Here is a 57,671-nt window from a genome sequence, read left to right on the forward strand (position 1 = left end):
GGCTTGTTTTAAGATGTTAACGATTTGGTTGTCGCTAAAACGTGTCTTTTTCATAGGATTCTCCTGCTGGTGTATTTTAGCAGTTAATCTCTATTCAGGAGTGTTCTTATTTTTCGGGGGGATTACCAAGTCTATTCACCATAAATTTTAACGCCATTGGCAAAGCTACAGCGCTGAATACGGGCAGATTGGATAATCGCATCACGCTCACCATATAGACGCGAGAGTTTTGCATCGCGTGCTTTGGTGCTGTTGCTTTTGCCAACGCCAAAGCTGATATTAGGAGAGATACCCCAACGTCCTGCAGAAATGCCCACCCCCACGCCTGAGGTTGACAAGGTGGATTGCTCACTGCGAGCGGCTTCAACATAGCGGTTGACGCGCGCGTACTCTTGACTGAGTGCTTGGCAATTGTAATTTTGATAAGTGCTTGGCGGGACATATTGCGGTGTGACATTACCAGTAGAAGCACAGCCTGAGAGCGCAAAGATGCCAGCTGTTACCAGTAGGGTCGCTGTCGTAAACGTTTTCATGAAGGCTCCGTTAGGCTAAGTAATTGTATTTATGTCTATTTAAGATAACAAATACTGCATCATTAAGATATTAAAAAATATTGAATACTCACTAAAAAGGTAATGACAATTAGAATAAATTTGCTGGTTTGGCAAAGGCAAGTATGACGATACCGAGATAGGCAACTGTCGCAATAAGAATCCCTGTCTTTCTCTGAGCTGGTGTTGCATGAGCGTTAAAGGCTTTGATGCTAGAGCTAATAGCAGCCACAAGCAAAATAATCTTAGCAAATACCCATTGTAAAGGGGCATTAGCACTCATTAGCTGCATTAGCATTACGGCACCTGACAAGATGAGCACAGCATAGATGATATGAGTGGCTATTTTGACCACACGCGGTGCACGTCTGTCAGCGCTTAGTACCAGATAACTTTGGTATAGGAATAGTACAATGGTCAGCGCTGCCATTAACATGTGTAGATGTTTCATCGAATCTTGCTCCCTTCAGCATTATGATATGCGAGCATACTTAAACTGTTTGATTTTTATGAACGTGCATCGTGCTATTTGTTTTGACCCGCACATAATGGACTGTTTGGGCTTTGACCTTGCCACTCTGTTGGCGTATAGGCGTGAATGGCTAGCGCATGTACCTGACCACCTTGTGAGGTTAATAGGGAATTGACTAACCCATATATCAGTTGGTGACGCCCGACCAGTCGCTTGCCTTCAAAAGCATCACTGACGATAGTTAGTTTGAAGTGGCTCTCTTTGCCTTCGAAGTAGCCAGCATGGGACATCGACTCATTGATTAGCTCGATATGCTGCGGCTCTAGCGCTTGTAGTTCAGTGTGAAGTGCATCGGCGGTAGGTGTGGTACTCATAACAATCCTTCAATATATATTGCCCAAGTCTATTGGCAATCTGCAAATGATATCTACTGGCATTATAGCAGAGACAGCAGTCGGTATAGCGTACGATCAGAAATCATACAATGCCTAGCGCCAAGTAAAAAAGCAAAGCACGGCGCACTGGCTGTACTTTGCTTTTTTGGACTCTATACACGCATTATTTTATGCTTGGTCTCTCAAATTTAGTCTCTTATGCAGGCATAAGAGTGGTTAGTCGCATATTAACGACGTGATTGTTGGTATAGTGGCGTGACCTTTGGCATCAACGACTGTAGCTCAGAGATACGGCTGCTGCTCGTTGGGTGAGTGCTTAAAAATTGAGGTGGCTCGCCTTGGCTGGCACGTTGCATTTTTTGCCATAGTGTAATAGCAGCCTGCGGGTTGTAGCCTGCACGCGCCATTAGCTCAAGTCCGATCTGGTCGGCTTCACTTTCTTGAGTACGACTGTGCGGACGGCTCAACCCTAGATCACCAGCTACGCTTGCGATCTGAGCTTGACCTTGTGATAGACCGAAGATACTAGCAGCCACACCGATACCTGTCTGAGTGGCATACTCGCGTGAGATACGTTCACGTGAGTGCTCGCGTAATGCATGAGAGATTTCGTGACCCATAATAGCGGCAATCTCGTCATCGGTCAGATTTAGACGATCGATAATACCTGAATAAAACATAACCTTACCGCCTGGCATCACAAAGGCGTTTAGCTGATCAGATTTGATTGTGTGGACTTCCCACTGCCATTTTGCAGCATCTGTACGATAAACACCTACTTGACCAACCAAACGATTCGCGATGTTCTTTAGACGGTTGAGCTGAGCGGTATTGGTGTCTAGAACGCCTTTTGCTCTTGCTTCTTGTAATGTCTGCGCGTAGCTCTGTGCCGATAACTGTAGTACCTGCTCGCTGGAGACCAATAATAACTGCTGGCGATCAACACCAACGGCACCCGTATTGGTGGTGCTGGTACAACCGGTCAATGTCAGTGCCGACAACGAAGCCGCCATCACTGTGGTGGTCAATAATTTTTTCATAAAAATATCCTCTCGATAAGCGGTAAAATTAAAATCATACAAAATAAATAACAGTAAAATAGATGGCAACGTTATTTGTTATTGCTCTTTTATTAATGTTTGTTCATCTATATAGATAGTGAAAGTCTACCTGAACTCTTATTGTAGATAAGTATAATAATGTTAACTGACTAAAACCAAGGTAGAAAAAGTAACAATAGAGCCTATGATTGTAAATGAGTAAGATATTGCTATAAGTAAGGCTTGGCTTTGCTTCTTTTTCTCTATGAGATTTTTATTAGTACATATAAACGAAAAATACTAGGTAAGTAGCAGGTTGCAATAGTAGAAAGCATTAGATCAAAAGAGTGGGACTGTAATATGCGATATTTAATGCGAAATAATTTATATTTTTCTAAAAATAAATTATTTTGTTAAATCAATTATTTGTGTCTATTTACCTAAAATACAGGGAGTTTAGTTGATAATATTAGACATAAATTTTAAAAAAGGTGTTGACACCTACAGAATATTTGCTAGAATAGCCAGCCTATCGAGACGAAGTAGTTGTTAACAACACGACGATTTGATAATAAGCGGGAATAGCTCAGTGGTAGAGCATAACCTTGCCAAGGTTGGGGTCGAGAGTTCGAATCTCTTTTCCCGCTCCAAATATGGCTTGAAAAAGCGCAAAAAGCCTCACTTCATAGTGAGGCTTTTTTTTATGCTTAAAATTTGTCTTAAAACATATGCTAAGCAGCTAGTAGAGACATAGCAAGTCAAAATGGAATTTCTACAGAGCAAAAGAGAGTAGCCGTCATGATCGCGACAGATCAGGCGTATAAACCTAGACATCTACGTAGTTTAAACCTGTAGGCAACATAAGGGCACCTCATGCCACCAAAACCCCTCACATTAATCAGCGCCAAGCTCGCCTTTATTATATCCGCCATCGTTATCGCGATCATGGGCATCACCATGATCGGCTTTGGCTGGGTACCGCACCTGTCTCTTATCTTGGCCATCTGTGTACTGCTGGCTATCGGTATGTATAAAGGTCTCAGCTTTGACGACATGCAAGCGCAAATGGCCTCAGGGGTCATGCGCGGTATCGGTGCCATCTATCTGTTCTTCTTTATCGGTCTCATGGTGGCAGCTCTCATGATGTCAGGAGCTATACCCACGCTCATGTATATAGGCTTTGAGCTGATCTCACCTGAGTACTACTATATCTCTGCCTTTGTCTTAACCTCTATTATTGGTATTGCCTTGGGCAGTAGTTTGACGACGGCTGCCACTTTGGGTGTGGCGTTTATTGGGATGAGTAATGCCTTTGATGCCAATGTGGCGATAGCAGCGGGGGCGGTGGTATCAGGGGCGTTCTTCGGTGATAAGATGTCGCCCTTGTCTGATACTTGTACTATTGCGTCTTCTGTAGTCGGTATCGATCTGTTTGAGCACATTCGTAATATGATGTATACCACTGTACCGGCATGGATACTGACAGTAATTCTGTTTTGGATGTTCTCAGGGCAGACGACCAGTGCTGATCTGAGTCAGGTGACTATATTACAAGGACAGCTGATAGACAGTGGTCTAGTACATGGGTATTCAGTACTGCCTTTTGTAATACTGGTTGGGTTAGCACTGTTTCGGGTTAATGCGATCTATACGATTATCTGTACGATTGCTGTGGCTCTGATCATTACTTATGTACATAGTTCACCAAGCTTTGGTCAGTTGGGTGGCTATCTGTTTGCCGGCTATGCACCCGCTGAGTCATTAGAGCTGGGTGAGGTGGGTGGTATACTGTCACGCGGCGGTGTACAGAGTATGTTCTTTACCCAGGCGATTGTGATATTGGCATTGAGTTTGGGTGGGTTGTTGACGGCACTAGGGATTCTACCAGCACTGTTATCTGGTATTAAGAATACACTGACGACATCAGGACGAGCGATATTTGCGGCGGCGATGTCGGCGCTTAGTATCAATGTATTAATCGGTGAGCAGTATTTGAGTATTCTATTATCAGGTACGGCGTTTCGGTCAACGTTTGAGCGTTTGCAACTACATCCTAAGAATTTGTCGCGGACGATTGAGGATGCAGGAACGGTGATCAATCCATTAGTACCGTGGAGTGTGTGCGGGGTGTTTATCAGTCAGGCACTAGGGGTGCCGGTATTAGAGTATCTACCCTATGCGTTCTTCTGTTATTTGTCATTGCTACTGACGCTGCTGTTTGGGTTTACGGGGCTGACGATTAGTCGGGTGAAAGAGGGGAAGAGTGCCGATGCGTAACCCTTACGGTTCTATTTAATAGTGCTATCAATACTTATCCCAATAAGGATGATCGCCAAATCGCTCTGCAATAAGGTCAATCAAATAACGACAACGCTGCGATAAAAAACGATTCTTTGGATAAACGGCATATGCTTTTAATACAGGCAACTGGTACTGCTGGAAGACAGGTACAAGTTCACCTCGTGCCAGTTCATTGTAGGCAATAAACGTAGGTACAAAGGTAATGCCGTGTCCCTTTACTGCCAAATCAACTAAAAACTCACCATTGGTGGCTTTTATTTTGGCATCGATAGTACGGTGATGTTTTTTGCCCTCAGCGTCCACCAGCTCTATACTGCTCGTTTGACCAAGACTATATTGCAACAGTTCATGATTGTCTAAATCATCTAGCGTTTCGGGTACACCCATCCTTGCCAGATAGTCAGGACTGGCACAAATAACACAGCGTATCAATGCTAACTGTTTGGCCTGATAGCTAGAGTCGCGCAGATCGCCGATGCGAATTGCCAACTCATAACCTTCTTCAATCAAGTCGATACGCCGATCAGAAAAATCCAAATCAAATCTCAGATTGGGGTGCTGATTGGCATACTCATCAATCACATCATTCAGATGCCTGACCCCAAACGATAATGGTGCCGTCATTTTGAGCGTTCCCTCGACACGCATGGGAGCTTCACTAGTGTTTTCATTGACCGCATCGACTGCTCGCAAGATATGATTTACCTGCTGATAATACTGCTCACCTGCTTGGGTCAATTTAGAGTGGCGAGTGGTACGGCTGATCAATTGACTGCCTAGGCGTGCTTCTAATTCTTTGAGACGACGACTCACGGCTGACTTTGCGATATTCAACTGCTCAGCCGCTTTGGTAATGCTACCTGCTTCGACAATGCGTACAAACATTGCCATATCTTCTAGTTGTCCCATTATCGATGCCTCATGATTGTTCTTACCCCAAGAACTTACATTTGTGATTATTGCTGTTTATTCTATGCTAGTCAACGCCTATAATCGCGCTATTCTCTACTTAGAGACATGATTAAACACACTTTTGGAGCATTATTATGGACAAATTACAGCAATTTAGCGCACCGCTCGGTCGTCTATTATTATCAATCATTTTCATCTTTGCAGGCATTGGTAAAATCACAGATTATGCGACTACTCAAGGCTATATGGAGTCAGTAGGTGTGCCTGGTATGTTACTACCATTGGTAATCGCGTTTGAGGTACTAGGTGGTATCGCTATCTTGCTAGGTTATAAAGCTCGTCCAATCGCTTTCTTGTTTGCCGGGTTTAGCATCGTGTCAGCTATTATTTTTCATCAGTTCTGGACTGACGAATCACAGATGATCTCATTTATGAAAAATATTTCGATCGCAGGTGGGTTTTTGATGATTTTTGCTCATGGTGCGGGTGCTTACTCAATAGACAATAAGCGATAAGCAGGCAGTAGTTGAGCTACCTCTTATAAGCTTACGAAGAACAATCATAAAGGGGTAGTTTAAAATAAAGAGCGTCATGAACATTTTCACAGAAAATTTCAACAGCAGACAGTTTTTTATATAAGCATAACTTAAATTAATTTATATAAAGTTAGCTGTGCTAATATATGTAAAAAATCTATATTACGTTAAAACTGCTCTGATTGTTCTACTAAACAGAATAGTTAATTGCATTTAGTGTTGTTTATCTATGTAGAATTAATAATTATAATAAGCCCATTGTTTAAATAGATTAATCGATAATAAGTGTATAGAGGATTAATCTGTTGATAGCTAAGGACAAATTATGAAAACAACCTATCATGCAGCAGACTCACGTGGTGACGCCAATCATGGCTGGCTTAAAAGCCGTCATAGCTTTAGCTTTGCCAATTATCATAATCCTGAGCGTATGGGGTTTGGTGCTTTACGCGTCCTTAACGATGACTTTGTCATTGGTGGTCATGGGTTTGGTAGGCATTCGCACCGTGATATGGAGATCATCAGCATTCCTTTATCTGGCAAGCTTGCACACAAAGACAGTATCGGCAATAAAGGCATGATCGAGACTGGTGAGATCCAAGTCATGTCAGCAGGCACAGGCATTACCCATAGTGAAATGAATGGTGATAGTGAAGAGGCCATGGCGTTTCTACAAATTTGGGTAATCCCAAATAAGATGAGTGTGACCCCTCGATATCAGCAAATACCTATGGGCGATATCATGCAGCCTAATGCGTTCAGTCAAGTGCTGTCACCTAATGCTGAGGATGCAGGCGTTTGGATTCATCAAGATGCTTGGTTTAGCATGGGGGAATTTGATAAAGGGGTGATGAGCAGTTATCAACTAAAAAACCCTAGCAACGGTGTCTATGTTTTTGTTATCAGTGGTCAAGTCGTGATAGATAATAATGTTCTGGCCAGTCGAGATGGTTTGGGTATTTGGGATACTGAGAGTTTTACGATGGATGTGCCAGCAGCTGCAACAGTATTGGTGATGGAAGTACCGCTTTTTTTATAAGAAGTACTGCTTTTTTATAGAGAAACGATAGCGATCAACAACTCATTATCAGTAACCGTATTGATGTTATAGATACCAAGAGGTGGGCCATGACTATTAGCACTTTAGAGCCACGATTGACAGATGTTGGCGGCGTTCCTATCGCTCGATTGCTACCGAACAAAGGCAAACAACCCATCGGTGCTTGGTGCTTTTTGGATCATGCAGGTCCGGTCGAATTCGCGCCAGATGATTCAGGGGTACAAGTTGGACGTCATCCGCACACCAATCTACAGACCTTTAGTTGGATGATAGAGGGTGAGATATTACACAAAGATAGCCTAGGTAGTGAGCAAGTCATCACCAAACACCAAGTTAATGTCATGACGGCAGGTACTGGACTGACTCAAGGCATCAGTCACACAGAACAAAGTGTATTTTTGCATGATGATGTAGGCGCTGCTGACTCAAGCACAGCTACACGCAATATGAACATGGTACAGCTGTGGATAGCCCTACCTACTGACCAACAGATTGAACGCAGTTTCAATCATTATCCAGAGTTACCAACATGGACTGAAGATAATGTTGAGCTGATTCTGACCACAGGTAACTATACAGCTGCCTCAGGCGAGCACTATCAAGCGCCAACATTGCAGTACTCTAAGATGGTCGGTATCGATGTGCACTTCCTAGAAGATGGGGATGTGACACTGGATTTAGAAGCCAGCTTCGAGTACGGTGTTTTGGTTATTATTGGTGAGCTGGAGTCCGAAGGTAAGGTCTATCAAAAAAACCAGCTGTTACGTTTTCATCGTACAGATGTCGCCAATAGTACCAGCATAAGATTGGTAGCAAAAAAAGGCACACGTCTGATGTTTATTGGCGGTGAGCCTTTGAATAACAAGGTACTGCTGTGGTGGAATTTTGTCGCTGACAATAAAGAAGCGCTCAAGCAATCGATTAACGATTGGAACAATGGTCATGAACGCTTTGGTGAGATCGATTCTGATATGAACCGTCTTGTGGCGCCAGAATTGCCTGAAGGGTTCAAAGGATAACGTCACGAATGATAGTTTCCATCCAACGAACACTCATAATTTTTTTTGATAAAAACGACATATGGGTTTAATACCATTAAGCCTATAATAAAGAAAAAACGATAACTTATACCAACAACTATTAATATCAACAACGTGGAGCAACACTATGTCAGACCTAAAAACACTAAAACAGCTAGCAGAAAAACGCCGTTCAATTTACGCGCTTAGCGACCAGTTACCAGTATCTAATGATGAAGTTGTAAAAGTAGTTGAACATGCTATCTTGCATACACCATCATCGTTCAACTCACAGTCAACGCGTATTGTTGTATTGTTCGGTGATGACCATCATAAATTGTGGGACATGACTGAAGATGCATTGCGCGTAATCGTCGGTGACGAGGAAGCATTCAAATCTACCAAAGATAAAATTGCTGGTTTTAGAGCGGGTGCTGGTACGGTGTTGTTCTTTGAAGATCAGGCTGTCGTCAGAGGCATGCAAGAAGCGGCACCTTTGTATGCTGATAATTTTCCGATTTGGTCAACCCAGACCAATGCAATGCACCAGTACGTTATTTGGACGGCGCTTGCAAGTATTGAGGTTGGCGCAAACTTACAGCACTACAATCCAGTGATTGATCAGAAAGTTGCAAGCACTTGGAACATCGATGCAGACTGGGAGCTCAAAGCCCAGTTGGTATTTGGTAAAATCGAGCAGCCAGCAGGCGACAAAGCGTTCAAGCCAGTTGACGAGCGTCTAAAAGTTTTTGGTGCTTAAAATATAGGGCGTTATTGTTTTTACTTAAAAAACGTCCTAGATTAAGTACATATAAAAAAGCGCCACCTGATTGTCAGGTGGCGCTTTTTTTATTGATGATAAAGGTTAAAGACGGCGCAGCGATACTGAATGTTTGCAAAATTTGGTATTTGCGAAATTCATCCGCCAGAATAATAGCTATTTGCGCTGCATTAAACTATCGGCTACCCATGCTGGACCGATCATCAAGAATTGTAGATCTTTAAAGAATGAAGGTTTTTTCCCTTCGATTTTATGACCGATGAACTGCCCAATCCAAGCGACGATAAAGACAGCTGCCCATGCTTTAAATCCCCAAGGCATGGCTGCTATGACTGACAGACAGATCAGAATGAACATACCCATCGCTAAAAACAGCGGCGTCGATAAGCGCATATAGAACAGTAGCACTAAGGCGCTGAGCACCAAGGTGAACCAAACAGACATTGACATGCCCATACCTAACAGACTGACAAAAATCGTTGGTACACATAGCCAATGGATTTTCTTATTGACCAAGTTCTGATGACTGACAGAGTACTCACTAAGCCATTGCTCAAGCGTACGCTTAGACATTTTGGGTTGATGACGTGACATACTAACCTCCCTGTTAGTGATTGAAATAAAGGGCTGATATTTGTTACTCACTCAAATATCAATATGATGTTTGATATCAGTTGTAGCATTAATCGCGTGTATCTACCATTTTATCTCATAGACGGCACAGTCAAATTTGGACAGGTTGCTAATGTCATGTTGGCAACATTTGTCTCAATGTCTTATGTGTTTCCAAATCTTATGTGTCTTAAAGTCTCATACAGTTTTTTGTAGCTGATGTTATTAACCACGTTCGCTACGATGCCACTCGTACAGACCGACAAATGCATTGACCTGATAAACCATGGTTTGAATAGCAAAAATATAGTTACCAGACATGAGATTCACAATGAGCCAGACAAAGTTCACGATGATCCATAGCCACCAGTTAAACGAGTAACGCAAAATCATGGCAGCCTGTGCAGTAATAGACAACACAAATGCAATGACATTGATCCAAAAAAAGGAGATAAACCCTAAAAATTTACTGTTGTCATCTTCTACGACCGCATATCCATAGCTCGTTAGCAGATCATTGATAGTAGGGAATAGCGCAAGACCAATGATGATAAAAGTTGCAGTGATCAACCAAACCGCTTTGCTCGCTGACTTGGGGATCATATCGCCATCAGGATCCGTGTGCTTGGACCAATAAAAGATGCCGTATACGTGGGTAAAAAAGTTAAAAAGTGGTGCCAGCATCAAGCCCACTGCGCCAGACGTTGCCTGTACGATAACCTCACCTGCGGTTGCCCCCATCCCAAAACCATTGCCCATGACATTTTTGCGAAATGATAGTGAGACCACACAAACCAAGCCAATAAATGAGACAGCCAAATAAAACCAATCGAGCGTGGTATGGTCTGTTGTGAGCCAAAACCCTGCGGACAAGGCAATGACCCCGCAAATAAACCAGATGACAATCCATTGCATTGCCCATTTTCCGGTAATGTTGTCCAATAGTTGAATACGCATAATTTTTTCCTCTAAAATAAATACTGATATCAATATGTTGCTAACTGTCATGCGCTAGCTGAATAACATGCGCTCGTAAATAAATTATTATAAATATACTCTGAATTTTTTATGGCTTTTTGCCGTAGACATGTTGATCGATGAACAATAACGCTTGTTGATAACGAGCATCATAATCAGGTTGGTCTATCATATGCGGCGCTATATCGTGACGCGCAAAAATATCTACCAGACGCTGCTCAAACCGTCCACGTGCCTCAGGTGTACCCAAAGAGCGCATGCCGTCATCGATCCATGGCGTATTGTTATCCAGCATAATAGTGAGGTCTACACGAAACTCATCAATACAGGCAGCCACAAAAGGGTGGGTGCGACCCTCGTACTCTTCACAAAATGCCTGCGTGGTCACAAAGTCAGTATCAACGATGGTGACAGGCGCAGTCGCATGGGCTTTGGCCTCTCGTATCGCTTGCGCATGGTCGAGAGAGATAGGGCCATAATCGCTATATTGCAGTCCAACCTCACTACCACCCAAGTCTGTGCCGACATACAAACGACCCATCTCCAGTGCAAAGCTGGCACCGTAATAATTAGCCAGCTTATGTACCAGTGTCGTCTTACCTGAACTTTCACCACCAACGATAGCGACGGTCTTGGTATAGTTAGCGCGGGCCTCTGGATGAATCGCTGACCAGTGAGTGACTGGATCACGAGCAATCGCATACGAGTCAAACTCAGGCTGTAGCGCTGTCGTGACCACTTGCAAAATCAACTGCTCTTGTACATCACTCTGCGTTAGCGGGTGGTTATCAGCCATAAATAATGCTGTCTCTGCAGGTAGTGCTAGTGCGTCCATCAAACGCTGCAGTTTGGCATTACTAGTAGCCACGTCAATATTGATATCTTCATTGTTATCATAGAGGTGCTCGTGAAGAGGTAACTCTATCTCATGAGTCGTATGAATATGAATAAATGGCAGATCTGCACAGGCCATCTGTAGCCAGCGCGCTTTGTCTTGCAACGTAATAGCAAAATCTGGATGCGGTGAGGGATGCGTCATAATGACAATGTGTAAGGTTTTTGCCTGTCCTGCTGCTTCTAATATGCTACGCATTTGCCCCAAATGCAGCGGTTCAAAATGCCCAATCATCAATCCCGTATCGTACATGGTCGTCCTTATTTTTATTTTATCTTTATAGTCTGTCTCAGTTTTTATGATGAGTTTTCTAAAATCTGAGTTGTCCATCAGCATGGTATAAAGGTTTGAGTGGATTTGCAGGTAGGTTATTGTAACTCTGACCTATATCTGACTTTTTCGCACATTATTCTATCTTCAGCTGGCTATTTTGAACGGATAGTTTATTGAATTTATCAATGGCAAATTGGGCGTGGCTTACCGGTAATTTATTGATAACTGGTTGGGCAGATGAAGATTTTTTGATAGCTTCTGATGATTATTTTCGTTATTAAATTACTGTTTATCTCTTTGATTAAATTAAAAAATAATAAGAATTGGAAGGTGTTGTTGTAAGGATTAAGCAACAAAGGTAATTTTGAAACATTTTGAAATAACTATTTAAAATCAGGGGTTTGCGCGCAGTTATGACAGATTAGGGTAAGCTTAGGTATCATAAACTCACAAAGTACGTCTACAGCGTCAACAGATAAATACTAAAGAGTTGATATACTTATTCATAAGTTAGCAACACAAAGTTTTTTTGACATATAGAAAAAAGCAAAAAAAGAATAAATATATAAAAACAAACATTAGAGAGGTATTTAGTTTGGCTAAGTTAGCAAAGTTACATCGCTCACAAAACAATCGTATGATAGCGGGCGTAATGGGCGGGATCGCAGAGTATGTTGGTTGGTCGCCAACGTGGGTTAGATTACTTTTTGTGATTATCTCATCGTTGAGTGCAGCAGTACCTGGTATCTTGATTTACATCATACTGTGGATAATCATGCCAAAAGCCAATAGTGGGTCTTATCAGTGATTACGCTTTGATAAGTTTTGAAATTAGAATTTAAAAGCGCTAAGTTAAAGAGCTAAGTTGTAAACGCAGTTAAAAGAACAGCAGTACCTTAAAAATAAAAAGCCTGAATAATCAGGATGCCCAAGATACAATTTTCCTCCTGCCCGAATGCTCACGCATTTGGGTATTTTTTTGTCTATCTTAACCATATCTCTCACCACATCTTTTAATGATGATTTGCCTTTCATGATTATTCGACCAAAAACAGTCGTATAGCGACGTGTTTGTGTTCACAATGCAAATTTAGTTGACGTAAATATGGATAAAATAGTCAATTTTTAGTAAGGTGAGCAGGCAAATAGAGTCGTTGCCAAAATGCGTGGCGAGTGCTATCAGAGATTTAGTTAATAATACTCATTTCACAGTGGCTTTACTATGAATACCCAAACTATGACATCCGAAGCGACAACCCCAATGACACAAGATAAAAACTCTCAACCGATGACCTTTCAAGACTTAATCCTAACCCTACAGAATTATTGGGCTGACAAGGGCTGCGTTATATTGCAGCCTTATGATATGGAAGTCGGCGCAGGCACCTTTCATACGGCAACTTTTTTGCGCTCGTTAGGTCCTGAGCGTTGGAACGCAGCTTATGTACAGCCATCACGTCGTCCTACCGATGGGCGCTATGGTGACAACCCAAACCGCTTGCAGCATTATTATCAGTTTCAGGTGGTGCTAAAGCCAAATCCACCTAACATTCAAGAGCTATATTTAGACTCACTACGTGCCATTGGTATTGACCCGTTGGTGCACGATGTGCGTTTTGTGGAAGACAACTGGGAATCACCGACGCTAGGCGCTTGGGGCTTGGGCTGGGAGATTTGGCTAAACGGTATGGAAGTGACGCAGTTCACGTACTTCCAGCAAGTTGGCGGTATTGAATGCTTCCCAGTGACAGGTGAGATTACCTATGGTCTTGAGCGTCTAGCTATGTATGTGCAAGGCGTTGATAGCGTTTATGATTTGGTATGGGCAGATGGTGAGTTTGGCCGCGTCACTTATGGTGATGTGTTCCATCAAAACGAAGTTGAGCAGTCGACCTACAACTTTGAGCATGCTGATGTGCCAATGATGGGCGAGATGTTTGACTTTTATGAGCAGCAAGCCGACAAGTTAGTCGAAGCTGGCTTGCCATTGCCTGCTTACGAGATGGTATTAAAAGCCTCTCATGCCTTTAATTTGCTGGATGCACGCGGTGCGATTTCAGTCACTGAACGTCAGCGCTTTATTCTGCGTGTGCGTACCCTTGCGCGCAAAGTTGCCATCGGTTATGTCGAAGCTCGTGCCAAATTGGGTTTCCCATTGGCAGATGAAGCACACCGTGCCGAAGCACTTGAGAAGTATCTACCAAAAGAAGTAGCAGACACTGACAACAATCAATCTACTAATAAAAAATAGGAGCATCCCATGAGTACTATTCTATTTGAACTGGGGTGTGAAGAGCTACCTCCAAAAAGCCTAAAGCCATTACGTGATGCCTTACAAGCCAGTGTCACCCAGCAGCTGACTGACGCTGATATCAGCTTTGACAGCATCAAAGCCTTTGCCGCGCCGCGCCGTTTAGCGATTCAAATCGAGGGCATTAGCGACAAGCAGCCTGATCGTACTGAGCAAAAACGCGGACCAGCAATCAAAGCCGCTTTTGATGCAGAGGGTAATCCAACGCGTGCGGCCATGGGTTTTGCCAAAGGTCTAGGTATTGACGCCAGCGAGCTTACGACGATTAATACCGATAAAGGTGACTATGTCGGCTTTGAGCAAACAATCACTGGTCAAGCAACTACGGAGCTACTGCCAGCTATTTTTCAGACCGCATTAGATAGCCTACCGATAGCCAAGCGTATGCGCTCAGGTAGCAGCCGCAATGAGTTTGTCCGTCCCGTACAATGGGCAGTATTGATGCAGGATGCTGCTGTTATTGATGCGACTATTCAAGGGCACCAAACAGGCTCGCAAACTCGTGGCCACCGTTTCCACAGCCCTGACTATCATAACATCGCTCATGCCAATGACTATGAGCAATTGCTAGACAGTCTAAAGGTCGTGGTAGATTTTGATAAACGCCAAATGCTGATCAACAACCAAGTCAAAGCATTGGCAGGTGAGGTCAATGCGGACGCTATCGTACCGCAGGACTTGCTGGACGAAGTGACTGCATTGGTTGATTTTCCCATTGCACTAAGAGCGAGCTTTGAAGCGCGTTTTTTACAAGTGCCGCAAGAAGCGCTTATCTCGACTATGCAGGCCGATCAAAAGTATTTTTGCTTGACCGACAAAGCAGGTAAGCTGCAGCCGTACTTTATCTTTATCACCAACATTGAATCAAAAGATCCTAACCAGATTATTGAAGGTAATGAAAAAGTTGTGCGTCCACGTTTGGCTGATGCTGAGTTTTTCTTCTTACAAGATCAAAAGCAGCCATTGTTTGCGCTTACAGAAAGTCTGAAAACGCGCGTCTTCCAAGACAAGCTGGGTACGATCTGGGAGAAATCTGAGCGTATTGCTAAGCTTGCAGCATTTGTCGCCACACTGATGCAACAGCAAGGTCACGATATCAATGTCGATGACACTGTACGTGCTGGTATCTTGTCCAAAGCAGATTTGGCCAGCTCACTCGTTGGTGAGTATCCTGAATTGCAAGGTATCGCGGGCACGTATTATGCGCGTTTAAACGAAGAGCCTGAAGCAGTTGCGGCAAGCTTAGAAGAGCAATACCTGCCTAAGTTTAGTGGTGATGTGCTGCCGCAAACACCAATTGGTATTTGCTTAGCATTGGCTGATCGCTTAGATACATTGGTTGGTATTTTTGCCATTGACCAAGCACCAACGGGCTCAAAAGATCCGTTTAGCTTACGTCGTTCTGCCATTGGTATTTTGCGTATTTTGATTGAAAAGCAGTTGCCTATTAATTTGGTAGCGCTCGTTGAGCAGGCGATTAAAGGCTATAGTAATGCCGAGGGCAGCAAGATTGCTAAGATGGGCGATACCTTTACTCAGGTTATGGCGTTCTTGAACTCGCGCTATCGTGCGATGTATACAGAGCAAGGCGTCAGCGTTGATACGATTCAGGCAGTGCAAGCGATTAATCCGCATATGCCGCTCGATTTTGATCAGCGTATCCGTGCCGTACAAGCATTTGGCGAGTTGTCGCAGGCGTCGATGTTGGCTGACTCTAATAAGCGGGTAGCCAACATATTGGCCAAGTCAGAAACCAGTGTTGCTGACACGGTTGATGAAGCGCTACTGTCTGAGCCTGCTGAGCAAAATCTATATGCAAATGTGAAGCAAGCACAGACGAGGGTACAACCGTTGCTTGAGCAAGCAGACTACACCCAAGTATTGCAGACATTAGCGAGCTTAGATAAGCCACTGACACAGTTCTTTGATAATGTCATGGTCAATAGCGACGATGCGGCATTGAAGAATAACCGCTTGGCACTATTAAAGCAGGTTCGCGCTCTGTTCTTGACCGTAGCTGATATCAGTGAGCTACAGCTGTAGCGGTCAATCTTTAATCGTAGATTTTGATAAAAACTGGCTCAATGTGGCCAGTTTTTTGTGGTTATGGACCAGCGTCATTTTCTATTGTCATGGGTTGTTACCTACGGTCAATGGTAATTAAACGGTAAAGGCATTGTGCCATTACCATTATTGACGGTAAAATTTACGTTATCAAAGCGTATGAAACAGTCATTAGCGTAGCCAGTTTTTGTACAGCTATTAGCTTGGTTGCTTTTGATAGCCATCACGCTTATCCGTAATCAAAGGAGCACAGCCGTGTTTGCCGTTATTATTGTCATTCTCATTATCTGGGCTTCAATGTGGGCTTTTTATAAGTTTATGTACCCACGAGCACCCAGAAGCATGATGCCACAAGAAGGAGATATCACCACACCGCGACAGTGCAATTTTTGCGGTCATAGTTTGGCTGAATATCGCGGCGTACTTGAAACTAAGCCTAGCTTAGGAACAACTAGCGATGGTAATACAGCAGCTGATATTACAGGCAGTCAGGAGTTGTTCTTTTGCAATTATGAGCATCAAGCGGATTTTCATGCGGGCAAAACCTATCAGCCTTACTCATAATTAGGGTCATGACAGAGCAATGCTTGGTTGCTTGGTCGCATAAAAAAGCGCTTAGTCGTCATGACCTAAGCGCTACTATACATTACCTATCAGTTTATAAAATCGAGTGTGCATCTTTCATGATTTTATTTAGCAATGCTTGTGATTGTTTCTCGTGTTGCAGGCGATCTTCATCACTTCTCTGATTGGCATGGATTTTTTCGTATAAGTTTAAGCAGCACAGTACCAGTATGCTTTCTTGACTCAAGCTTGGCGCTTCTCTTTTTAGGTCAAGTGCATAGTTGTTTATATAAGAAACCGCTGATAGTAGCTCTTCTTGCTCATGTACAGGACAAAAAATAGGGTAGGTAACCCCTGCAATCGCAATATCTACTTTTTTGATTTGTGGTTCAGGTGTATTCGTTGTCTTGGTATTGGCTTTCGCTACTGTACTTGATGCGGTGGTTCCTGCTTGAGCTGATTTTTGGGCTGGCAATCCTTTGCTTGGTGCTTGAGAGTGCGGTGTTGGGTTGTTTTTTGGCTGCTTTTCTATCGATTTGCTTTGGTCATCGGTCATGATAAATCCTACAATGTCTGGTCAGTGAAATGAGTGATGTGAGATATAACAAGTGGCAGTTTGACAAACAGTATCTCTTTGCATGCTACCTCTACTAGAGGGTGAATTAGCCTTCTGCCTGATCGATACGAGTTAGGCGTTGTAATACCACTTGCGTGCGCTCAGCTGCCAGCTGATTTTTCTTTTGCAGCTCACTGTTTTGATGTTTGATATCGCTGTACTGCTGCTTTAGTTCATTATTATGTTTTTGCAGCTCGCTGTTTTGTTGTTGTAGTTGGCTGATCTGTTTTTGCAGCTTGTCTTGTTCTTCACCGATCATATGATGCGCTTCAGCGAGACTTTGATAGCGTTTGTCGAGATCATTCAGTTGTTTTTTGGCTCCATCACGTTCGCTATGGCTACTATCAAGCTGAGTCTTTAGGGCGGTGACTTCTTTTGCATCAGTAACAGGGTTTTGTTTTAGGCTGCTAAGTTCAGCACTGACAAGCTGATACTGTTTTTTGATGTCGAGTACCATTTTTTCTAATATTCTAAGTTGATCATACATAGTCAGTTTTTATCCTTAACAAGTAAGCGTGAATGAATTTTGTTCGCTGCATTTAATAATGCCATAGGTGACCGCATAATATCTATATCAACAAAGTAATTACAAGCACGAGATTTGGTCTTTTTACTTTTATTTACCGGTAATCTGTCCCTGACATTTTATCGAGTTTCTTTTTATTTTATGAGTCATACTCAATTACTAGGACATCTGTTATGAATGATAATATCTCTGGCTGGAATATTTGGCTAACGGCTTTTGATGACTGGACTGATGTGTCCATCAGCGAAGTGCATGGCTTGATGACAGGGCTTATGACCGCTTGTAATGCACCTGATGAAGCCACTTGGGCAAAGGTGTTCGAAGAGCTGAGCTTTGCACCACTACCAGAGGCTGCATTGACCTTATTGGCAGAAGAAGCAGAGGACACCGTGTTTCAGTTAAAAGACAAAGATGATGCCTATGCGTACATGCCGCTTATCCCTGATGATGAACATGATTTGTACGAGCGCGTGATGGCATTGAAACAGTGGTCGAACGGGTTTATGACCGGTTTTGGTATTACCGATTGTGGTTTGACCAGTGAAGAGAACGAGATGCTCTCAGATTTGGCTAAGATTGGGGCGATTCGTTTAGAGGAAGACGAAGACTTCGAAGGTGGGGAAGAGTCTTATCTTTATATCTACGAGTTTGCCCGTATGGTGCCAGTGAGTTTTGCGACGCGTAAACGCAAGCATGTGAAAGACATTGCGTTGATTGCTGGACTGTCTATCGATGCTAAAACCACCAAAGAGCTACAAGCAGAAGGCAAGTTACCAAAACCAATGCCGCCAGTGGTGGATGTGATGAATCATAACAATCCATCATAAGACGAATCTGATCAATCATAGTTTGTGAGAATTAGTTTTTAAGAAGTAGTTTGTGAGAAATAGCTCTTAAAAATCGTAATAAGGATATTTTATGATCCAAGATACTAATGTCAATGCTAGCAATGACGAACAGTTAAGCCATGCTACACACCCGAGTAATAGCCTTGATTGGCTAACGCGCTTGATCGCCTTTGACACGGTCAGTCGACATTCCAACTTAGCATTGATTGAAGACGTGCAAGCGTACTGTGAGCAGTTGGGTTTGGCGGTGGATTTGACCTTTAACGAGGCAAAAACCAAGGCTAACTTGTTTGTGACCGTACCCGCTGGCGAAAATGCTGACCAAGTAAACAATGGTCTTGTGCTGTCTGGTCACACTGATGTGGTGCCAGTCGATGGTCAAAACTGGACATCAGAGCCATTTACCGCGACGATACGTGGTGACAAACTATACGGACGCGGTGCGTGTGATATGAAAGGCTTTATCGCTTGTGCGCTGACGATATTGCCACAAGCCGTGCAGTTATCGAATAGTGGTCAGTTGCGACGTCCGTTGCATTTGGCACTGTCGTTCGATGAAGAGGTAGGCTGCTTGGGCGCACCATTGATTTTGGCAGACTTAAAAGCGCGTGGCATCACGCCTAATTACTGTATCGTCGGTGAACCCACCAATATGGCGATGGTGGTCGCACATAAAGGTATTGCGGTTTATCGTTGCCGTGTCCATGGCAAATCAGCGCATTCGTCTTTGATTGCTCAAGGGGTCAATGCAATCAGCTATGCTAGCAAATTGGTAGGCTATGTCGATACGCTAGCTGAAGAGCTGAGCGCTCGTAACGACGCTTTGGAAGACGGGGATGCATTGTTTACCGTGCCTTATTCTACCTTATCAGTAGGGACTATACACGGCGGCACAGCTACCAATATTGTACCCAATCTGTGCGAGTTCACTTTTGACTATCGTAATCTGCCGCACATGACGCAAGACGATATATTGGTACCGATTCAAGCAAAAGTCGCTGAGCTAAATGCCCAAATGCAAGCACGTGCGCCTGAGACGGGCATTGAGCTCATGCAAGAAGAAAGCGTCCCTGCCATGACCGATAGCGATAGCGCTGAGTTACAATCGTTAATCGCTGCGCTGACAGGGGATGACGAGCGTCATAAAGTCGCCTATGCCACAGAAGGCGGTCAGTTTACCAATGCAGGTATTCCAACGATTATCTGTGGTCCTGGTAGTATTGAACAAGCGCATAAAGCAGATGAATATGTCGAACTCATCGAAATCGAACGCTGTGATGCTTTTTTGCAAAAACTACTAACGAGCTGCACAAGTAAATAATAAACATATGTATATAATATGAGCAAGTACAAATAATACCGCCTAGATGGCGGTATTTATTTTTTGGCAGTGTAGCGGATCGCATCAGAGCCGCTGATATATAAACAGTAGAGGTGGGTTGATGTCTTGGCATCTGTTTGCAGTATTTTTCGCAAGTACGTTTTTGATTTCCGCGACGCCAGGTCCCAATATGTTACTGGCGTTTCAGTATGGCATGAACTATGGCGTCAAACGAACCTTATGGACGCTGGCAGGTCTGAGCCTTGGCTTGTTTGTATTACTGCTATCGACACTGCTTGGATTGGATGTAATCAGTCGTCAGTCACCGTGGCTACTGACAATCATTAAAGCCGTAGGTGCAGTATACTTAATCTATTTGGGTATCAGCTCTTGGCGCGATGCTGGCGACAGTAGCTTGATGAGCGATGCCAAAGAGTTGAGTGCGGAGGTAGAGGCCGACTATGCTGACTATGCTACCTCGGAAGGTAGGGTTGATGTGCCAAAGCCGCGTTCGCTCTCTAGTGCTGCTACTAGAATAGCGCCGAGCAACACGACCTTGTTTCGTACTGGCGTTTGGGTATCACTATCTAATCCGAAAGCTATTTTATTCTTTGCTGCTTTTTTTCCTAAATTTATCAATTTCAGTGCGCCACTATGGCCACAATATGTCCTATTGACCATCGGCTTGTTTTTGAGTGAAACGATTTGGCAGATTGTATATACGCTAGGTGGCAAAAAGCTGGCAAGTTGGCTCGATGTTGGTAATCGCTTAGCTTGGCTCAATCGTGGTTGCGGAGTAATATTTATCATTATTGCAGCTGCTTTATTAGCTGAAGTTATAAATAGTTTTATGGTGTAAAAAATATCGATAATCTGATTCTAAAATGCCGCTGTGAGACCAAACAGCAATTGCGTCAGACGGACTGGCTATCAAAATAACGCTGGCTGACATCCACGCACAAAAAAGCCGTTCGCTATTATAGTGAACGGCTTTTTTATTCTTGCTCAAACTTATAACTTAACCATTGTTACCTTAACCACTAAGCCAATACTTCGATTAGCTCACCTTTCACCATGTGCGGGCTGACGAAATCAGTAATACGTACGCTGACGAGTTTACCCAACATCTCATTCATTTTCTCAACATCATGAGGGAACATGACGGTACGAGTATTATCTGCCGTACCGATTAAGCAATCAGGATGACGGTTGGCGACTTGTTCAACCAAGACGCGAGTCGTAGTGCCGACCATTTCATGAGTTTTGGCAAGCGTTGAGTCAATGATGACTTTCTGGAATTCAGCCAAGCGAGCTTTCTTGGTGGTGAAGCTTACATCATCTGGCAACTCAGCGGCTGGCGTGCCTGGACGTTTAGAGTAGATAAAGCTATAAGAGTGATCGAAGTTCAACTCTTTTGCCAAGTTCAATGTATCTTGGAAGTCTTGTTCGGTCTCACCTGGGAAGCCAATAATAAAGTCACTCGATAAATGAATATCTGGACGAATGGCTTTTAGCTTATTAATCTGGTTAATATAAACATCGATTGTATGGTTACGCTTCATCGCTGCCAAGATAGCGTTTGAGCCACTCTGAACCGGTAAATGTAAGTGTGAAACCAGCTCTGGCAATTGTGCGTAGGCATCGATGATGTCATCAGTGAACTCTAGCGGATGGCTAGTCGTATAGCGAATACGCTCGACACCATCGACATGCGAGACATAGTGCAACAGCTCAGCGAAACGGCAAATGCTGCCATCGTCTTTTTCGCCACGATAGCCGTTGACGTTTTGACCCAACAGGTTGATTTCACGGATACCTTGAGCGGCAAGGCTGTCAATCTCTGCCAATACGTCATCAAGTGGACGGGATAACTCTTCGCCGCGGGTATAAGGTACCACGCAAAATGAGCAATATTTTGAGCAGCCTTCCATGATAGAGACAAATGCTTTGTAGCCTTCTACTCTTGGCTCTGGTAAGAAATCAAATTTTTCGATGCTAGGGAATGACACATCAATCGTACCGATACGGTTTTTAGGCGCGATTTCACGCTGTTCGTTTGATTGATCGTATAGCTCTGGCAGGCGATGCAAGGTTTGCGGGCCAAACACCATATCGACATAAGGCGCGCGCTTTTGAATGTTATCGCCTTCTTGTGAGGCTACGCAGCCACCGACGCCAATGACAAGGTCAGGACGTTTTTCTTTTAGCTTGCGCCAGCGGCCGAGTTCTGAAAAGACTTTTTCTTGCGCTTTTTCGCGAATAGAGCAGGTATTCATCAGTAGTACATCGGCCTCATCGATATTATGAGTGACTTCCATACCATGCGAGTCACCCAATACATCTAGCATTTTGCCAGAGTCATAGACATTCATCTGGCAGCCTTGGGTGGTGACAAAGACTTTTTTGGTCGTTGATTTTTCGACAGGTGCTTGGGCTGAACTTTGTTCTTTGAGTGCGGTGACAGCACGTGCAGTGACAGTCGTCTCAGCAACAGCATCGTCATCGATGCGGGGATTGAATACAGTAACACTCATAAGGATAAGTCCATGATTGACCAAAAATATAGCGGAGTAGCCGATTAACAGGTGGCGTATTTTATCACAACCTGGTGCCAATGTGAAAAATTAGCATCGACTATCAGCCGTCAATAAGACAAATAATTCATAGTAGTATCAATTATTTACTACTATTAGTGGGGTTTTTTACCGAAATAAATACTCTTCATCACTTCTATGTTACACCGTGCTGTCCTATTTATTAACAAAAGGTAAAGGAGATAGTTGAAAGCACAATGAGTATAGTATGATGACTGCTATACCCTTGGCGGTACTTAGCGAACCGTTATTCAAATACTCGTAGAGAGACAATAAAGAGAGTCAGTATGACAAAGTTGCGTGTTGCGCATAGCATCAAGGATGAAGAATCTACCAGTCAAAAGCAGATGTCAAAACGACTTACAGTGGGGACGTTACGCATGAGTGCACTCAGCGTGGCGACCGCAGTGAGCGCGCTTGGTGTATCGCAAGTTGCCTGCGCGGAGCTGACGTGGGGTGATAACGAGAGTTACCAACAAGAAAGTAACTACCAGCAAAATTATCAGCAAGACACCAGTATTGATTCATTTATGGGTGCTGCAATTGCTGCAGACCGTGGTGACGTGAGTGAGCTCTATAACTATGAGCAAGTCATGAGCGGTGGTTTGTTTGCCATGTATCCTACTTACTGGCGTATGAATTTAGACTTGAACTCACAAAGCTCAGCGGCCGTTTCACAGTTTGTGCGTCAGTATCCAGACACGGTGATGGCGGAAAAACTAGTGGCTGACTATGCTGAAACTAAGGCTGGTTCTAATGATTATGCCTCGGTCAGACAAGTTGCCAATCTCATTACCAATGCTGATGCTAGCGAGCGCTGTGCGGTTGCACTTGGGTTCAACAATGGCGGTGACACCATGCGCGCTATGGCAGCCAAGTCTGATGTCTGGCTGACTACCAAAAAGCAGCCTGCGTTGTGCGATCAGTTAGCGATGGAGATGAATAATAATGCGCTGATTAGCAATCAGGATCGCGCCTCTCGTCTCAAGCGTATGCTACGCACTGGCAAAACAGGCGATATCATGGCATTGTCCTCACGCCTAGGTACTCCGATTGCTTATTCTGCGCTGAGCGAAATTCAGCTCAATCCATCATCATTTTTTAGTCGATTTGGCCGTGAACCTGCCAGCCAGACCAATCAATACCTGTATTTATACGCAATCGGCCGAGTCGCTGACAAGTCTTATCGCGAGGCGGCGATCCAGTTAGAGTTTGATATTAGACAAGACAATCAGCGCTCAGTCAGACTATTAAACGACGAAACCCGCCGCTATGCGTATCGTACGCTTGGCGTCAAGCGCATGAACCACAATACAGATGATGGCTTTAATGCTGAAGCAGTGGAGTGGTTTCGCAATAGCTTAGACAATGATTTTAACTTTGAAGAAGCAGAAGATTATGCCATGGCGGCGATTCGTTTCGGTCGCTGGGATGACGTCGTAGAAGCCATCTCAAAAATGGATGGAGAGACTCAGAAAGAGGCGCAGTGGCAGTATTGGCTGGCTCGTGCTTATGAGCAATCAAGCGATAGTAGCAAGCGTAATACTGCCAAAAAAATGTATCAAAATATCGCAAAAAGTAATGATTACTATGGCCTAATGGCAAAAGATAGAATCGGTCAACGTTTCGATGCTAGCCGTCTCGGTGGTAGCAATTTGCCTAATGTCAGTACCGCTGACCGCGCTCGTGTCATGCAAGATGGTAATTTTGCTCGAGCTTTTGCCTTATACAATTCTGATGCTAGCCGAGGGTATGCCAACCGCGAATGGAACTGGGCAGTAAAACAAGCGCGTGATAAGCGTGATGACAACTTAATCATAGCTGCTGCTCGTCAGGCTTATGATATGGGCTGGCTCGATCGAGCGATCTATGCGGTGGATAATACCGATAGAGTCAATAGCTTAGCGCTTTCGCATCCAATGCCGCATCAGAGTGCAGTGGTACGTTATAGCGAGTCAGCGGGCATTGATCCAGCGTGGGCTTATGGCATCATGCGCCAAGAGAGTCGCTTTGTGACCTCTGCGCGCTCAAACGTAGGCGCGAGTGGACTGATGCAAGTCATGCCTGATACCGCAAAATATATCGCTCGTAACCTAGGCGAGACGTATAGTGCGAGCCGTGCCAATAGCGGTGATACCAATATCCGCTATGGTACGTGGTATATGGGTGATATCTTAGGCAAGCTAAACTATCAGCCAGTATTGGCAACCGTAGGCTACAATGCTGGTCCCAATAACGCCAAACGCTGGCAGCCAGTTTATGGTTCGCTGGCCGCAGATCAGTATGTAGAGTCGATTGCATTTCCTGAGACACGTAACTATGTCAAACACGTGATGGAAAACGCCACTATTTATAGCAGTCTGTTGGGTCGTGGGCAGCCAATTAGTCAGCGTATGGGTACAGTGCCTGCTTCATTTTAGCCAGTGATGTTATAAACAATAAACCACTAATAATTTTTTGTTAGTGGTTTATTTTTGTACACTAGATTGTTTGACCAGTGATCAATGACTTTATAGACCGTTATTTTATATGTAGTCGTTTATCAGTTGTTTCATACATAGTCATCTGATAAATACCTGTCTGATCAGTACGCAATTCTTGACGAAGGCGACAACGTTTACGTTTCTGCTATAGATTAAAAAAGACGTTTTGTTAACATTACTTTAGTTAGTGTCCATATTTTTTCAGCCTTACTCTGAAGTTGTGCTATGTTTAATGTTTTGGACACGGTGATTCGAGTAGCATTCTATGTTTTACCACTGCTAATTACCTTTAGTCTTATGATCAAAAAATTTTTCAAACTGTCCGTATCGTCGAAAGCTAACTATTCATTACCGACTCAAGCGCAGCCGTTATTACATATGAGAGAACAACCAAACGCAAAAGTTAAAACATCCAATTCCTTAGAGCAGTTTCGTACGAATTTGATAGGCAGGCAACACATGAATAACATCAATACGACTGCGAGCTTCGGTGCCTTGTTACTTATACAAGGCCTCATGCTGATGCCAGCACATGCTGCTAGCACTAATAAAACAGGTCAGCGCGTATTGATGATCGAGATGACACCTGCATTATGCAGTATGCAGCCGACCAGAGCTCGCATGCGCCAGTGTCTAGAAGGGTATTCATTGACAGTGTCAGGTTTAGACATGGGATACGGCGAGCGTTGTGGACGCGGTAGTGAGCCGCGATTAACGCCTCTACAACTAAAAGTCGTCAACCGTATCATGCCTGACACAACAGTACGCAGCCAAACGTGGCAGCGTTACGGCGCGTGTAGTCCACTCAGTGCGAGCAGTTACTTTCGCCAAATCACCAACTATGCAGGCGGGTTAAAGTTACCCAATGAGCTAAATACGGGTAACAGCTATACGGTTTCTAAATCACGGTTTATCAGTCAAATGACACGTCTGAACAGTGGCATGTCATCGAGTAGCGTTGATCTTATCTGCCAAGAAGGCAGTCGCCGTCAGTCAATCCTGACTGATATACATGTCTGTTATGAAGGTAGCCGTTTTGACTCTTGTCAAAATGTTGTAGATAATTGCGGTAGCCAATTTATCATTTCAGGGGGCAGATAGGCTTTTATTTAACTATTTTTTAGATAGTCTACCGTTCTTTTTCTACATCCTTTTCGGTACTGTTTTTAATAAAATCTGAGTAAACTTGTCCGTATTACATTGTCATTTTTATACTCTTATTTACTCGTCTCATAGCAATAAAACATACTATGGACCGTATCTAAAAATTATACAGCCCTTTATTTATAGGCTCTGAGCTTATAGATATTCTTTTCGTATAAAATGTAACAATATAGTCCCTGATGGGTCTATGACTGTATCTAGACGGTCGCTGTGATGAAGTGCTACACTAGCTCTCGGTTTATGTATGCTGCAATGCGGCAAACAAGTCGATATCTATAATGATAATCATCAATTAAAACTATGCATTATCCAATCATCAATTAGGGAGTATTCAATGTCAATGAAACAGCCTTTACGTGTTGCCGTCACTGGTGCCGCTGGTAATATCAGCTACGCGATGCTATTTCGTATTGCATCTGGCGAGATGCTAGGTAAAGATCAGCCAGTTATTTTGCAATTGCTTGAAATCACACCAGCGCTTGATGCCCTAAAGGGTGTGGTCATGGAACTAGAAGACTGCGCATTCCCATTGTTGGCTGGTATTGTCCAAACTGATGATGCAAATGTGGCATTCAAAGATGCTGACTACGCGTTACTCGTCGGTGCCCGTCCACGTGGCCCAGGTATGGAGCGTAAGGACTTACTAGAAGCCAACGCTGCGATTTTCTCAGCACAAGGCAAAGCATTAAACGAAGTCGCTAGCCGTGATGTAAAAGTATTGGTCGTCGGTAACCCTGCCAACACCAACGCGCTAATCGCTCAGCGTAACGCACCAGACCTAGATCCACGTAACTTTACTGCCATGACTCGCCTAGATCACAACCGTGCGATGGCACAGCTGGCTGAAAAGACAGACAGCACTGTCAATGACATCAAAAACATGACCATCTGGGGCAACCACTCATCGACCCAGTATCCAGACCTAACGGCTGCGACTGTCAATGGCAAACCAGCGCTAGAGTTGGTTGATCGTGATTGGTACGAAAACACGTATATCCCAGAAGTACAGCAGCGCGGCGCGGCTATCATTAAAGCTCGCGGCGCCTCGTCTGCAGCTTCCGCTGCCAACGCTGCTATCGCCCATATGCGCACGTGGGCACTCGGTACTGATGAGAATGATTGGGTATCTATGGGTGTTTACTCAAACGGTGAATATGGTATCGCTGAAGGCCTTATCTACTCATTCCCTTGTACTTGTACTAACGGCGATTGGTCTATCGTAGACGGCGTTGATGTATCATCAGATTTCTCTAAAGAGAAAATGGCTGCCACTGAGCAAGAGCTTAGCGAAGAGCGTGATGCAGTAGCACATCTACTACCATAAGGTGTAGCCTTTATATTGCTAGCTCAAGCTAGGTGATAAGTAGAAAGAACATAAAAAAGCCCTCTTAGATATGAGGGCTTTTTTTGTGCTTGTGATATTAAGCCAAATGGCAATAGGATAAGTGCGAGTAACCTCATCTACAATTTCAAATGGCCATGTGCCGATTACCGTTAATACAATTGATAACGTTAGATAAACGTGGATTAACAGCTATTAGAATAAAGCTTGCTACAATAAACGTGTTAATTTGAATAATAACTATGATTTTACACGTGCCATTTAAGGAGAAAAGTATGTTGGGTGAACCAGAATATAATATGAATGAGCTATTTGCTCAGTTAGGTTTAGAGAGCTCTGATGAAGCGATTGATAAGTTTATCGAAGATAATCAATTAGCAAAAGAAGAAAAGTTAACAGAATCTGATATTTGGAATGACAACCAACGCATGTTTTTGCAAGAAGAATGGAGCAAAGATGCGGTATGGGTAGAGACAATTGATGAATTGAATGTTCGTCTGCACCCTGATGCTTAATAACGCATAGAATCAATATAAAGAACCCCACGATACTGATAGTATTGTGGGGTTTTTTCGTAGATAAAGTAACATCAAATACTATATTTGATGGTTACGCCATTCAAGTAGATCAGCGACATCTTGGTTAATACCATTTTTCAATGCTTCCAAGCCATCGTAGCGACGCTCACCATGTAAGAAGTGCAAAAAGCGCACTTCTACACGCAGTCCGTATAGATCAGCCTGCAACTCTGGAAAATGTACTTCTAGTCGCCAGTCATCACCCTTATCAACCGAAGGCCTTTTGCCTATATTGGCCGTGCCAAACAAGCTATGTGAACGTAACCCTACAACACCCGTATTACCGTCAGTAGCAAGAGTAGTGAGACCATCAGGTATGACGTCACCATTGTCATCCAAGCTCACGACATCCACTGCAAAAATACCATGCAGCGCAGGTTTTAGTCGCTGCAAATCGATATTTGCTGTAGGGAAGTCTATCGTTCGACCGATTTGGTCACCACGAACAATCAACCCTGTGATAGCGTAATCACGCCCAAGCAGTCTGTTGGCAGTATGAATATCGCCTGCTAATAATAAATCACGAACACGCGTAGAGCTGATCCGTACACCATCGTTGCTCGTATTATCAATATCGTTGTTACTAGTGCTGCCATGATCAGTACTGCTATCAGTGACAGTATGCAAGTTGGTCACATCCAAACCATAACCACGCAAAAACTGACTATCACCAGTACGATCATGTCCAAAACGAAAGTCGTCACCCAGTACCAATGCTTTTACATTAAGACGCTTGGCCAGTATATCTGCAAATGCCTGCGCTGAGAGTGAGCGAAAATCGGTGTCAAACCCTGCCACAATTAAGGTCTCAACCCCATACTCTGCTAGTAGTGCCTGCTTTTCTGCTAGATTGGTCAGACGTGCAGGGGCTTTGGCCGGCGCAAAAAACTCACGCGGTTGCGGCTCAAATATCATGACTGCTGCGGTAAGATTTTTGGTGCTTGCGATATCACGCGTTTGTGCCAGCATCGCTTGATGACCAAGGTGGACGCCATCAAAATTACCGATACTGAGTACACAAGGCGGCAACTCTACTGAGCTATCGCCAGTAGATGCGGCGCTAGGTGGTGCAATCAGTTGCTCGAGAAAATAGGTTTTCATAAGTTTTCAGCTATGATAAGGCCAGATAAAAAACGAAAAAAATACATCTATGCTTAAAATCGATGTGTCTAAAACTAGCCATTATAAAGTAAAATAGCCGCACTAACATCCTATAGTCTATGGATAATGCAAGTACGGTCTACCTAGAACGCCTGTTTTCTATGAGTCTAAAGGTCTGCACCTTTTTGTGTTACCCGTGTGACTGTGATGAGTAATGCCAAAAAATATAAATAAATATGGAGATCTTATGTCTGATGTTGCCTTGAACGCTACCACAACTGATTTATCAATATATCAGCTAACCGATCAGTTTGTTGTGCAGCGCGCGAGTAGAGAAGATCTAGCAGAAGTCTTAGCAATCTATAATCAAAGTATCCCTGGTAAGCAGGCCACGGCAAACTTAGCATTGGTAACGGTTGATGAGCGTACAGCCTGGTTTGATGAGCATTTACAGAGTTGGACAAGACCGATTTATGTAGTAAAGGCATTGCCTGAACAAAACCATCAGGAAGAGAGTACAAAACCACTCATAGTTGCATGGGGTAGCTTTAGTGATTTGTATGCGCGTACTGCGTATCATATCAGCACTGAAATCAGTATTTATCTGAATAAAGACTACCAGGGCAAAGGGTTGGGTAGTCTATTGACGCACTGGATGTTGACGCAAGCGCCAAGTTTGGGGATTAACAATATCGTTGCGCTTGTCTTCGCTCATAATAAGCCAAGTTTAGGACTGTTCCGTAAACTTGGCTTTGAGCAATGGGGGTATATGCCAGAAGTGTGCGATATGGATGGGTTTATCGCTGATGTTGTGATGCTTGGCAAAAAAGTAACCTTAGATGACAATGTGTAAAAAGCCTGAATCACCTTAACCCAAAATTTTCCATTGGCCTTCTATCTTTTGTAGCTGGTAGGTCAATGGCGCAGGTTCGCTCTGTCCTTTTAGCATTAGCTCACCTGTGATAGTAGCACGAGTTTTGTCGTCACTATATTGAGTGTCCGTGATAGTAACGCCTTCAACAGTTTGTTGAAATGCTGATTGAGTATTGGCAAGCTCTTCTTCAAAATTTGCCATATCGACTTGGTAGTATGATACGGCGTCTTTTACCTCACCATAATACAAACTGTTCAATGCTTTTTTGACCGTGTCCTCTGGCGTGCCCGCTTGAGTCGGATTGGTTACTAGGCTTTTTTGTGTAGTTGAAGCAGTAACTGGGTTGATATTGTCATTATCAATCATGGTTTCATTTTCAGCATCATTTGACACTACTGCCGTATCGCTAGTACTACCTACTGTATCTTCTTGTTCAGACATGGTCTCGTCTGAAGTACCTGAAGTATCTGCGGCAGCCGCTATCTCTTCGTTATCTGTAGTGGTTTCAGTATGGTTAGCAGTATCTACATCGGCAGAGTCATTATTACTACAACCGCTCAGCAGTAGTCCAGCGCTCAGCACGCCAGTGATCAGTAAAAATGGTAAGCGCTGAATAGGCCGTTTTGTTGTCATATTAAACCTCAAGTTTCGTTTATTCATTCATAACCAATTATGACAACTAACCGTCGCACGCATTGTCATTTCTCATGAGAAGCTTGTTTTGGTTTGGTAAGCCAATTATCAACTTCTCTGGAGTTTGGTTTATATGCACGTTGACCTATCCATGTTTTAGCTGGCGAGGGCGGAAGCCTGTTGCCAACAATACCACGCCATAGACGAGCGCTCCCACGACACACATAATTATGAGGGCAATGATACGTTGCCACTGAGCATCATTGGTGGGGAAGTAGGGCAGCATGAGATAAAGGACGCCAATCATAGAGGCAGTCGCAATGGCAAACTGTGTAAACAGTTTTTTCCAATGAGCCCCAAAACGGAAAATATTGCGTTTATGTAAGAAGTAATACAACAAACCTGCGTTTACGAACGCAGCACCAGTCGTAGCTAGCGCTAAGCCACCATGTAATGGTATCTCTAAAAAGTAAAATATCCCAATAAAGATCACACTAAAGACCATATTGGCAATGACAGAGATGATGCCAATTTTTACGGGGGTTCTGGTGTCTTGACGTGCAAAGAAAGCCGGCGCAAAGATTTTGATCAACATGAATCCTAAGATACCACCTGCCATGCTACGTAGGGCGAGCGAGCTCATCTGTGCATCACGTAAGGTAAACTCACCGCGTAAGAATAGCGCCTGCATCAATACATCTGCGAGCACAAATAGTGCAGCCGAAGCTGGAATACCTACCAAGATGATTAGGCGAGCTGCCCAGTCGATGGTCTTTTTGAAATTGACATCGTCTTTTTGTGCTTCGCTTTTGGATAGACTCGGTAGTATGACCGTACCAATCGCTACGCCAATTAATCCCAATGGTAGCTCGCTCATACGCTCGGCAGCGTAGAGCCAAGAGACCGACCCACCAATCATTAACGATGCAAAAACCGTATTTAATAATAAGTTAATCTGGGTAACCGACACACCAAAGATAGCAGGCAGCATCAATTTCAAAATACGACGAACGCCTTCGTGCTGAAAGTCAATCTTGGGCGCGACCAGTAGTTTTTGTTGCCAGAGCTGCGGCAGTTGTATCAAGAATTGCAGTAAACCTGCGATTGCCACGGCATAGCCAAGCGCCATAATGGGGGTATCAAACATCGGCGCAAAAATGAGCGCACCACCAATCATACATAAGTTCAACAGCACAGGGGCAAAGGCAGGTGCTGCAAAACGGCCATAACTTTGCAAAATACCACTGGCAAAAGCCGTCATAGAGATGAATAGCAAATAAGGAAAGGTGAGGCGAAGTAGTTCAGCAGTGATAGCAAACTTGTCTGGCTGATCAGCAAATCCAGGGGCAAACAATGTGACTACCCAAGGTGCGATCAAGATGACCACTACTGTCAGCATCGACAACACCATGAGCAGTGCGCCTGAGGTGCGACTGACTAAAATTTGTACCTGTTGTAAGCTGTATTTTTCTTTGTACTCAGACAGTACAGGTACAAACGCTTGGCTAAAAGCTCCTTCGGCAAACAGTCGTCGCAAAAAGTTTGGGATTTTGAAGGCGACCAAAAAGGCATCCATCAACCCACCAGCCCCAAAAACGCCTAACAATACAATATCGCGTACCAAACCCAAAATACGAGACAACATGGTCATGCTACTGACCACCATGGTTGAACGAAATAACCGACTTTTTGCCATGAGAACCTATCTTGCCAATGTGTTTATAGGGTTGCGTACGAGGTTGTATACTGACTTGCTACTGCAAAAACTGACGAATTATAGCACTTTCATCACTGAGATAAATGGATTGGGTATGGAAATCACCTTTATGACAGGGAGGCGCTGTTTTAAGATAATTCTGCAACCAGATGTCGCAATCTTGCCCATTCAAAATAATCACCAGGATCCGTTTTGCGTCCTGGCGCAATATCACTATGACCTGTCAAATGTCGCTGTGTTTTGGGGTAGGCGTTATAGACAGCTGCGACTACCATTGCAAGCGTCTCATATTGAACAGAAGTAAAGGGCATAAAATCTGACCCTTCAAGCTCGATGCCAATGCTATAATCATTACATTCAGGTCGTCCCAAGTAACTCGACCGTCCAGCATGCCACGCACGTTCGTTGAAATTGACAAACTGGGTGATAGCGCCATCACGTTCGATAAACAGGTGTGCTGATACTTCTGCCCCTTTGATCGTCTGAAAGTAAGGATGCGCATCCCAGTCTAGTTGATTGGTAAACAACGCTTTTACATAATGTAAGTCATTAGAGTCACAAACCCCAAATTCGTTTGGTGGTAGGCTGATGTTGTGAATGATAATCGCATCGACATTGACATCTTGTGGTCGACTATTGTAGTTCGGTGAAGTCAGCCACGTCGCTGCGGATAATACCCCATCTTTGATAGTCATTGGCGGCGTAGATGATGTGGCGTTTGATAAGGTGGGCATGACGCTCTCTTTTTGTAATAGTATTCATAGTAGTGTGATAGATGACCTATCAAAGTAGCCGTCAGATATCTTTTTATCCAGTTGGCTTAGAGGATAGTCGACTGTATATGTTATCGGCGTCCCTGATCCAGTAGATCTTAGGCACGCTAATAACGTGTAAATAATGGCGTCTAAGTAATAACGTGTGAGGGCTTACCTCATATCCATAGAACTAAAGTTCGTGTTTGGAGACTGTAATCTGATGAGACTTAACCCGCAAGCACCATTATCCTTGGCAGTAGCAGCGTTACTACTCTCTGCACCCGCACAGGCATTTTTGCCAACGCCTTTATCTGTCATAGAGGAAGATCTACAGTCATCTGAATTACCCCCTACTGACTCAAATGCTACTGTACCTATCCAGATGGCATATCCGGATGAGGCTGTGCAGGGTGCTCAAAATGACATTAACTCTGGTTCCAGTATAACGACAGAGCAGCTACTTTCAACATGGCGTAAGCAGGTAAAAACTGACAATTTAGCACAGCATACAACATGGCGACGTATGTTGTACTTCTATGATGACCAAAACCGTATTTTTGCAAAAAAGCAAACGAAGAGTATGGTTGATGATCCAAGCTTCTTTTTGAGCACGCGCGGTCAGCAAGATGCAGCAGCAGAGCTAGATGCTACGCTCGTAGCTCTTGCAAAAGAAACGACATCTCCTATCCATAACAACCAAGCCACTACTGAAACTCATATTCAAGCGAATAACGATTCTATTCTGTGCCGTTTTCCAGCGCGAGTGGCATGGCTAAAAGAAACGTTGGCTATTGATGATGCGCGTCTATCGGCTGAGTGTCCAGAGCTGGATGATTGGATGTCGACACTGGCACCTGAGCAGCTATCCATTGTATTTGCTGAGGAGTATTTGGACAACCCACTCTCTGCTTTTGGTCACACGCTACTGCGTATTGATTCAAAGTCGAGCGTAGCAGACCCCAATCAGATCAGTCAGGCGTATGCACTCAACTATACGGTTGATGGTGATCCAGATGATAGCTTTCCAGTTTATGCGACCAAATCTATGATAGGTCGTTATGACAGTGCTATAGAGATTGATCCTTATCCAGAAAAGCTGGCAAAGTATCTACAAGACGATGAGCGTGATACGTGGACGTATCAATTGAATTTGACCCCAAGTGAAGTACAACAGATCATGCGCCATGTGTGGGAAACCAAAGGGCTAAAAATGCCGTATTACTTTACTACGGACAACTGTTCCTCTGAGATTTTACGACTTATCGACGTGGTTCGCCCGCAGCAGAGTCTATTGAGCCAAATGGCTTATGTTGTCGTTCCCTCCGATGTGGTTCAACTGTTAGGTAAACAGAACCTTTTGGCAAGTACCATGTACACACCTGCCGATAATACCTTGCGACAAGCGCAGATCAACGAGAAAAATTTAAGCCCTAGGCAATTAGGCTATCAAGACAGTGCTAAGCAAACACTTAACCAAATAAAATCTGCAGAGCTCAACGCTATATCGAGTATGTCAGACGACAATCAGGCATTACTCAAGCGTCAAATCGAGCCATCAGATAATAATCCAGTAGACAGGCATCCACTACAGCTTGGCACTATCGGTATAGGGCAACGCGGCGATGACGACTATGTTGATATTGGGTTTAGAGCTGGGTTTCATGATACGCTTGATCATGTTGCAGGGTATCCGCAGTTTTTTAATTTAGAAGGTTTGGCGGCGACAGTGCGTCTATATAACACCGATGATAATAAGGGCAGTCAAGCCGAGCGTGTGGTCTTACAAAACGCCACCTTGATTCGAGGACGCTCTTTTAATCCTGTCAATTCTGCCAAAAAAGGCAAAACATGGGGCGCAAGTATCGAGGCGACACGAGTGAATGATGGGTCACAAGATGCGGGCATAGACCATTTGGTTGGTAGCGTGGGTTATGAGACAGGCTGGTCTTGGGCGTTTGGCACACCTAGCACAGGTACGGGTGAGATGCCGCCGCAGCTATGCTATACGTTTTTGGCGGGTACCGCGCAAGCAGGGCGAGGTCTCAATAAAGGCTTTCGCGTAGGTGCTGGTGTCAATGCGGGCTGTCGTTATCAGATTAACAATCAGTTACGTGCGCAAGCTGAATTACAATTACCATATTGGTATCATGGCAGCAGCGATGAGTCTAACGTCCGGGATCATTACTGGCAGCCGATATCAAGCCTTGGGCTGCAATACGATATCGATAAAAAACAAGCCTTACGTATCAATGCCAACTATGAGTGGCAAGAGCGCGTCGATGCCAATGACGACATACAGCTGTCGTACAGACGATACTTTTGAATCTTGGTTTAGCTAATATTATTATAGAAAAAGTCGATGCTGAACGCTGTAGTGATTGTATTGGTAAGGGTTACACTAAAAGGAAAATGCTGCATGAGTACGCATAATTTACTAATTATTGGACAAGGCGATATCGGCCTACCGGTCACTAATACCCTTGCACGAGAAGGTTTCTCTGTGACGGGACTTGCGCGCAGTGAGCGTCAGCATTATGCTTTAGTAGATAGCGCTAATTTTTTGCAAGCGGATGCATTGACCTTAACCGCGGCACAGTTAGACACATTCACCCACATTGCTATTATCATCACCCCTGATGAGTATTCGGCTAGCGGCTATCACGATAGCTATTTGGCGATTAACCAGCATTTGGCAACCCTTGCCTCAAAACTAGTCAACCTTGAACGCGTGGTATTTATTTCCTCTACTGGTGTTTACGGACAGGACAGTGGTGAGTGGATTGATGAACATACTGTACCCATCACGCCTGCGCGCGACGCATCAAAGGTTATATTGCAAGCAGAGCAAGCACTACAACAGGGCTTCGGTGATAAAGTAATTATTATCCGTCCGAGCGGTATCTATGGGCGCGCGCGACTTATGCGTCTACGCAAAGCTCGTGAACCACAAAAAGAGCCAGTAGCAGCCTCGCACTGGAGTAACCGTATCATGGACCGTGATTTGGTTACTATCATCTCCAATGTATTGAGGATAGACGTACCAAAGTCGCTTTATATTGCAACAGACTACAGGCCTGTAACCACTTTTGAGCTTGGCGTTTGGCTGAGTGAGCAAATCGGCGAAACAGCACCTGCTATTGATGACGAAAAAACATCAGTGACAGGAAAGCGCTTGCACAGCAATATTCCGTTAGCTTGGCTTGAGTACGCTGACTGGCAGATAGGGTATCGTGATATTTTGGATCATCAACAGTAAGTTCTTAAGGACATTTGAATGCTTTCAAATATAATATAGCCGTTTTGTTCACTCGCTCTTACTTGTTTTATATTTTATAGTCTATGGAGATTTCATGACCCAGCCTTCTACTTCTGATAACCGCTTATCTAATGCTAATAGTGCAGCAGAAGGCGGTAAGCTTGCAGAAGGTCATGTCCAAAAACAGACTGAGCAATCGTCTCTGCTAGCTGACTCGCACCAGCCTGCGATTGTCCATCCCAACTTTGATCCCAAACGATCGCCTCTTGATCCTGCTCGCCCCCTAAGTGATATTCCTGAGCCTGCGCGTCGCCTAGATGGTCAACTGCGTCGGCTTTATGGTAACTCGACGCGTTTTTATCAGCCGACTGAGTCCAGCTTGTCGAAGTGGGAGCTAATAGCATCAGAAGCGTTGGCCGAGCATTTGTCACTACTTAGTGCAGCACAGCTCATCGAGCTACCTGATAGTTTTTATCAGAATCACAGTGAGCAGCCATTAGTATCACCGTTATCGGGTATGACATTACTAGATATGTCAGACATTCAGCAGGCCATTCGCGCCTATCCAAAGCTGCATCGCTATGGGTTTGCACCTATTGATAGTGCCGCAAAGACTGAGCCAGATAACGATAGCAGCGCTAATGAGCCTTCAGCCTCTCTACGAGCACTAGTAAAGCGTTACAACCCTGATGAGCTGCTGAGCAGTATCTATGCAGATGACTGGCAAGTGATTTTGCATCCACAGCAGTTTGAGACAGGTGAGGGCAGCTTGGTCACGGATATTATGGCATGTAGCGTCGCTGTCCATGTGCTCAAGCAATGTACTACTCGCAAAAGTATCAATCACAGTTATAGTGCCGCACAAATCTGCCAATATGTGCGTAGTTATTTGCTTAGTCAAATCGTCTGTGAGCCTGCGCAGCAACATGCATACCGCCAGATTCGAATATTTGCAGGACACATCATTGCTGCTGCATATCATTTGGGCTGGGAGATACAAGTACGCGCAGATGGTCAGAGCTACTTTAACCTCTCGTCGCGTAGTGGTTTACTAACTCGCTATGCCAACATGCAGGATTATGAAATCAACGGTTGGTCAAGTTGACCAATAATGCGTACAATAATGCCAGTTTTTTGCCCCTCTTTTTACTGATAGGAATGTAATAATGCCTCACGCACCATACCAGCAAGATACCATGTTTTCATCTCATCAATTTATTCAGTTGGCTTTAGATAACCATGTGCTAAAGTTTGGTGAGTTTGTCCTCAAATCTGGTCGCATCAGCCCGTACTTTTTTAATGCAGGTCTGCTTGCGACTGGCGAGATGTTATCGCTGCTAGCACGTGGTTACGCAGACGCGTTAGCAGAGCAAGTGCGTGCAGCAGATGACAAAAACGATGAGCAAGAGTTGGTCATCTTTGGTGCGGCTTATAAAGGTATTCCTTTTGTCGCGGCGACCGCGCAAGCGTTATGGTTACATCATGGTATCAACGCCAAATGGGGTTATAACCGCAAAGAAGCCAAAACCCATGGTGAAGGTGGTAATTTAGTGGGTGCAGATGTGACTGGCAAAGCGGTATGGGTACTCGATGATGTCATTACAGCAGGCACAGCCATGCGTGAAGTGGTCGAGATCTTGGAGCAGGCAGGAGCGAGTGTTGCGGGTATTATTGTTGCGCTCGATCGCAAAGAAAAAGGTCAAGCTGAACACTCTGCTATCCAAGAGCTTGCGGCGACACTAGAAGTGCCTGTACGTGCATTGGTTGATATTGATGACTTGATCAGTTATTTGGCAAGTGATAAAAGCCAACATAAAGACGCGACCCAATTAGCCAAAATGCAACATTACCGTGAGCAGTACGGCGTATAGTTGAGCACTGAGTTTATTTCATATCAATAATATAACGTAAGTGAGCCTTACTATGAGTCAAACAATGAGCCAACAAAACCAAAAAAAACCGCTAAAGATCCTCGTTATTATGGATCCTATCGAGCGGGTTAATTATAAAAAAGACACCAGTCTCGCTATGATGTGGGCAGCTCAGGACCGTGGACATCAACTTGGTTACTGTCAGATCCATGACTTGTGGTTGGACCGTGGGCAGTTGATGATCGATACGCAGCCGCTTACCGTGAAGCGCGATCCTACAGATTTCTATACATTAGGTGACAAAGCAACAGGTCCGGTCAGTGATTATGATGTGATCTTGATGCGCAAAGACCCACCGTTTGATATGCGTTTTATCTACGCCACTTATATGTTAGATCATGCCAAAGCCGCAGGCGTGCTCGTGGTCAATGATCCGCAAGCCATCCGTGATTGTAATGAGAAGTTGTTTGCGACATGGTTTAGTGAGTATATGAGCCCAACGATTGTGACCAGCAAGCAGGCGCATATTCGTAAGTTTATCGCTGAGCAGCAGGATGTCATCGTCAAGCCATTAGATGGTATGGGCGGTACAGGTATCTTTCGTCTAACTGCTGATAGTCCTAATATTGGCGTAACAATTGAGGTGCTCACGGAACTTGAAACTTTACCTATCATGGCGCAGCGTTATCTACCTGAGATTAAAGATGGTGACAAGCGCGTGCTCATCGTTGATGGTGTCGTGGTTGATTATAGCTTGGCACGTATTCCAAGCAAAGGTGAGACGCGAGGCAATCTAGCCGCGGGAGGTAGCGGTGTTGCCATGCCATTGACCGATATCGAGCGCCAAGTGGCAGAAGTTGTGGCACCAATTGTCAAAGAAAAAGGTCTAATGTTTGTTGGTTTAGACTTAATAGGCGGGCGTATCACGGAGATTAACGTCACTAGTCCAACATGTGTACGTGAGATTGATGATCAATGCGGTACAGATATCGCAACCGACTTTATCATGGCGATTGAAAATAAATTTACGGTATAGTTGTTATCAGCTTAAGATGTATTTTGACGATACAATCACTATTTTTTGAGGTGAAATCGGTCATTGCTTCTTGATGGTTCATCAGTAATATATAGTACTCAGTCGTGCAAGCTCACGACTGAGAGTTCTGTTGTTTTTGCTGCACAAAGTACTGTATACAAGACAATGATTTCCTCTATACTATGCGGGCTTTTGCCATGTCACTATCTTTGGTTAGTGGCATCATAGCAGCAAAGTAAACTCTTCATATAAATAAAGTAAAGATAGGCAGGCGTTTATGAAAACACCGCAGATATTGATGATGGCAGCTGGTACTGGCGGGCATGTTTTTCCAGCGCTTGCAGTAAGTGATGAGTTGACCCGTCGCGGCGCGGTGATTCATTGGTTGGGCACCCCAAATGGTATGGAAAATGGTTTGGTTGAACCGACAGGTTATCCTTTTCATGCCATCAATATGCAGGGACTACGCGGTAAAGGCGTTGGTCGACTATTAAAGCTACCTGTCACTTTGCTATCAGCGACGATGGCTGCTGTAAAAATAATTCGCAGTAATCAAATCGACGTGGTTGTCGGGTTCGGCGGTTATGTTAGCGCACCGGGTGGTCTTGCTGCACGCCTGACCAATACACCACTGATTATCCATGAACAAAACGCTATTGCTGGTATGAGCAATCGCTACCTGTCTAAGCTGTCTGCAAAGACACTACAAGCTTTTGAGAATACCTTTGCCAATAGTGAACAGGATGCCAAGCTTGAAACTGTCGGTAACCCTGTGCGTAATGCCATCACTGGGGTTGCAGAACCGGTGGTACGCTATGATGTGACTGACAATACACCACTTAAACTATTGGTTGTCGGCGGCTCGCTTGGTGCGCAAGTATTAAATGATACGGTACCAAAAGCGCTGGCGCTGCTAAATAAGCCATTCGAAGTCCTTCATCAATGTGGACGCAATAACGAAGCTGCCACGCAGGCGGCTTATAGCGAACAAGATTTAAGCAAGCATCAATTTACCGTACAGCCTTTTATCAATGATATGGCCGCAGCCTACAACTGGGCAGATGTGATTGTTTGCCGTGCTGGTGCATTGACAGTGACCGAAATCCAAAATGTCGGTATTGCCGCTATTTTTGTACCACTGCCGCATGCCGTTGATGACCATCAAACGGCGAATGCTCGCACGTTGACCTCACATGATGCGGCAATCCTATTACCGCAGTCTGAGCTGACCGCGGCGCGTTTGCATGATGAGCTTGCGGTACTCAATCGCGATAGTTGCCTAACAATGGCAAAAAAGGGTCATGCCTTAGCCAATCGTAGCGCAAGTCAGCAAGTCGCTGATATTATTTGGCAAACGCTGTAGTTTACGCCTTGCCACTCGTTGTTTTTCATTTATCACCTTCTACTGTTCTTTAATTTTTATTATCCTTTAATAAAGAGAAAATTTTATGTCTACCTCTGCCAAAGCCTTACCTAAGCGTTTGATTGAAATACCAGAAATGCGCCGTATTCAGCATTTACATTTTATTGGTATTGGCGGCTCAGGTATGTGCGGTATCGCTGAGGTAATGAACAACCAAGGCTATCAAGTCAGTGGTTCTGATATTGCAGAGAGTCTGGTTACTAAGCGTCTACAGCAGATTGGCATCGAGATATCAATTGGCCACGATTCCAAAAACATCGCCAACGCTGATGTGATCGTCGTCTCATCAGCAATTGATCGCAGTAACCCTGAAGTGAAGGCAGCGCTTGAAGCGCGTCTACCGGTAGTACGCCGTGCTGATATGCTTGGTGAATTGATGCGTTATCGTCATGGTATTGCAGTTGCAGGCGCTCATGGTAAAACGACAACGACCAGCCTATTGACCACGATGATGGCAGAAGGGCAGTTAGATCCTACTTATGTGATTGGCGGTAAGCTAAATGCTTCTGGTAAAAATGCAGCGTTAGGTAGCAGCCGTTTCTTGGTAGCAGAAGCAGATGAGTCTGATGCGTCATTTTTATCATTGCGCCCGATGGCCGCGATCGTGACTAACATCGACCAAGATCACATGGAAACTTATGAAAACAGCTTTGATAAACTAAAAGCCGCCTACATTCAGTTTTTGCAGAATATGCCGTTTTATGGCTTAGCAGTGGTCTGCGGTGATGATCCTGAGCTGTATGCAATGATTGATGATATTGGCCGCCCTGTGTTGACTTTCGGACTTGAGCCTTTCAATGACGTACAAGCTGTCGATTTGGTAACTGAAGGTACCAAAACACACTTTACGGTATTGCGCCGTGACCGTGAGCCATTGCGTTTGACGCTGAACATTCCTGGTACTCATAATGTCTACAATGCGCTTGCCGCTATCACGATGGCAACTGATGAAGGGGTGGATGATGCAGCGATTGAGCGTGCGCTACAGAAATTTGAAGGGGTAGGTCGTCGTTTTGAACAGCATGCTTCTGTAGATATCGATGATGGCAATGTCTTATTGATTGATGATTATGGTCATCATCCAAAAGAAGTCGACGCTACTATCAAAGCCGCTCGTCAGAGCTTTCCTGATCGTCGTTTGGTTATGCTGTTTCAGCCGCATCGTTATAGCCGTACTCGCGATTGCTACGATGATTTTGTTGATGTGTTATCAAGTGTGGACGAGCTACTACTATTGGATGTTTATTCGGCAGGTGAGAGCCCAATCACAGGCGCTGATACCAAATCATTAGCACGCAGTATTCGTCTGCGCGGTGAAGTTGAGCCAACGATTATTGATAAAGACAATCTAGCTCCTGTTATGCAGCGTTTATTAAAAGCCAATGATATGCTCATCACGCAAGGTGCAGGTAACGTGGGACAGATTGCTGTCGACTTGGCTGCCAATAACCTTTATATCAAGTAAGCTAAAACTTAGGAGCTGTCCTCATGACGACTAATAATAAAGACAATACAAGCAATCAGAACCAAGCCATTACCAATCCAGAGATGGCAATGGCCGCAGCTGCACAAGTAAAACAAGATAACGTTGATACTACGTCAAACAAAACAGACAACGTAACCTCTGTCAGTACGATAACCAGTCATGTAAAAGACGCGAAGCAGTTCGGAAAGGTTGCCGTCGTTTATGGTGGCAGTAGCAATGAGCGTAGTGTGTCTTTGGATAGTGGCGCTGCTGTCTTGCAAGCACTTCAAAATCAAGGCGTCGATGCAACTCACTTTGATCCAAAGCATCAAGATATCACAGAATTACGTGAGTACGATCGCGTGTTCAACGTCTTACATGGTCGCGGCGGTGAAGACGGTTTATTACAAGGTGTACTGCAGTGGTTTGACATACCGCAGACCGGCTCAGGTATTTTGGCATCAGCATTGGGCATGGATAAAATCCGTACCAAGCAGCTATGGCAAGGTTGCGGTTTATCGACTGCCCCTTTTTCATTATTGACGGCCGATACGGATTGGCAGCAAGTGGTTAACATGCTGGGTCTACCACTTATCATCAAACCCGTTCATGAAGGCTCAAGTATTGGTATGACAAAGGTCAACCATTTAGATGAGTTGCCTGCTGCTTATGCTACCGCAGTACAGTGCGGTGATGCTGTAATGGCTGAACGCTGGATTACAGGTCGTGAATTTACGATTGTGATTATTGATGACGAAGCTTATCCTGTCATCCGCCTTGAGCCTGCCGACATTACCAACTTCTATGATTTTGAAGCAAAGTACAATCGCAATGATACCAGCTACTATATTCCTTGCGGATTGACTGCTGCCGACGAAAAGCATCTACAAGATTTAAGTCTTGCTGCATTTCGTGCGGTGGATGCAAAAGGTTGGGGGCGTATTGATGCCATGCAAGATGAAGCAGGCAATTTCTGGCTACTAGAGATTAACACGGTGCCTGGTATGACCAGCCATAGCTTGGTTCCGATGGCAGCCAAAGCACGCGGCATGGACTTTGATACATTGTGCTGGCACATACTATCGCAGACAGTATAGTTATTCGCTGTTTAAGTCGTTTGCGGTTTTATAGTTAGTTATAGTTGTATAGTCGTGTTTTTATCCCATACTACTAACCGTTATTAGCGTGTTCAACGTGTTGCTAAAGCTGCTATATCATAGCTTCATGTAAACTTGTGTAAATTCAAGGCTGCTAACGAGTGTTAGGCTATTGTTTGACTATGAAATACGTTAATATTGCAAGAATGGGTTTAGTTTAATAATATTTATCTCTGTGATAGAGATAACTCATAAGTTATTCATAACCTAAGAAAAATGTTACGTTTAAATAAGAATAATTGCAGTGTACGAGTCGTTTTATTGACAGACTTTGATAATATATCGAATGAATAGGCTTCTGCAAAATGTATGCAGATTTATATCAATAATGAGCATGATCAGTTTTATGCAAATATAGGGACAAAGGTCGTTATGGCTCAAACTGTCAACGAGGTAACTGACTTGATGAGTGATAAAGCCGGTCGCCCAGTATCTAAAATCCAGATACCGAATTCGGTCAGATATCTTTTTATGATATTGGTAATAGGATTGCTAGTGCTGATATTGATAATGGGTGGCAAAGCACTGCGTGATGCACCGCCAGCTGAGATTCATGTTAGTAACCAAGGATTGTCTAGTGCCCAATATAACTCGTTGCAAACGGTGATGGATCAGCAAAAGGTCAGTAGTTTTTTTACTTCCGATCTACAAGCGTTGCGAGATATCACGACGGGTTTGGCCTGGGTTGATCAAGTGAGTATCTCTCGTGACTGGCAACGCGGTATTGTTGTTACCGCTTTACCGAAGCAAGCGGTCGCCAACTTTGGTACAGAACGTCTGGTCGATGCAAAGGGCGCTGTTTTTGTTCCTGCTGATAGTAACGATTTGACTCAGGAACGTTTTGCTACCTTACAAGGTGAGATGACTCAAGCACCAGTTATTATGCAACAAATGCAGCAGGTCAATGATTGGTATGCACCACTTGATATGCAAGTTGCCGATATTATCTTATCACCAAGAATGACGTGGTTGATTCGTTTTGATAATGGCTTACGCGTTATTGTTGATAATGAAAACACGGCGCAGAAGTTATTGAATCTAAGCCAGCTACTGGGCAATCAGTTAAGCGGACGCCGCGATGAGATACAGTCTGTAGATTTACGTTATAAAAACGGCTTTACCATAGCTTGGGATATGTCAGCATCACCTGTTGAGGAATCAGAACAACCACAGTAGCACTAAGCAAAGCAATAGTAGGATCAATAAGAGGTTATGACCTGATTTGAAACTATTTGGCTTAAACGAATAATATATGTACAACATCATAGCGTGTTAATAACGCTTTTTTTAACGATTCAACAGGAGGACATAGTATGTGCTCCTGTCTAGCGATAATTTGTCTGGTACCATGAAAAATAATGAAAATCTGGTTGTTGTCCATTTAAGTGCCACGGCAGTATATGTCGTTATTGGCAATGTTGTCTCTGCAAAAGACATTCGTATTTTGGGCGTGGGGAAAGTTAAGAACAGCGATTTTTATCAAGGTCAAATAAAGCATCGTGAACGTCTACAAGGTGCTATCAAGCAAGCTATCCAAGAAGCTGAAGATACTGCTAACTGCCGCGTGCATAGTGTGTGGTTAACCCTAGCGACGCCTGAACTGTCTAGTAAAAACAGCGCAGGGGAAGTTAGGGTAGAAGATGACGTCGTGCGAGCCAATGATATGGTACAGGCATTGTCTAATGCCAAATCACGCGATCTACCATCTGATTACTACCTTATGCATTGTTGCCAGCAAGGTATCTACGTCGACGATCAAGATTTTATGGTCGATGACGTCATTGAGATGATGGCACACAACATTACTGTGATGTATCACATGATGATGATGCCAGTCGCTAGCCGCCAAAATATCCAAAAATTATTGCAAAGTTGCGACGTTGGTATCGACCACATTGTATTTGATGCGGTGACCAGTGCCGAATATAGCTTGATGAGTGAAGAGCGTCAGCAAGGTGTGTGCTTGGTGGATATTGGTGCCAGCACGACCAGTATCTGCGTTTATAAAGAAAATAAATTAATCTTTACCCATTGTATCGCTACCGGCAGTCACGAAGTAACGATGGATATCTCAGCTGATTTTGGTATATCGATGATTGAAGCTGAACGGTTGAAAAAATCTTATGGAACTGCTGACGCTACCAGCGTTGACCCCAGCGCTTTCTTCTTGTTTAAGCCGCAAGGGTCTAGTGATGAAATCAATATCGGTATCTATAATCTAGCACGCATTATCGAAGCACGTTATGTGCAGATATTTACAGAAGTGGCCCGTCAGTTACATGAAGCGGGTTTGATAGGCTATATAGATAAGGGCATCGTACTAACGGGTGGCGGTAGCACAATCAAAGGCATGATACCTTTTGCCAAAAGACTGCTAAAAATGCCAGTCGTATTGACCAATACTCATCCTGCTATCAGTGCCTATAACCATTTTGATAATGATGAATCATTTAAGCAGCTTAATAGTCAGGTGAACGATCGTGCTTATCAAACGGCTTTTGGTACACTACTATATAGTCAAAGCGAGCAGTTTCGCCGCAGTGAAAAAAGTGAGCCTGATACGATCCAAAAAAATCGAGTCACAGGTGTCTTTCAAAGCGCAGGGCAACGCTTTGCTAACGTGTTGAAAAAAATACTATAGTAGTATTCTGACTGTAGTCCTGTTTTATGAGTTATTTAGTGTCTAAGCAGCTCACAAGACACTAATGAGTAATTTGAGAAAAATTGAAATAATATCGATAATAATACGTTAAGCAAGAAAAGTAATACCTTGAGGTAATGACATATTATTGTCTATGCTGAACTATTTGATCTATAGCCCTGTTCTATTTAAATACATTTATATATAGTATGTCGATAGCGCGCCATATGAGTGCGTCAATACGTATCGACCTATACGCTATCTGCAACTGGAGAATCTTTTTTATGTCAAAATACACCATGCCAGATGATAATCAGCTTCAAAACAACGGCCAAGCGAGCTTCACTGTATTCGGTGTTGGCGGCGGCGGCGGTAATGCAGTTGAACATATGGTACAACAAGGAATTAGAGGTGTAACGTTCGTCTGTGCTAATACAGATAAGCAAGCGCTAGATCGTCTAACTGCACCGCACAAGCTACAGCTTGGTGCCAAAACAAACCGTGGTCTAGGTGCAGGGGCAAATCCAGAAGTGGGTCGTGAAGCTGCCGAAAGTGAAGAAGAATCTATCCGCGCATTGCTCGAACATTCAGATATGGTGTTCATCACCGCTGGTATGGGTGGCGGTACTGGTACAGGTGCAGCGCCAGTTGTTGCACGTATTGCAAAAGAAATGGAAGTGTTGACAGTAGCTGTCGTAACCACACCATTTAAGTTTGAAGGCGGTAAGCGCATTAAAGCTGCTAAAGCAGGTATTGAACAGCTTACTAATTTCGTTGATTCAATTATCACTATTCCAAATGATAAGTTGATGAGCGTGTACGGTAACATCTCTATGCAAGATGCCTTCAAAAAAGCAGATGATGTGTTGTTGCATGCTGTGCAAGGTATTGCAGAGACGATCGCTAGCGAAGGTATGATTAATATTGACTTTAACGATATTCGCACAGCAATGACTGCTAAAGGTCATGCAATGATGGGTATCGGCCGTGCTAGTGGTGATGATCGTGCACGTCAAGCCACTGAAAAAGCCATTAGATCACCATTACTTGACGACTTACGTCTAGAAAATGCCAAAGGCCTACTGGTTAACGTCATTTCTTCCGAGTCATTATCATTGGATGAGATGAGCAAAATTAGTATCATCGTTGAAGAAATCACTGATATCGATGACGCTCATATTTTCTATGGTTCTGTGATTGATGAAAAAATGGGTGATGACTTGCATGTCACAGTCATTGCAACAGGTTTGACTCTAGATGAAAATGCAGGTCAAGAGCCAGAAGTGGTTGAGCAGCCGGTACCTTCTGTAAATAGCACACAGCCTGTCGATCCTAATGTGCATACCAGTGCATTGAACAGCCAAAAGCATTCGCAAGCTCAGATGCATCAGGACACTGCTCCGCGTCCAAGTACGCCTCACGAGCAAACAAAGACAAAGACCAATAGTATCCAAGACTATCTGAAGCGCCAACAAAATAAATAGTCCTAACCCCATACAAAGAAGCCAGCATCTAAATGCTGGCTTTTTTATGTCTATAGATCAGGAACCGTATATAAAGGAAGAATAATAAAGGTCGTCGTACAATAAAATGTTTCAAGATATAAAAGTATGTCCAAAAACTACTACCTTAAATCCTTAGATGGTATATAAAAGTTATAGGAATAGAGCCACAACAAGGATAGTAATAGGGACGATAAGTGTTATCAATCAAGGAGATAAGGAAATTAACGCTTTTTATTTGTAGCGAATTAGGCATAGGTAATGGTACACTATGTCAATTGTAACAAAATATGTGAGAAAACAGCCATGAACCAAAGAACCATAAAAACAGCGATAGCCGTTACAGGTACTGGTCTACATAGTGGTCAGCCTGTTGACTTAGAGTTCCATCCACAGCCGGTTGATACTGGTATTGTTTTCGAGCGCTCCGATATTGTAGGTAGCGAGCCTATCCCAGCAAATGCATTTTTGGTACACGATACTATGATGTCCTCGAATCTAGTATTCGGTGGGACGCGAGTAGGTACCGTCGAGCACTTGCTTAGCGCGATTGCTGGACTTGGGGTAGATAATTTACTCGTTCGTGTTTCTGCCTCTGAGATACCTATCATGGATGGCAGTGCAGCGCCTTTTGTTGCTTTATTACTTGATGCAGGGTTTTGTGAGCAAGAAGCTTCAAAGAAGTTTATCAAAATCATCCGTCCAGTCCGCGTAAAAGTAGATGATAAGTGGGCAGAGCTGCGCCCTTATGACGGGTTTGAATTGAATTTTGAGATTGACTTTGATCATCCTGCTATCGATAAAAACTTCCAACACGCACAGCTACAGTTTTCTACACAGAACTTCATTGAGCAATTAAGTGAAGCCCGTACTTTTGGATTTTTGCGTGATATAGAAGCCATGCGCCAAAACAATCTGGCTCTAGGTGGCAGTATGGACAATGCTATCGTTATTGATGACATGAATATTCTTAATGAAGAAGGCCTACGTTTTAACGACGAGTTTGTTCGTCACAAGATTTTAGATGCATTAGGAGACTTATATTTGATTGGTTATCCGATTATAGGACGTTTTAATGCCTATAAGTCTGGTCATGCACTAAACAATTTGCTAGTACGTGAGATATTATCCGATGAAGATAACTTTGAAATTGTAACTTTTGATGACAATGTAACATGCCCAATAGAGTATTTACCGTTGAATGGTTTAGCAGTTGAAGGATGAATACAGGAATATACACGAAGTATCGAAACATTTACGCAATATTACATAGTAACGTTGTGATTACATTAATATAATATGTCGTATTTTGAATATATAGTCTAGATAATTTTTTAGATTTCTTTCTAAGGCAGTGTATATAAAAGCTGTAGGCAAATAATAAATCATCTGTTGGTTCCCTTTTATATACAAGTGGAACTGGCAGATGATTTTTTTTGTGTAATAGATTACAAAAACCCAGCGTTATCCATGCCATTGTACGTTTTTTTTACATAACTTTACATTGTAATATTTATATTTTTACTCATTTATCAAACGCAAAAGCGCTTTTTTGAGGTTTTTATCGGTGGTGACATGCTCCGCAGCCTGTGATATAGTCCTTTTTGTGTTTTGGCTAAGAGCCTGATTTTCATTGGCTTTACAAGGTTTTGATAAGGTTGCTGATAACACTGATGATTGTTTAGGTGAACGATTATCAGTAGATATTTTAGCTACTACAACGCGGATTTGCTTGAGTTGTTTAAATGTAATTGACTGCTCTGTTAACACTTGCAAATAAGCGTTTTGTAAATAGCGAATATGATTGGCCGCTGTCATTGAGCCTACACTGAGTATTAATTGCTCAGAGGTTAAGCCTACGACCCAACAGGTATTGAGGATTTCCTCAGGTAGACAGTCTACCAGCAGCTCTTTTACCTCATTGGTCGCCTCTATATACAGCCGCATGTTATCAGCAAGAGTTTGAGGTAGTGCGCTACCAGCAAAAGCTTGATGATCTATAAGCTGGGCAAGCCGATTAGGCTGTTTTTTTGACATCGCAATGACTCATCTATTAGGTGACAAATTCGATATTCAGAACAGACATGCTAGAAGCAGTATATAGCATAGGGTTTATGAGACAGTTGACTAAGCAAGGTACTGGTATTAGTCACTATAAAAGAACGAGCTGTTGTGATCAGGATTTTATCACGTTTATCTGATAATTATATCCTCTAAATTAATCGATGCTTTGTCACGGATGACGAGCAGACTTGTATTAACAATAGGTAGTAAATTTATGAAACAAGCTTTATTAATTTTGTCAGTATTGGGAATGGGCATAGCACAGACGAGTGGTGCTGCCGAAACAACCTTTCAACCAAATAATACCTTGAGTCATACCATCACAAATATCTCTACTTCTGCGAACTACGGTTCTAGTCGCAACATCTATAGCACTAATAGCGGTGCTCATGTATATAGCAACGATGAGATCAGTCAAGCCATTGATAACCTAAGCGCTCATGCTAAACAAAAAGAATATCAGCTTGCCTCATTGACGAGTCGTTTGTCTTACGAGCAGCGTCAGCAGCAAGCGAGTCGCGTTCCTGATCGCAACTCTGCTCCTGCTATCGCAGCGGCAAATGCGTCAAGAGTAGCCCTATCTAGAAGCTCTGGCTATTGTGCTCGCTATGTACGTAAAGCATTACAGTCAGCAGGCTATGAGTTTACGCCGAACCCTTCAGCGTATCAGTATGCCTCTCGTGGCACGCTAGCCCAAGCAGGATTTACCAAAATCAGTAATGATATGGCACCTCAAGTTGGCGATGTGGTTGTCTACAACCGTACGTCAAGTCGTCCACATGGCCATATTCAGATTTTTGATGGTAATGACTGGGTATCTGACTTCCGTCAAAACAGCATCAGCCCATACAGCGGTAATTATAGCTACACGACATGGCGTGATTCGCAGTATGTCGATGACGCATCTAACCGTGGTATCTACCTTGCGATGGCTGATAAATAAATATCGGTTAAACAGATCTAAAGTTTTCTCCAAACTCAGTAATGCTCTTTATGACATTGCTGAGTTTTTTTTGTGCTTTAAATAAGTGCACCTAAGGATAAATGTATCTAGTAATAAGTGTGTCTGAGTGAGTACAACCCATAGCATCATCACGTTAAAGCTTAAATTTTGACCAATAGTCATGGTTATGAAAATCAGGTGGAGAGGCGTGCTGAGAGGCAAAATATAAACTGTGCTCACCAAACTGCAAAATAACACAAGGATGTATCTGCTCAACGGTTATATTGGCAACGCTGTATTTATGGTTAGGTAATTCAGTTATAGGAATAGAAAAGCGACGTTCATATTGATAAGACGAATTTACTAGTGATAGCTCGCTCTTTATAGATGTTTCTGGCTGACTGACACTATCAGACCAGTTGATAGCTACGCGTGTGAGTCCGTCAGTATCGTATAGCGGTGTTGGTGGTAAGGTAGCAGGGTTACGATAGCCTTTAAACTTATAGAGTGCATAGCGACCATCAGGACTGGCATTGACTTCAATATAAGGCGCTGTTTGCTGACGTATCGTTGACTCTTTACCACTGATGGAGCTGCCAGTAATAAAACACTCAAGGCAGGTCTCTTCCCATAGATAGTCAGTAAATTTTACTCGGGCTTGCTGCCAAACTGGCCACGCCAATTGACTTGCTAATACGTGACTGGGTAAGGTGATTTGATAAGTTAAGCGTAATTGTAGTACGGGCTGATTAATAATATCAGCGATTACTTTGATATCGATACGCTGCAGATCATCAGTAGTTACGCCTAGCAGCTGTGCATCTTGCTCTAATGACTCTGTCGCTATACAGAGAGTAAAAGATTGATTCATTGTCTATAAAACTCGATAGTAATTATAAAAGAGTAATGAAAATGACGGCTACTAAGCATTAGTATCAGGTGCCAATTAAGTCTTCAGCTACCAGCAAATATAAAAGCCGCGAGCAAGATACATCGCGGCTTTTATATTTGCTGTCATTATTTCGAGCGTATTTTGATATTTTCAAAATGAGAACACACCCTAGTTATCAGCTCATCATCTTATTGCGCATGACGTGCTAAGTTAGACAGTTTTGGGTTTGCATTTGGGTTTTGACGTAGCAGTAGTGCCATACGGCCAATAGAGTGAACCAAAGACGCATTGGCTGCTTTGGCGAGCTGAGCACCAACGACGTCACGTTCTTCTTTGGTACCAGCAGGCAGTTTTACTTTGATAAGTTCATGATCTGATAAAGCGCGATCAATCTCTTCAGTAATGGTCGGTGTGATACCTTTGTTGCCAATCATAACGATAGGCTTTAGCTCGTGACCGATGCCTTTTAAGCGTTTGATAGTAGCGTTATCGAGTTGCATAGAATTCCTAGGTGTTGGTAAAAATAAAAAGGGTACTGTCAGAAACAGTTATTGATCATTATAGATAATATGAGACCGTCTTGCATGAGATCCGCAGGATTTTGCACGATTTTACGTGACGGAAATGTTAAACTGAATGTTTGGTTATATTATAAACGCTACTGCCCTATAAAACAGTGTTTTAACCAATAGAATTTAGTCAGTTTGTGACCAATCACGAATAAATGGCTTAATCGATGATACATTTAAAATAATCAACGTCTTATTGAGTTTAGATTGCTAGTCATAACATAATTGAAAAGAGTATATTTGAGTTTGCCAAGTCATAGGAGCAGGTATTTTGGCCACGCGTATCGAAAACAAAAAACTGTCAAAGAGCAGCAGTGCTTGGATGAAAGAACATATCGACGATCATTATGTACAGAAAGCGCAAAAAGATGGCTACCGTGCCCGTGCAGCTTATAAGTTATTAGAGATTAATGAAAAAACGAGTTTGATTAAAAAAGGCATGACGGTCGTAGATTTGGGAAGTGCTCCTGGTAGTTGGTCTCAAGTAGCTGGTCAACTGGTCGGAGACAATGGCATTTTGATTGCGTCTGACATTTTACCGATGGATACTTTACCTGATGTCACCTTTATTCAGGGTGATTTCCGTGAAGCTGAAGTATTTGATGCCATTATGGCAGAAGTAGGCGACAGGCAAGTCGATGTGGTGCTGTCTGATATGGCACCCAATACGGCTGGGAACAGTGCTATTGATCAGCCACGTATGATGTATCTGTGCGAGCTAGCAGTTGACTTTGCTTTATCAACCTTACCAGAAGGTGGCGCACTTATTATGAAAGTGTTTCAGGGTCAAGGTACACAAGAATTACGCAAGCAGATGCAGCAGGATTTTAGTAAGATTCGTAGTATAAAGCCAGGGGCTTCGCGACCGCGATCAAAAGAGATGTTTTGGATAGCGATTAAATAGTTTTAACATCAATAAGTTGCGGATCTTGTAAGCAAGATAATAAGGCACCATAAAGTAGTGCTATCGCAATATTAAAACTGTGACAATCGTTCAACGAATAATCGCGAAACCTGCTTGAATTATGCGGGTTAGCACCATATATCATGGTATATTACCTTTGTTTTTAGCATACGTTTTAGGCAAAGTCGTCTGATGACAAGCGTTTTATAAGCTCATTAACGATATATCTATGTTTTTCTATACTGATTGCTTACCAAAAAAGCCTTTGTGCTATTTTTGCATCGCGCTATTTTGAGCAAGCGTTTTTAGTATTGAAATATTTATCAAAAATGAGTAACACGTTTATAGACGTCACGTGTTTAGTAAACACACCAATAAGTAAGGGATGGGAATAACTAGTGAGCGACATGGTAAAAAATACCTTATTGTGGCTGGTGGTAATCGGCGTTTTGGTACTGGTGTTTAGCGGCTTTGATCAGTCTTCTGAGCCGGATAACCTTAACTACTCTGAGTTTGTGACCGCTGTGTCAGAGAATCAGGTAGCCAGTGTCGAAATCGATGGCGAGCAGATCACCGGCGAAAAGAAAAATGGCTCATCTTTTGAGACCATTAGACCAGCTGTGTCAGATGACCAGCTAATGCCAATGCTACGTGAGAACCAAGTCGAAGTTCAAGGAACGGCACCAAAGCGCCAAAGCGTACTGATGCAGCTACTGATAGCCAGTTTCCCAATTTTACTGATTATTGGTCTGTTCTTATTCTTTATGCGTAATATGCAAGGCGGCGCTGGTGGTAAAGGCGGTGGTCCGATGAGCTTTGGTAAATCAAAAGCGAAAATGCTGACTGAAGATCAAATCAATGTGAACTTCGAAGACGTGGCTGGTTGTGAAGAGGCCAAAGAAGAAGTCGTTGAAGTGGTCGATTTCTTACGAGATCCAGATAAATTTACCAAACTTGGTGCGACGATTCCTCGTGGTATCTTGATGGTAGGTCCACCAGGTACGGGTAAAACGTTGCTAGCAAGAGCTATCGCTGGTGAAGCAAAAGTACCGTTTTTCTCAATTTCAGGTTCTGACTTTGTTGAGATGTTTGTGGGTGTTGGTGCATCACGTGTCCGCGATATGTTCGAACAGGCGAAGAAAAGCGCTCCTTGTATCATCTTTATCGATGAGATTGATGCAGTCGGTCGTCATCGTGGCTCAGGCATGGGCGGCGGTAACGACGAGCGAGAGCAGACACTGAACCAGCTATTGGTTGAAATGGATGGTTTTGAAGGCAATGAAGGCGTTATCGTTATTGCTGCAACTAACCGTGCTGACGTACTTGATAAAGCGTTATTGCGTCCAGGTCGTTTTGACCGTCAGGTTCAAGTGGGCTTACCAGACATCAAAGGTCGTGAGCAAATCCTAAAAGTACATTTGAAGAAACTGCCAAACACCATCAGTGTAGACGCCAGTTCTCTTGCTCGTGGTACACCAGGATTCAGTGGTGCACAGCTTGCCAACCTTGTAAACGAGGCGGCATTATTTGCAGCACGTCGCAACAAGACCAGCGTCGATATGAATGACTTTGAAGATGCCAAAGATAAGCTATACATGGGCCCTGAACGCAAATCTATGGTGATACGCGAAGAAGAGCGCCGTGCTACCGCTTATCATGAAGCGGGTCATGCTTTGGTTGCGGAGCTGTTGCCAGGTACAGATCCTGTGCATAAGGTTACTATTATGCCGCGTGGTTTTGCCCTTGGTGTAACTTGGCAGTTGCCTGAACATGACCAAACCAGCATGTATAAGTCAAAAATGCTAAGTGACATTGCTATTTTGTTCGGTGGTCGTATCGCTGAAGAAGTATTTATCAACCAGATGTCAACGGGCGCTTCAAATGATTTTGAACGTGCAACCAAAATGGCGCGTGCAATGGTAACGAAGTACGGTATGTCTGACGCACTTGGTATTATGGTTTATGAAGATGATGACAATTCACAAGGATACTTTGGTGGCGGTGGCCGTACGATTTCAGAAGCCACGCAGCAAAAGGTCGATGACGAAGTACGCCGTATGCTAGAAGAGCAGTATGATATTGCTCGTGAACTGATCGAAGGTAATCAAGAGAAGATGCATGCGATGGTTGATGCATTGATGAACTGGGAAACCATTGATCGTGATCAACTGCAGGACATTTTAGCAGGAGAAGATCCACGTCCACCTAGAGTGTATCAGCATAATGAAGTAAATTTGTCTAAGAACGATATCAAAACAACGGGTACTACACCGCCACCACTACCAGCGATGTAAACTCTAGTTGATTCATATTTGATAAAAAGCCCTTTACGATAAAGGGCTTTTTTATTGTCATCATTTTATACAGGTTTTAGGACAGCATAAGATTTACTGGTATCATAAGCACAGACGAAAGCAGCTAAAAAAGATTATTAATTAGAGATCGGTCATGTCATTATTCCAGCCTTTGCCCAGCTATAAAATCACCAGTCGCGACAAAACACTGAATTTGTCGCAGCCTCATATCATGGGTATCCTAAACGTCACACCAGACTCATTTTCAGATGGTGGGCAATTTAACGGTGTAGATAATGCTGTTGCGCATTGTCAGCAGATGATAGAAGAGGGCGCGACTATTATTGATATCGGCGGTGAGTCTACTCGTCCCCATGCAAACACTGTCGCGACTACTGAGGAGCTACAGCGAGTCGTGCCAGTGGTTCACGCAATCCGGCAGCACTGCGGTGATAATATCTGGCTATCTATCGATACCAGTAATCCAAAGGTCATGCAGGCAGCCTTTGATGCTGGTGCTGATATTTGGAATGACGTCAGAGCACTAAAACGTACTGGTGCAGCAGAGTTGGCAGCGACTCTTGATATACCTGTTATGCTAATGCATATGCGCGGTGAGCCAACCACGATGAATAATCTGGCACAGTATGACGATGTGATAGGTGAGGTGAGTACAGAATTGACTGCTCGCATTCATGAAGTGATAAGCTCTGGTGTCAACAAAGATAAAATTATTATAGACCCAGGCTTTGGTTTTGCTAAAAATTACGAGCACCACTGTGCATTATTGAGTCAATTAGGCAAACTGCAGGCGTTACAGTTACCCATAATGTTTGGCATCTCACGTAAGCGCTTCTTAGCAGAAGTGTTGACTAACAGTAGCGCTCAAGCAATGCAAAGTACACAAGCCATAGAGCGAGATGCAATCGGTACGGCTGCTGGGATATTTGCGTTACAACAAGGAGCAAGTATCATCCGTACGCATAATGTAGGAATGATGCAGCAAGCAGTGGCATTGTGGAGTCAACTATCAGAATATCCTCACTAGCGTCGTCTGATAAGCCGAGACGATGGATAAGGTGTGCTACTGTGATAAATATTTATATGCTATATCTAAAATCTGTCTCTTACTGATTATTGAACCTACCATCAAAAACCACTTAAAAAATGAGAGTATCTGTATGACCAATATTATCCAACCAGAACCAACCAATGAGCAGCGCCGTATTATCTACCAGGCTCGTCGCGGTTTAAAAGAATTAGATTTTTATATCGATCCTTATGTTAAAGAGCTCTACCTAACAGCAGATGCATCTGAGCAAGAGACCTTCGCTCAGATGCTCACGCATGAAGATCCTGACTTGCTCGATTATTTTACCAATCAGAATCGACCAGAAGAGGATGATATCTGGGCGTTAGTGAATAAGATAAAAACTTGGCGCCATACCAAAGACTTAGTGTAGAAGTAGCGAAACTGATGACTCCAATATTTGACGTTTTTCATGACATACTCATATGACGCTGGTAACCTCACTACGCATTGATATCGCTATTCAAACTGCCAGCCGTTTACGGTGGTTACTTTATGCCAGCCTAGTGGTCACAATGATGGTGTTGGCATGGCTGGCATCTTTGGTATTATGGCAGTATGTACTTATTTTAGTAGTCTCAGTAGCCGTTGCCAGTTATCTCATTATATCCCGTCCGACACCGTTACGCATCAGCCAGCCGCCGCTAAGACAACGTCTTGATAAACAGTGGCAGCTGTTGATTCGCACGGGTCGAGGTGATGAGTTGTGGCATGCTCAATTACTCACTGTACATCGCTACCCATGGGTAATTATTATTAATTTTAAAATAACAGAGCCTTATCGAAAGCCTTTATCGATAACAGTCTTCCGTGACCAAGTAAATAGTGAGAACTGGAGGGCGCTCAATGTTCTAGCCAATACCGTTATGGAGTAAACTTCATAGGGCTTTATCAAATTTTTATGTCAACTTGACCCTCATATCCATGAACTTACGAACACCTACATGTCATAACAAAACACCTATCTTGCTGTTCCAAGACATTTGCTATATTAATAAACAAGCATAAAGCATATAAACCAACCACTTGATGTCGCAGATTTTATACATGTAAAAAGCACGTATCTGTCGGCTTAAGTGGTGGTTTTTTATTATAATTAATATGACAAAGAGGAATAGAAAATGAGTTTATTAGGGAATTTAGTGAGTCAAGTTGCCCGTAGCGCGATGAACCCAGATGACGCTCAGCGTAATCCGGTAAACCAGCGTGTCGAACCACGTCGTACAGGTGGCTTAGGTGATATATTAG

General features: G+C 43.5%; 54 protein-coding genes and 1 tRNA gene (1 of these 55 running past the window's edge). 37 read left to right on the forward strand and 18 right to left on the reverse strand.

Going from position 1 to position 57,671, the window contains the following annotated elements; all coding sequences use genetic code 11:
- Positions 1-131: 131 nt before the first annotated feature.
- The 4 genes from NJD71_RS07645 to NJD71_RS07660 form a co-directional block, all read right to left on the reverse strand.
- Complete coding sequence (locus NJD71_RS07645) at positions 132-533, reverse strand: hypothetical protein (RefSeq protein ID WP_319051364.1); 402 nt, start codon at positions 531-533, stop codon at positions 132-134.
- 109 nt (positions 534-642) lie between these two features.
- Positions 643-1,002 (reverse strand): SirB2 family protein, encoded by a 360-nt coding sequence (locus NJD71_RS07650; protein ID WP_319051365.1) that lies wholly within the window; start codon positions 1,000-1,002, stop codon positions 643-645.
- Positions 1,003-1,076: 74 nt separating this feature from the next.
- On the reverse strand, positions 1,077-1,397 hold the full coding sequence (locus NJD71_RS07655; protein ID WP_319051366.1) for a BolA family protein: 321 nt from the start codon (positions 1,395-1,397) through the stop codon (positions 1,077-1,079).
- A gap of 248 nt (positions 1,398-1,645) precedes the next feature.
- Positions 1,646-2,458 carry a M48 family metallopeptidase gene (locus tag NJD71_RS07660; protein ID WP_319051367.1) on the reverse strand — a complete coding sequence of 271 codons (813 nt, stop codon included), beginning with the start codon at positions 2,456-2,458 and terminating at the stop codon, positions 1,646-1,648.
- Between the two features lie 575 nt (positions 2,459-3,033).
- Here NJD71_RS07660 and NJD71_RS07665 point away from each other — a divergent pair.
- Positions 3,034-3,108 (forward strand) — tRNA-Gly (locus NJD71_RS07665).
- Positions 3,109-3,331: 223 nt separating this feature from the next.
- Positions 3,332-4,735, forward strand: a complete 1,404-nt coding sequence (locus NJD71_RS07670) for a Na+/H+ antiporter NhaC family protein (protein WP_319051369.1) — start codon at positions 3,332-3,334, stop codon at positions 4,733-4,735.
- A gap of 27 nt (positions 4,736-4,762) precedes the next feature.
- Here the strand turns inward: NJD71_RS07670 and NJD71_RS07675 are convergent, their stop codons facing one another.
- Complete coding sequence (locus NJD71_RS07675) at positions 4,763-5,668, reverse strand: LysR family transcriptional regulator (protein WP_319051370.1); 906 nt, start codon at positions 5,666-5,668, stop codon at positions 4,763-4,765.
- Between the two features lie 137 nt (positions 5,669-5,805).
- Between NJD71_RS07675 and NJD71_RS07680 the strand changes: the two genes are divergently transcribed.
- From NJD71_RS07680 to NJD71_RS07695, 4 genes are all read left to right on the forward strand, one after another.
- Positions 5,806-6,186, forward strand: a complete 381-nt coding sequence (locus NJD71_RS07680; RefSeq protein ID WP_057761496.1) for a DoxX family protein — start codon at positions 5,806-5,808, stop codon at positions 6,184-6,186.
- 346 nt (positions 6,187-6,532) lie between these two features.
- On the forward strand, positions 6,533-7,246 hold the full coding sequence (locus NJD71_RS07685; RefSeq protein ID WP_319051374.1) for a pirin family protein: 714 nt from the start codon (positions 6,533-6,535) through the stop codon (positions 7,244-7,246).
- A gap of 89 nt (positions 7,247-7,335) precedes the next feature.
- A complete protein-coding gene (locus tag NJD71_RS07690; RefSeq protein ID WP_319051376.1) occupies positions 7,336-8,286 on the forward strand; it encodes a pirin family protein in 951 nt (316 codons plus the stop codon).
- 148 nt (positions 8,287-8,434) lie between these two features.
- Complete coding sequence (locus tag NJD71_RS07695) at positions 8,435-9,046, forward strand: nitroreductase family protein (RefSeq protein WP_319051380.1); 612 nt, start codon at positions 8,435-8,437, stop codon at positions 9,044-9,046.
- Between the two features lie 177 nt (positions 9,047-9,223).
- On the opposite strand, the gene NJD71_RS07700 is transcribed toward NJD71_RS07695, so the two are convergent.
- From NJD71_RS07700 to nadR, 3 genes are all read right to left on the reverse strand, one after another.
- Positions 9,224-9,661: an Mpo1 family 2-hydroxy fatty acid dioxygenase gene (locus NJD71_RS07700; RefSeq protein ID WP_319051381.1), complete on the reverse strand. Its 438-nt coding sequence runs from the start codon at positions 9,659-9,661 to the stop codon at positions 9,224-9,226.
- 243 nt (positions 9,662-9,904) lie between these two features.
- A complete protein-coding gene (pnuC, locus tag NJD71_RS07705) occupies positions 9,905-10,636 on the reverse strand; it encodes a nicotinamide riboside transporter PnuC (protein WP_319051382.1) in 732 nt (243 codons plus the stop codon).
- Between the two features lie 109 nt (positions 10,637-10,745).
- Positions 10,746-11,888, reverse strand: coding sequence for a multifunctional transcriptional regulator/nicotinamide-nucleotide adenylyltransferase/ribosylnicotinamide kinase NadR (gene nadR, locus NJD71_RS07710; RefSeq protein ID WP_319051384.1), 1,143 nt, complete (start codon positions 11,886-11,888; stop codon positions 10,746-10,748).
- A gap of 532 nt (positions 11,889-12,420) precedes the next feature.
- On the opposite strand from nadR, the gene NJD71_RS07715 reads away from it, so the two are divergent.
- The 4 genes from NJD71_RS07715 to NJD71_RS07730 all read left to right on the forward strand — a co-directional run bounded on the left by NJD71_RS07715 (position 12,421) and on the right by NJD71_RS07730 (position 16,764).
- Positions 12,421-12,633, forward strand: a complete 213-nt coding sequence (locus tag NJD71_RS07715; protein ID WP_319051385.1) for a PspC domain-containing protein — start codon at positions 12,421-12,423, stop codon at positions 12,631-12,633.
- 480 nt (positions 12,634-13,113) lie between these two features.
- Entirely contained in the window at positions 13,114-14,076 is a 963-nt protein-coding gene (gene glyQ / locus NJD71_RS07720; protein ID WP_319051478.1) for a glycine--tRNA ligase subunit alpha, read from the forward strand.
- A 9-nt stretch (positions 14,077-14,085) separates the two neighbouring features.
- Positions 14,086-16,179 carry a glycine--tRNA ligase subunit beta gene (gene glyS / locus NJD71_RS07725; RefSeq protein WP_319051386.1) on the forward strand — a complete coding sequence of 698 codons (2,094 nt, stop codon included), beginning with the start codon at positions 14,086-14,088 and terminating at the stop codon, positions 16,177-16,179.
- Positions 16,180-16,455: 276 nt separating this feature from the next.
- The gene (locus tag NJD71_RS07730; protein WP_319051387.1) at positions 16,456-16,764 is read left to right on the forward strand and encodes a hypothetical protein; all 309 of its coding nucleotides are present in this window, start codon (positions 16,456-16,458) and stop codon (positions 16,762-16,764) included.
- 94 nt (positions 16,765-16,858) lie between these two features.
- Here the strand turns inward: NJD71_RS07730 and NJD71_RS07735 are convergent, their stop codons facing one another.
- Both NJD71_RS07735 and NJD71_RS07740 read right to left on the reverse strand, forming a co-directional pair.
- A complete protein-coding gene (locus NJD71_RS07735) occupies positions 16,859-17,320 on the reverse strand; it encodes a cell division protein ZapA (protein ID WP_319051388.1) in 462 nt (153 codons plus the stop codon).
- Positions 17,321-17,426: 106 nt separating this feature from the next.
- On the reverse strand, positions 17,427-17,867 hold the full coding sequence (locus NJD71_RS07740) for a hypothetical protein (RefSeq protein ID WP_319051389.1): 441 nt from the start codon (positions 17,865-17,867) through the stop codon (positions 17,427-17,429).
- A 212-nt stretch (positions 17,868-18,079) separates the two neighbouring features.
- On the opposite strand from NJD71_RS07740, the gene NJD71_RS07745 reads away from it, so the two are divergent.
- From NJD71_RS07745 to NJD71_RS07755, 3 genes are all read left to right on the forward strand, one after another.
- On the forward strand, positions 18,080-18,733 hold the full coding sequence (locus NJD71_RS07745; protein WP_319051390.1) for a UPF0149 family protein: 654 nt from the start codon (positions 18,080-18,082) through the stop codon (positions 18,731-18,733).
- A 91-nt stretch (positions 18,734-18,824) separates the two neighbouring features.
- Entirely contained in the window at positions 18,825-20,075 is a 1,251-nt protein-coding gene (gene argE, locus NJD71_RS07750; protein ID WP_319051391.1) for an acetylornithine deacetylase, read from the forward strand.
- A 121-nt stretch (positions 20,076-20,196) separates the two neighbouring features.
- A complete protein-coding gene (locus NJD71_RS07755; protein WP_319051393.1) occupies positions 20,197-20,934 on the forward strand; it encodes a LysE family translocator in 738 nt (245 codons plus the stop codon).
- 181 nt (positions 20,935-21,115) lie between these two features.
- Here NJD71_RS07755 and miaB read toward each other — a convergent pair whose 3' ends face one another.
- Entirely contained in the window at positions 21,116-22,609 is a 1,494-nt protein-coding gene (gene miaB / locus NJD71_RS07760) for a tRNA (N6-isopentenyl adenosine(37)-C2)-methylthiotransferase MiaB (protein ID WP_319051394.1), read from the reverse strand.
- A 347-nt stretch (positions 22,610-22,956) separates the two neighbouring features.
- Between miaB and NJD71_RS07765 the strand changes: the two genes are divergently transcribed.
- The 4 genes from NJD71_RS07765 (at position 22,957) to NJD71_RS07780 (ending at position 28,173) form a co-directional block, all read left to right on the forward strand.
- Positions 22,957-25,089 (forward strand): lytic transglycosylase domain-containing protein, encoded by a 2,133-nt coding sequence (locus NJD71_RS07765; protein WP_319051395.1) that lies wholly within the window; start codon positions 22,957-22,959, stop codon positions 25,087-25,089.
- A gap of 522 nt (positions 25,090-25,611) precedes the next feature.
- Positions 25,612-26,253, forward strand: coding sequence for a hypothetical protein (locus NJD71_RS07770; RefSeq protein ID WP_319051396.1), 642 nt, complete (start codon positions 25,612-25,614; stop codon positions 26,251-26,253).
- A gap of 397 nt (positions 26,254-26,650) precedes the next feature.
- Positions 26,651-27,640, forward strand: a complete 990-nt coding sequence (locus NJD71_RS07775) for a malate dehydrogenase (RefSeq protein WP_319051397.1) — start codon at positions 26,651-26,653, stop codon at positions 27,638-27,640.
- A gap of 293 nt (positions 27,641-27,933) precedes the next feature.
- Positions 27,934-28,173 (forward strand): DUF2789 family protein, encoded by a 240-nt coding sequence (locus NJD71_RS07780; RefSeq protein ID WP_319051398.1) that lies wholly within the window; start codon positions 27,934-27,936, stop codon positions 28,171-28,173.
- Between the two features lie 81 nt (positions 28,174-28,254).
- Here the strand turns inward: NJD71_RS07780 and ribF are convergent, their stop codons facing one another.
- On the reverse strand, positions 28,255-29,337 hold the full coding sequence (gene ribF / locus NJD71_RS07785) for a riboflavin biosynthesis protein RibF (RefSeq protein ID WP_319051399.1): 1,083 nt from the start codon (positions 29,335-29,337) through the stop codon (positions 28,255-28,257).
- Positions 29,338-29,584: 247 nt separating this feature from the next.
- Between ribF and NJD71_RS07790 the strand changes: the two genes are divergently transcribed.
- On the forward strand, positions 29,585-30,190 hold the full coding sequence (locus NJD71_RS07790) for a GNAT family N-acetyltransferase (protein WP_319051400.1): 606 nt from the start codon (positions 29,585-29,587) through the stop codon (positions 30,188-30,190).
- Between the two features lie 15 nt (positions 30,191-30,205).
- Here the strand turns inward: NJD71_RS07790 and NJD71_RS07795 are convergent, their stop codons facing one another.
- The 3 genes from NJD71_RS07795 to ampD all read right to left on the reverse strand — a co-directional run bounded on the left by NJD71_RS07795 (position 30,206) and on the right by ampD (position 33,295).
- The gene (locus NJD71_RS07795; protein WP_319051401.1) at positions 30,206-30,844 is read right to left on the reverse strand and encodes a hypothetical protein; all 639 of its coding nucleotides are present in this window, start codon (positions 30,842-30,844) and stop codon (positions 30,206-30,208) included.
- Between the two features lie 145 nt (positions 30,845-30,989).
- Positions 30,990-32,540 carry a murein biosynthesis integral membrane protein MurJ gene (gene murJ, locus NJD71_RS07800; protein WP_319051402.1) on the reverse strand — a complete coding sequence of 517 codons (1,551 nt, stop codon included), beginning with the start codon at positions 32,538-32,540 and terminating at the stop codon, positions 30,990-30,992.
- Between the two features lie 149 nt (positions 32,541-32,689).
- Positions 32,690-33,295 carry a 1,6-anhydro-N-acetylmuramyl-L-alanine amidase AmpD gene (gene ampD / locus NJD71_RS07805; RefSeq protein ID WP_319051403.1) on the reverse strand — a complete coding sequence of 202 codons (606 nt, stop codon included), beginning with the start codon at positions 33,293-33,295 and terminating at the stop codon, positions 32,690-32,692.
- 241 nt (positions 33,296-33,536) lie between these two features.
- Between ampD and NJD71_RS07810 the strand changes: the two genes are divergently transcribed.
- The 12 genes from NJD71_RS07810 (at position 33,537) to lpxC (ending at position 48,891) form a co-directional block, all read left to right on the forward strand.
- Entirely contained in the window at positions 33,537-35,639 is a 2,103-nt protein-coding gene (locus NJD71_RS07810) for an Lnb N-terminal periplasmic domain-containing protein (RefSeq protein WP_319051404.1), read from the forward strand.
- 93 nt (positions 35,640-35,732) lie between these two features.
- Positions 35,733-36,572: an SDR family oxidoreductase gene (locus NJD71_RS07815; RefSeq protein WP_319051405.1), complete on the forward strand. Its 840-nt coding sequence runs from the start codon at positions 35,733-35,735 to the stop codon at positions 36,570-36,572.
- 94 nt (positions 36,573-36,666) lie between these two features.
- Positions 36,667-37,677 (forward strand): hypothetical protein, encoded by a 1,011-nt coding sequence (locus NJD71_RS07820; protein WP_319051406.1) that lies wholly within the window; start codon positions 36,667-36,669, stop codon positions 37,675-37,677.
- A gap of 61 nt (positions 37,678-37,738) precedes the next feature.
- The gene (pyrE, locus tag NJD71_RS07825; protein ID WP_319051407.1) at positions 37,739-38,443 is read left to right on the forward strand and encodes an orotate phosphoribosyltransferase; all 705 of its coding nucleotides are present in this window, start codon (positions 37,739-37,741) and stop codon (positions 38,441-38,443) included.
- Between the two features lie 64 nt (positions 38,444-38,507).
- Entirely contained in the window at positions 38,508-39,479 is a 972-nt protein-coding gene (gene gshB, locus NJD71_RS07830) for a glutathione synthase (protein ID WP_319051479.1), read from the forward strand.
- Between the two features lie 277 nt (positions 39,480-39,756).
- Positions 39,757-40,842, forward strand: coding sequence for an undecaprenyldiphospho-muramoylpentapeptide beta-N-acetylglucosaminyltransferase (gene murG / locus NJD71_RS07835; protein WP_319051408.1), 1,086 nt, complete (start codon positions 39,757-39,759; stop codon positions 40,840-40,842).
- Between the two features lie 85 nt (positions 40,843-40,927).
- Positions 40,928-42,367 (forward strand): UDP-N-acetylmuramate--L-alanine ligase, encoded by a 1,440-nt coding sequence (gene murC, locus NJD71_RS07840; protein WP_319051409.1) that lies wholly within the window; start codon positions 40,928-40,930, stop codon positions 42,365-42,367.
- 23 nt (positions 42,368-42,390) lie between these two features.
- A complete protein-coding gene (locus tag NJD71_RS07845; protein ID WP_319051410.1) occupies positions 42,391-43,464 on the forward strand; it encodes a D-alanine--D-alanine ligase in 1,074 nt (357 codons plus the stop codon).
- Between the two features lie 432 nt (positions 43,465-43,896).
- Entirely contained in the window at positions 43,897-44,700 is an 804-nt protein-coding gene (locus NJD71_RS07850) for a cell division protein FtsQ/DivIB (RefSeq protein WP_319051411.1), read from the forward strand.
- Positions 44,701-44,839: 139 nt separating this feature from the next.
- Complete coding sequence (gene ftsA / locus NJD71_RS07855; protein ID WP_319051412.1) at positions 44,840-46,165, forward strand: cell division protein FtsA; 1,326 nt, start codon at positions 44,840-44,842, stop codon at positions 46,163-46,165.
- A gap of 284 nt (positions 46,166-46,449) precedes the next feature.
- On the forward strand, positions 46,450-47,649 hold the full coding sequence (gene ftsZ / locus NJD71_RS07860) for a cell division protein FtsZ (protein WP_319051413.1): 1,200 nt from the start codon (positions 46,450-46,452) through the stop codon (positions 47,647-47,649).
- Between the two features lie 324 nt (positions 47,650-47,973).
- On the forward strand, positions 47,974-48,891 hold the full coding sequence (gene lpxC / locus NJD71_RS07865) for a UDP-3-O-acyl-N-acetylglucosamine deacetylase (protein WP_319051414.1): 918 nt from the start codon (positions 47,974-47,976) through the stop codon (positions 48,889-48,891).
- 297 nt (positions 48,892-49,188) lie between these two features.
- Here lpxC and NJD71_RS07870 read toward each other — a convergent pair whose 3' ends face one another.
- The gene (locus NJD71_RS07870) at positions 49,189-49,704 is read right to left on the reverse strand and encodes a hypothetical protein (RefSeq protein ID WP_319051415.1); all 516 of its coding nucleotides are present in this window, start codon (positions 49,702-49,704) and stop codon (positions 49,189-49,191) included.
- Positions 49,705-49,945: 241 nt separating this feature from the next.
- Between NJD71_RS07870 and NJD71_RS07875 the strand changes: the two genes are divergently transcribed.
- A complete protein-coding gene (locus NJD71_RS07875) occupies positions 49,946-50,674 on the forward strand; it encodes a CHAP domain-containing protein (protein WP_319051416.1) in 729 nt (242 codons plus the stop codon).
- A gap of 154 nt (positions 50,675-50,828) precedes the next feature.
- Here the strand turns inward: NJD71_RS07875 and NJD71_RS07880 are convergent, their stop codons facing one another.
- Complete coding sequence (locus tag NJD71_RS07880) at positions 50,829-51,545, reverse strand: hypothetical protein (RefSeq protein WP_319051417.1); 717 nt, start codon at positions 51,543-51,545, stop codon at positions 50,829-50,831.
- A gap of 209 nt (positions 51,546-51,754) precedes the next feature.
- Complete coding sequence (locus NJD71_RS07885; RefSeq protein ID WP_319051418.1) at positions 51,755-52,066, reverse strand: YhbY family RNA-binding protein; 312 nt, start codon at positions 52,064-52,066, stop codon at positions 51,755-51,757.
- Between the two features lie 340 nt (positions 52,067-52,406).
- Here NJD71_RS07885 and NJD71_RS07890 point away from each other — a divergent pair, with 340 nt between their 5' ends.
- The 6 genes from NJD71_RS07890 to NJD71_RS07915 form a co-directional block, all read left to right on the forward strand.
- Positions 52,407-53,039, forward strand: a complete 633-nt coding sequence (locus NJD71_RS07890) for an RlmE family RNA methyltransferase (RefSeq protein ID WP_319051419.1) — start codon at positions 52,407-52,409, stop codon at positions 53,037-53,039.
- A 398-nt stretch (positions 53,040-53,437) separates the two neighbouring features.
- On the forward strand, positions 53,438-55,333 hold the full coding sequence (ftsH, locus tag NJD71_RS07895; protein ID WP_319051420.1) for an ATP-dependent zinc metalloprotease FtsH: 1,896 nt from the start codon (positions 53,438-53,440) through the stop codon (positions 55,331-55,333).
- A gap of 154 nt (positions 55,334-55,487) precedes the next feature.
- A complete protein-coding gene (gene folP, locus NJD71_RS07900) occupies positions 55,488-56,381 on the forward strand; it encodes a dihydropteroate synthase (RefSeq protein WP_319051421.1) in 894 nt (297 codons plus the stop codon).
- 133 nt (positions 56,382-56,514) lie between these two features.
- Positions 56,515-56,796, forward strand: coding sequence for an FAD assembly factor SdhE (locus NJD71_RS07905; RefSeq protein WP_319051422.1), 282 nt, complete (start codon positions 56,515-56,517; stop codon positions 56,794-56,796).
- Positions 56,797-56,848: 52 nt separating this feature from the next.
- Positions 56,849-57,298: a hypothetical protein gene (locus NJD71_RS07910; protein WP_319051423.1), complete on the forward strand. Its 450-nt coding sequence runs from the start codon at positions 56,849-56,851 to the stop codon at positions 57,296-57,298.
- A 246-nt stretch (positions 57,299-57,544) separates the two neighbouring features.
- A protein-coding gene (locus NJD71_RS07915) for a YidB family protein (protein ID WP_319051424.1) crosses the window boundary here: on the forward strand, positions 57,545-57,671 show its beginning. Its footprint extends 587 nt past the window's final position; 127 of the gene's 714 nt are visible here — the first part of the coding sequence; it begins with the start codon at positions 57,545-57,547; its stop codon lies beyond the right edge, outside the window.

The organism is Psychrobacter sp. PP-21, from assembly GCF_033790785.1.
In the GTDB taxonomy this organism is placed as follows: domain Bacteria; phylum Pseudomonadota; class Gammaproteobacteria; order Pseudomonadales; family Moraxellaceae; genus Psychrobacter.

Coding starts and splice junctions, on each gene's coding strand:
- murG (WP_319051408.1), top strand. CDS start 39,757: ATGAAAACACCGCAGATATTGATGATGGCAGCTGGTACTGGCGGGCAT.
- nadR (WP_319051384.1), bottom strand. CDS start 11,888: ATGCTGATGGACAACTCAGATTTTAGAAAACTCATCATAAAAACTGAG.
- NJD71_RS07810 (WP_319051404.1), top strand. CDS start 33,537: ATGAGACTTAACCCGCAAGCACCATTATCCTTGGCAGTAGCAGCGTTA.
- NJD71_RS07735 (WP_319051388.1), bottom strand. CDS start 17,320: ATGACCGATGACCAAAGCAAATCGATAGAAAAGCAGCCAAAAAACAAC.
- pyrE (WP_319051407.1), top strand. CDS start 37,739: ATGCCTCACGCACCATACCAGCAAGATACCATGTTTTCATCTCATCAA.
- NJD71_RS07645 (WP_319051364.1), bottom strand. CDS start 533: ATGAAAACGTTTACGACAGCGACCCTACTGGTAACAGCTGGCATCTTT.
- miaB (WP_319051394.1), bottom strand. CDS start 22,609: ATGAGTGTTACTGTATTCAATCCCCGCATCGATGACGATGCTGTTGCT.
- murC (WP_319051409.1), top strand. CDS start 40,928: ATGTCTACCTCTGCCAAAGCCTTACCTAAGCGTTTGATTGAAATACCA.
- NJD71_RS07770 (WP_319051396.1), top strand. CDS start 25,612: ATGAATAACATCAATACGACTGCGAGCTTCGGTGCCTTGTTACTTATA.
- NJD71_RS07670 (WP_319051369.1), top strand. CDS start 3,332: ATGCCACCAAAACCCCTCACATTAATCAGCGCCAAGCTCGCCTTTATT.
- NJD71_RS07655 (WP_319051366.1), bottom strand. CDS start 1,397: ATGAGTACCACACCTACCGCCGATGCACTTCACACTGAACTACAAGCG.
- NJD71_RS07680 (WP_057761496.1), top strand. CDS start 5,806: ATGGACAAATTACAGCAATTTAGCGCACCGCTCGGTCGTCTATTATTA.
- argE (WP_319051391.1), top strand. CDS start 18,825: ATGATCCAAGATACTAATGTCAATGCTAGCAATGACGAACAGTTAAGC.
- NJD71_RS07775 (WP_319051397.1), top strand. CDS start 26,651: ATGTCAATGAAACAGCCTTTACGTGTTGCCGTCACTGGTGCCGCTGGT.
- ribF (WP_319051399.1), bottom strand. CDS start 29,337: ATGAAAACCTATTTTCTCGAGCAACTGATTGCACCACCTAGCGCCGCA.
- NJD71_RS07815 (WP_319051405.1), top strand. CDS start 35,733: ATGAGTACGCATAATTTACTAATTATTGGACAAGGCGATATCGGCCTA.
- NJD71_RS07820 (WP_319051406.1), top strand. CDS start 36,667: ATGACCCAGCCTTCTACTTCTGATAACCGCTTATCTAATGCTAATAGT.
- NJD71_RS07880 (WP_319051417.1), bottom strand. CDS start 51,545: ATGAATCAATCTTTTACTCTCTGTATAGCGACAGAGTCATTAGAGCAA.
- NJD71_RS07905 (WP_319051422.1), top strand. CDS start 56,515: ATGACCAATATTATCCAACCAGAACCAACCAATGAGCAGCGCCGTATT.
- NJD71_RS07700 (WP_319051381.1), bottom strand. CDS start 9,661: ATGTCACGTCATCAACCCAAAATGTCTAAGCGTACGCTTGAGCAATGG.
- NJD71_RS07870 (WP_319051415.1), bottom strand. CDS start 49,704: ATGTCAAAAAAACAGCCTAATCGGCTTGCCCAGCTTATAGATCATCAA.
- gshB (WP_319051479.1), top strand. CDS start 38,508: ATGAGCCAACAAAACCAAAAAAAACCGCTAAAGATCCTCGTTATTATG.
- NJD71_RS07765 (WP_319051395.1), top strand. CDS start 22,957: ATGACAAAGTTGCGTGTTGCGCATAGCATCAAGGATGAAGAATCTACC.
- NJD71_RS07885 (WP_319051418.1), bottom strand. CDS start 52,066: ATGCAACTCGATAACGCTACTATCAAACGCTTAAAAGGCATCGGTCAC.
- NJD71_RS07845 (WP_319051410.1), top strand. CDS start 42,391: ATGACGACTAATAATAAAGACAATACAAGCAATCAGAACCAAGCCATT.
- NJD71_RS07910 (WP_319051423.1), top strand. CDS start 56,849: ATGACGCTGGTAACCTCACTACGCATTGATATCGCTATTCAAACTGCC.
- NJD71_RS07675 (WP_319051370.1), bottom strand. CDS start 5,668: ATGGGACAACTAGAAGATATGGCAATGTTTGTACGCATTGTCGAAGCA.
- NJD71_RS07875 (WP_319051416.1), top strand. CDS start 49,946: ATGAAACAAGCTTTATTAATTTTGTCAGTATTGGGAATGGGCATAGCA.
- NJD71_RS07660 (WP_319051367.1), bottom strand. CDS start 2,458: ATGAAAAAATTATTGACCACCACAGTGATGGCGGCTTCGTTGTCGGCA.
- murJ (WP_319051402.1), bottom strand. CDS start 32,540: ATGGCAAAAAGTCGGTTATTTCGTTCAACCATGGTGGTCAGTAGCATG.
- NJD71_RS07755 (WP_319051393.1), top strand. CDS start 20,197: ATGTCTTGGCATCTGTTTGCAGTATTTTTCGCAAGTACGTTTTTGATT.
- ftsZ (WP_319051413.1), top strand. CDS start 46,450: ATGTCAAAATACACCATGCCAGATGATAATCAGCTTCAAAACAACGGC.
- NJD71_RS07695 (WP_319051380.1), top strand. CDS start 8,435: ATGTCAGACCTAAAAACACTAAAACAGCTAGCAGAAAAACGCCGTTCA.
- pnuC (WP_319051382.1), bottom strand. CDS start 10,636: ATGCGTATTCAACTATTGGACAACATTACCGGAAAATGGGCAATGCAA.
- NJD71_RS07795 (WP_319051401.1), bottom strand. CDS start 30,844: ATGACAACAAAACGGCCTATTCAGCGCTTACCATTTTTACTGATCACT.
- NJD71_RS07745 (WP_319051390.1), top strand. CDS start 18,080: ATGAATGATAATATCTCTGGCTGGAATATTTGGCTAACGGCTTTTGAT.
- NJD71_RS07780 (WP_319051398.1), top strand. CDS start 27,934: ATGTTGGGTGAACCAGAATATAATATGAATGAGCTATTTGCTCAGTTA.
- NJD71_RS07650 (WP_319051365.1), bottom strand. CDS start 1,002: ATGAAACATCTACACATGTTAATGGCAGCGCTGACCATTGTACTATTC.
- ampD (WP_319051403.1), bottom strand. CDS start 33,295: ATGCCCACCTTATCAAACGCCACATCATCTACGCCGCCAATGACTATC.
- NJD71_RS07740 (WP_319051389.1), bottom strand. CDS start 17,867: ATGTATGATCAACTTAGAATATTAGAAAAAATGGTACTCGACATCAAA.
- NJD71_RS07790 (WP_319051400.1), top strand. CDS start 29,585: ATGTCTGATGTTGCCTTGAACGCTACCACAACTGATTTATCAATATAT.
- glyQ (WP_319051478.1), top strand. CDS start 13,114: ATGACCTTTCAAGACTTAATCCTAACCCTACAGAATTATTGGGCTGAC.
- folP (WP_319051421.1), top strand. CDS start 55,488: ATGTCATTATTCCAGCCTTTGCCCAGCTATAAAATCACCAGTCGCGAC.
- lpxC (WP_319051414.1), top strand. CDS start 47,974: ATGAACCAAAGAACCATAAAAACAGCGATAGCCGTTACAGGTACTGGT.
- glyS (WP_319051386.1), top strand. CDS start 14,086: ATGAGTACTATTCTATTTGAACTGGGGTGTGAAGAGCTACCTCCAAAA.
- NJD71_RS07685 (WP_319051374.1), top strand. CDS start 6,533: ATGAAAACAACCTATCATGCAGCAGACTCACGTGGTGACGCCAATCAT.
- NJD71_RS07690 (WP_319051376.1), top strand. CDS start 7,336: ATGACTATTAGCACTTTAGAGCCACGATTGACAGATGTTGGCGGCGTT.
- NJD71_RS07850 (WP_319051411.1), top strand. CDS start 43,897: ATGGCTCAAACTGTCAACGAGGTAACTGACTTGATGAGTGATAAAGCC.